Annotated in this window: 50 protein-coding genes (2 of these 50 cut by a window edge); 34 read left to right on the plus strand and 16 right to left on the minus strand. The window is 60.9% G+C overall.

Annotation, left to right across the window (positions count from 1 at the left end; translation table 11 throughout):
* From AB4O16_RS02260 to abaF, 10 genes are all read left to right on the plus strand, one after another.
* Window positions 1–632, plus strand: partial view of a DUF5677 domain-containing protein gene (locus AB4O16_RS02260; protein ID WP_460156877.1) — the 3' portion only. It extends 58 nt beyond the left edge of the window; 632 of the gene's 690 nt are visible here — the last part of the coding sequence; its start codon lies beyond the left edge, outside the window; it ends in the stop codon at window positions 630–632.
* 392 nt (window positions 633–1,024) lie between these two features.
* The gene (locus tag AB4O16_RS02265) at window positions 1,025–1,708 is read left to right on the plus strand and encodes a GntR family transcriptional regulator (RefSeq protein WP_095942192.1); all 684 of its coding nucleotides are present in this window, start codon (window positions 1,025–1,027) and stop codon (window positions 1,706–1,708) included.
* 258 nt (window positions 1,709–1,966) lie between these two features.
* Window positions 1,967–2,785: an ABC transporter substrate-binding protein gene (locus tag AB4O16_RS02270; protein ID WP_046042020.1), complete on the plus strand. Its 819-nt coding sequence runs from the start codon at window positions 1,967–1,969 to the stop codon at window positions 2,783–2,785.
* Window positions 2,786–2,795: 10 nt separating this feature from the next.
* Window positions 2,796–4,574, plus strand: coding sequence for a cis-3-hydroxy-L-proline dehydratase (lhpI, locus tag AB4O16_RS02275; protein WP_460156878.1), 1,779 nt, complete (start codon window positions 2,796–2,798; stop codon window positions 4,572–4,574).
* The gene (locus tag AB4O16_RS02280; protein WP_110659584.1) at window positions 4,567–5,232 is read left to right on the plus strand and encodes an amino acid ABC transporter permease; all 666 of its coding nucleotides are present in this window, start codon (window positions 4,567–4,569) and stop codon (window positions 5,230–5,232) included. Before lhpI ends, AB4O16_RS02280 begins: the two co-directional genes overlap by 8 nt.
* A gap of 10 nt (window positions 5,233–5,242) precedes the next feature.
* Window positions 5,243–5,893 carry an amino acid ABC transporter permease gene (locus tag AB4O16_RS02285; protein ID WP_046042022.1) on the plus strand — a complete coding sequence of 217 codons (651 nt, stop codon included), beginning with the start codon at window positions 5,243–5,245 and terminating at the stop codon, window positions 5,891–5,893.
* Entirely contained in the window at window positions 5,886–6,608 is a 723-nt protein-coding gene (locus AB4O16_RS02290) for an amino acid ABC transporter ATP-binding protein (protein ID WP_150714425.1), read from the plus strand. Before AB4O16_RS02285 ends, AB4O16_RS02290 begins: the two co-directional genes overlap by 8 nt.
* A gap of 123 nt (window positions 6,609–6,731) precedes the next feature.
* Window positions 6,732–7,760 (plus strand): trans-3-hydroxy-L-proline dehydratase, encoded by a 1,029-nt coding sequence (locus AB4O16_RS02295; RefSeq protein WP_110662499.1) that lies wholly within the window; start codon window positions 6,732–6,734, stop codon window positions 7,758–7,760.
* A gap of 125 nt (window positions 7,761–7,885) precedes the next feature.
* Window positions 7,886–8,803, plus strand: a complete 918-nt coding sequence (locus tag AB4O16_RS02300) for a dihydrodipicolinate synthase family protein (RefSeq protein ID WP_460156879.1) — start codon at window positions 7,886–7,888, stop codon at window positions 8,801–8,803.
* A gap of 68 nt (window positions 8,804–8,871) precedes the next feature.
* Window positions 8,872–10,266 carry a fosfomycin efflux MFS transporter AbaF gene (abaF, locus tag AB4O16_RS02305; protein ID WP_460156880.1) on the plus strand — a complete coding sequence of 465 codons (1,395 nt, stop codon included), beginning with the start codon at window positions 8,872–8,874 and terminating at the stop codon, window positions 10,264–10,266.
* Between the two features lie 235 nt (window positions 10,267–10,501).
* On the opposite strand, the gene AB4O16_RS02310 is transcribed toward abaF, so the two are convergent.
* The gene (locus AB4O16_RS02310) at window positions 10,502–11,509 is read right to left on the minus strand and encodes an Ldh family oxidoreductase (RefSeq protein ID WP_460156881.1); all 1,008 of its coding nucleotides are present in this window, start codon (window positions 11,507–11,509) and stop codon (window positions 10,502–10,504) included.
* 376 nt (window positions 11,510–11,885) lie between these two features.
* Between AB4O16_RS02310 and mexE the strand changes: the two genes are divergently transcribed.
* From mexE to AB4O16_RS02325, 3 genes are read left to right on the plus strand one after another with little or no spacing between them, the layout of a single operon-like run.
* The gene (gene mexE / locus AB4O16_RS02315; RefSeq protein WP_160385544.1) at window positions 11,886–13,139 is read left to right on the plus strand and encodes a multidrug efflux RND transporter periplasmic adaptor subunit MexE; all 1,254 of its coding nucleotides are present in this window, start codon (window positions 11,886–11,888) and stop codon (window positions 13,137–13,139) included.
* A gap of 12 nt (window positions 13,140–13,151) precedes the next feature.
* The gene (locus AB4O16_RS02320) at window positions 13,152–16,331 is read left to right on the plus strand and encodes an efflux RND transporter permease subunit (RefSeq protein WP_460156882.1); all 3,180 of its coding nucleotides are present in this window, start codon (window positions 13,152–13,154) and stop codon (window positions 16,329–16,331) included.
* Window positions 16,331–17,752 (plus strand): efflux transporter outer membrane subunit, encoded by a 1,422-nt coding sequence (locus AB4O16_RS02325; protein WP_160385542.1) that lies wholly within the window; start codon window positions 16,331–16,333, stop codon window positions 17,750–17,752. Before AB4O16_RS02320 ends, AB4O16_RS02325 begins: the two co-directional genes overlap by 1 nt.
* A gap of 466 nt (window positions 17,753–18,218) precedes the next feature.
* On the opposite strand, the gene AB4O16_RS02330 is transcribed toward AB4O16_RS02325, so the two are convergent.
* From AB4O16_RS02330 to AB4O16_RS02340, 3 genes are read right to left on the minus strand one after another with little or no spacing between them, the layout of a single operon-like run.
* Window positions 18,219–19,166, minus strand: a complete 948-nt coding sequence (locus AB4O16_RS02330; RefSeq protein WP_160385541.1) for an HlyD family secretion protein — start codon at window positions 19,164–19,166, stop codon at window positions 18,219–18,221.
* 4 nt (window positions 19,167–19,170) lie between these two features.
* Window positions 19,171–19,371, minus strand: coding sequence for a DUF1656 domain-containing protein (locus tag AB4O16_RS02335; protein ID WP_460156883.1), 201 nt, complete (start codon window positions 19,369–19,371; stop codon window positions 19,171–19,173).
* Complete coding sequence (locus AB4O16_RS02340) at window positions 19,361–21,496, minus strand: FUSC family protein (RefSeq protein ID WP_460156884.1); 2,136 nt, start codon at window positions 21,494–21,496, stop codon at window positions 19,361–19,363. The genes AB4O16_RS02335 and AB4O16_RS02340 overlap by 11 nt, the downstream gene beginning before the upstream one ends.
* Before the next feature lie 204 nt (window positions 21,497–21,700).
* Between AB4O16_RS02340 and AB4O16_RS02345 the strand changes: the two genes are divergently transcribed.
* From AB4O16_RS02345 to AB4O16_RS02355, 3 genes are all read left to right on the plus strand, one after another.
* Entirely contained in the window at window positions 21,701–22,756 is a 1,056-nt protein-coding gene (locus AB4O16_RS02345) for a tetratricopeptide repeat protein (protein ID WP_160385538.1), read from the plus strand.
* Between the two features lie 118 nt (window positions 22,757–22,874).
* Window positions 22,875–24,377, plus strand: coding sequence for an ATPase domain-containing protein (locus AB4O16_RS02350; RefSeq protein WP_460156885.1), 1,503 nt, complete (start codon window positions 22,875–22,877; stop codon window positions 24,375–24,377).
* A 5-nt stretch (window positions 24,378–24,382) separates the two neighbouring features.
* Window positions 24,383–26,044 (plus strand): ATP-binding protein, encoded by a 1,662-nt coding sequence (locus tag AB4O16_RS02355; RefSeq protein ID WP_460156886.1) that lies wholly within the window; start codon window positions 24,383–24,385, stop codon window positions 26,042–26,044.
* A 4-nt stretch (window positions 26,045–26,048) separates the two neighbouring features.
* On the opposite strand, the gene AB4O16_RS02360 is transcribed toward AB4O16_RS02355, so the two are convergent.
* From AB4O16_RS02360 to AB4O16_RS02380, 5 genes are all read right to left on the minus strand, one after another.
* The gene (locus tag AB4O16_RS02360) at window positions 26,049–26,426 is read right to left on the minus strand and encodes a response regulator (protein ID WP_007970583.1); all 378 of its coding nucleotides are present in this window, start codon (window positions 26,424–26,426) and stop codon (window positions 26,049–26,051) included.
* Window positions 26,427–26,503: 77 nt separating this feature from the next.
* Window positions 26,504–27,685 carry a hybrid sensor histidine kinase/response regulator gene (locus AB4O16_RS02365; protein WP_460156887.1) on the minus strand — a complete coding sequence of 394 codons (1,182 nt, stop codon included), beginning with the start codon at window positions 27,683–27,685 and terminating at the stop codon, window positions 26,504–26,506.
* Window positions 27,679–28,272 carry a chemotaxis protein CheB gene (locus AB4O16_RS02370; RefSeq protein ID WP_460156888.1) on the minus strand — a complete coding sequence of 198 codons (594 nt, stop codon included), beginning with the start codon at window positions 28,270–28,272 and terminating at the stop codon, window positions 27,679–27,681. Before AB4O16_RS02370 ends, AB4O16_RS02365 begins: the two co-directional genes overlap by 7 nt.
* Window positions 28,269–29,102, minus strand: coding sequence for a CheR family methyltransferase (locus AB4O16_RS02375; protein WP_460156889.1), 834 nt, complete (start codon window positions 29,100–29,102; stop codon window positions 28,269–28,271). The genes AB4O16_RS02370 and AB4O16_RS02375 overlap by 4 nt, the downstream gene beginning before the upstream one ends.
* Window positions 29,102–32,587: a response regulator gene (locus AB4O16_RS02380; RefSeq protein ID WP_460156890.1), complete on the minus strand. Its 3,486-nt coding sequence runs from the start codon at window positions 32,585–32,587 to the stop codon at window positions 29,102–29,104. Before AB4O16_RS02380 ends, AB4O16_RS02375 begins: the two co-directional genes overlap by 1 nt.
* Before the next feature lie 255 nt (window positions 32,588–32,842).
* On the opposite strand from AB4O16_RS02380, the gene AB4O16_RS02385 reads away from it, so the two are divergent.
* The 13 genes from AB4O16_RS02385 (at window position 32,843) to AB4O16_RS02445 (ending at window position 46,439) form a co-directional block, all read left to right on the plus strand.
* On the plus strand, window positions 32,843–33,205 hold the full coding sequence (locus tag AB4O16_RS02385) for a response regulator (RefSeq protein WP_460156891.1): 363 nt from the start codon (window positions 32,843–32,845) through the stop codon (window positions 33,203–33,205).
* A 74-nt stretch (window positions 33,206–33,279) separates the two neighbouring features.
* Window positions 33,280–34,578: a glycosyltransferase gene (locus AB4O16_RS02390; protein WP_160385529.1), complete on the plus strand. Its 1,299-nt coding sequence runs from the start codon at window positions 33,280–33,282 to the stop codon at window positions 34,576–34,578.
* 105 nt (window positions 34,579–34,683) lie between these two features.
* Window positions 34,684–35,577, plus strand: a complete 894-nt coding sequence (locus tag AB4O16_RS02395) for a PI-PLC domain-containing protein (RefSeq protein ID WP_460156892.1) — start codon at window positions 34,684–34,686, stop codon at window positions 35,575–35,577.
* 61 nt (window positions 35,578–35,638) lie between these two features.
* Complete coding sequence (locus AB4O16_RS02400; RefSeq protein WP_160385527.1) at window positions 35,639–36,544, plus strand: AraC family transcriptional regulator; 906 nt, start codon at window positions 35,639–35,641, stop codon at window positions 36,542–36,544.
* A 347-nt stretch (window positions 36,545–36,891) separates the two neighbouring features.
* Complete coding sequence (locus tag AB4O16_RS02405; RefSeq protein WP_460156893.1) at window positions 36,892–38,202, plus strand: ABC transporter substrate-binding protein; 1,311 nt, start codon at window positions 36,892–36,894, stop codon at window positions 38,200–38,202.
* A 167-nt stretch (window positions 38,203–38,369) separates the two neighbouring features.
* Window positions 38,370–39,296 (plus strand): carbohydrate ABC transporter permease, encoded by a 927-nt coding sequence (locus AB4O16_RS02410; RefSeq protein WP_460156894.1) that lies wholly within the window; start codon window positions 38,370–38,372, stop codon window positions 39,294–39,296.
* A gap of 8 nt (window positions 39,297–39,304) precedes the next feature.
* Window positions 39,305–40,135 (plus strand): carbohydrate ABC transporter permease, encoded by an 831-nt coding sequence (locus AB4O16_RS02415; protein WP_460156895.1) that lies wholly within the window; start codon window positions 39,305–39,307, stop codon window positions 40,133–40,135.
* A 132-nt stretch (window positions 40,136–40,267) separates the two neighbouring features.
* Complete coding sequence (locus tag AB4O16_RS02420; protein WP_460156896.1) at window positions 40,268–41,371, plus strand: ABC transporter ATP-binding protein; 1,104 nt, start codon at window positions 40,268–40,270, stop codon at window positions 41,369–41,371.
* Between the two features lie 16 nt (window positions 41,372–41,387).
* Window positions 41,388–42,860: a mannitol dehydrogenase family protein gene (locus AB4O16_RS02425; protein WP_460156897.1), complete on the plus strand. Its 1,473-nt coding sequence runs from the start codon at window positions 41,388–41,390 to the stop codon at window positions 42,858–42,860.
* A 150-nt stretch (window positions 42,861–43,010) separates the two neighbouring features.
* A complete protein-coding gene (xylB, locus tag AB4O16_RS02430) occupies window positions 43,011–44,516 on the plus strand; it encodes a xylulokinase (RefSeq protein WP_460156898.1) in 1,506 nt (501 codons plus the stop codon).
* Window positions 44,517–44,522: 6 nt separating this feature from the next.
* Window positions 44,523–45,467 (plus strand): carbohydrate kinase family protein, encoded by a 945-nt coding sequence (locus AB4O16_RS02435; RefSeq protein ID WP_460156899.1) that lies wholly within the window; start codon window positions 44,523–44,525, stop codon window positions 45,465–45,467.
* A gap of 218 nt (window positions 45,468–45,685) precedes the next feature.
* Window positions 45,686–45,952 carry a DUF2790 domain-containing protein gene (locus AB4O16_RS02440; RefSeq protein WP_160385519.1) on the plus strand — a complete coding sequence of 89 codons (267 nt, stop codon included), beginning with the start codon at window positions 45,686–45,688 and terminating at the stop codon, window positions 45,950–45,952.
* Between the two features lie 91 nt (window positions 45,953–46,043).
* On the plus strand, window positions 46,044–46,439 hold the full coding sequence (locus AB4O16_RS02445) for a hypothetical protein (RefSeq protein WP_460156900.1): 396 nt from the start codon (window positions 46,044–46,046) through the stop codon (window positions 46,437–46,439).
* On the opposite strand, the gene AB4O16_RS02450 is transcribed toward AB4O16_RS02445, so the two are convergent.
* Window positions 46,436–46,702, minus strand: coding sequence for a DUF1652 domain-containing protein (locus tag AB4O16_RS02450; protein ID WP_160385517.1), 267 nt, complete (start codon window positions 46,700–46,702; stop codon window positions 46,436–46,438). The genes AB4O16_RS02445 and AB4O16_RS02450 overlap by 4 nt on opposite strands.
* 275 nt (window positions 46,703–46,977) lie before the next feature.
* Here AB4O16_RS02450 and eco point away from each other — a divergent pair, with 275 nt between their 5' ends.
* Window positions 46,978–47,460 carry a serine protease inhibitor ecotin gene (eco, locus tag AB4O16_RS02455; RefSeq protein WP_160385516.1) on the plus strand — a complete coding sequence of 161 codons (483 nt, stop codon included), beginning with the start codon at window positions 46,978–46,980 and terminating at the stop codon, window positions 47,458–47,460.
* Window positions 47,461–47,488: 28 nt separating this feature from the next.
* On the opposite strand, the gene ilvA is transcribed toward eco, so the two are convergent.
* Window positions 47,489–48,502, minus strand: a complete 1,014-nt coding sequence (gene ilvA, locus AB4O16_RS02460) for a threonine ammonia-lyase, biosynthetic (protein ID WP_460156901.1) — start codon at window positions 48,500–48,502, stop codon at window positions 47,489–47,491.
* Window positions 48,503–48,749: 247 nt separating this feature from the next.
* On the opposite strand from ilvA, the gene AB4O16_RS02465 reads away from it, so the two are divergent.
* Window positions 48,750–49,085: a DUF2834 domain-containing protein gene (locus tag AB4O16_RS02465; protein WP_460156902.1), complete on the plus strand. Its 336-nt coding sequence runs from the start codon at window positions 48,750–48,752 to the stop codon at window positions 49,083–49,085.
* A 7-nt stretch (window positions 49,086–49,092) separates the two neighbouring features.
* Here the strand turns inward: AB4O16_RS02465 and AB4O16_RS02470 are convergent, their stop codons facing one another.
* Complete coding sequence (locus tag AB4O16_RS02470; RefSeq protein ID WP_460156903.1) at window positions 49,093–50,244, minus strand: PQQ-dependent sugar dehydrogenase; 1,152 nt, start codon at window positions 50,242–50,244, stop codon at window positions 49,093–49,095.
* 76 nt (window positions 50,245–50,320) lie between these two features.
* Complete coding sequence (locus AB4O16_RS02475; protein WP_160385512.1) at window positions 50,321–50,668, minus strand: hypothetical protein; 348 nt, start codon at window positions 50,666–50,668, stop codon at window positions 50,321–50,323.
* A 193-nt stretch (window positions 50,669–50,861) separates the two neighbouring features.
* Between AB4O16_RS02475 and ku the strand changes: the two genes are divergently transcribed.
* Window positions 50,862–51,722 (plus strand): non-homologous end joining protein Ku, encoded by an 861-nt coding sequence (gene ku, locus AB4O16_RS02480; protein ID WP_160385511.1) that lies wholly within the window; start codon window positions 50,862–50,864, stop codon window positions 51,720–51,722.
* 91 nt (window positions 51,723–51,813) lie between these two features.
* Here the strand turns inward: ku and lpxO are convergent, their stop codons facing one another.
* On the minus strand, window positions 51,814–52,713 hold the full coding sequence (lpxO, locus tag AB4O16_RS02485) for a lipid A hydroxylase LpxO (RefSeq protein WP_160385510.1): 900 nt from the start codon (window positions 52,711–52,713) through the stop codon (window positions 51,814–51,816).
* A gap of 488 nt (window positions 52,714–53,201) precedes the next feature.
* Between lpxO and AB4O16_RS02490 the strand changes: the two genes are divergently transcribed.
* Window positions 53,202–54,788: an ABC-F family ATPase gene (locus AB4O16_RS02490; protein ID WP_160385509.1), complete on the plus strand. Its 1,587-nt coding sequence runs from the start codon at window positions 53,202–53,204 to the stop codon at window positions 54,786–54,788.
* Window positions 54,789–55,052: 264 nt separating this feature from the next.
* Window positions 55,053–56,240 carry an MFS transporter gene (locus AB4O16_RS02495; protein WP_460156904.1) on the plus strand — a complete coding sequence of 396 codons (1,188 nt, stop codon included), beginning with the start codon at window positions 55,053–55,055 and terminating at the stop codon, window positions 56,238–56,240.
* A 149-nt stretch (window positions 56,241–56,389) separates the two neighbouring features.
* Here the strand turns inward: AB4O16_RS02495 and AB4O16_RS02500 are convergent, their stop codons facing one another.
* Window positions 56,390–57,427 (minus strand): alpha/beta hydrolase family protein, encoded by a 1,038-nt coding sequence (locus tag AB4O16_RS02500; protein WP_460156905.1) that lies wholly within the window; start codon window positions 57,425–57,427, stop codon window positions 56,390–56,392.
* A gap of 168 nt (window positions 57,428–57,595) precedes the next feature.
* A protein-coding gene (locus AB4O16_RS02505; protein WP_160385506.1) for an FMN-dependent NADH-azoreductase crosses the window boundary here: on the minus strand, window positions 57,596–57,671 show its final stretch. 536 nt of this gene lie beyond the right edge of the window; only the last 76 of its 612 coding nucleotides appear in the window; its start codon lies off the right edge, out of view — the gene reads right to left on this strand; it ends in the stop codon at window positions 57,596–57,598.

A 57,671-nucleotide genomic window follows, 5' to 3' on the forward strand; every position in this document is an offset into this window, starting at 1 on the left:
CATTGCTGATCGCTGCATCAGAAATGGAGGCCATAGGGCCAAATGATCTTCGCGACGAATTTGCTCGTCGACAGCTGAGGCGCTCAGCGGAGCTCGTGAGCGGAGCAGCGGCATTAGGGGCAGTGGCAAACTCCGCCTCCTTGGGAATCTTAAGCCGCAGCTTACTCGAGCAACTGATAATGGTTTTGTGGGGCATTCGATCTATTGACAATGCGAAGTCCCAAAGCGACGCGGGTACCGCTGAATTGGCGAAAGCAATAAAGATGAACTTAAAAGCAGGTACCGCCAAAGTCGTTGACCGGCGCACTGGCGAGGAAGTAACAGCTAGATATCTCGATAGGGAGCAGGCAAAGGGGAGTCCGCGACGTAAGAGTGTTGAGGAGCAAGCCAAAGAGGCAGGCGTTTTGGACCTGTATACCGTTTTCTATAGATTTTTATCACTTGAGACCCATGGCCACAACGAAAGCCCCAAAGAAAAATCAGAAATCGCAGCTCTGTGCGTCACCCACCTTCAAGGGATTGGTGGCATCAGTCGCGCCATCGGTCAGGCAGGTGTCTGGTGGCTGATGCATCGTCACTGGCCAGACAACGAGTCACTACGTGAAGTGTTGGGCCTAAATGCAAAGGTTTAGAAACAAAGCTCGACGACACACAACCCTTTCTTGGACAAATACTCTCCATCCAATCCCAAAACGCAGTAACACTGAAAGCCACCCCGCACCATCTTGTTACTCTGACAGGAATCGCCATTCGAGATCGCTCGCAATCCCATGCGAGTAGAGGCAAAAATGCGGGCATGACTGATCTTTTTTGACCTAAAACAACCGTTCTAGAGCCTAGTCAAAATGGTCTTCGGGATCCGGATAGCCTCTGAGAAGGCGACGCAGACCTAAATGAAAACGGGCGCCTTAAAAGGCACCTGTTTTGTTGTAGCGGGTTGCAGGACCGATATCGGTTGCCCCGACGTCGCACCGGAGAAGATCAGCAAAAGAATTTCGTATACCCTAGCGCTATCTCACTCCAAATGACCGCCGCCGTGAACCTGACCAAACTCAACGCCCCCGACCTTGGTAACACGCCTTCGACGTCGGAGATCATCACCCGCCATCTGCGGGATGCGATTGTCGCCGGGCATTTTGCCGAGGATGAGCCGATCCGCCAGGACGACATCGCCCGCCAGTTCAATGTCAGCAAGATCCCGGTGCGCGAAGCCCTCAAGCGGCTGGAGGCCGAAGGGTTGGTGATGTTCCAGCGCAATCGCGGGGCGATGGTCACGCGGGTTTCCGATGCGGAACTGGCGCAGATGTTCGAAGTGCGGATGTTGCTGGAGGACAAGATTCTGCGCCTGGCCATTCCGAACATGACCGAAGAGACCTTCGCCCGTGCCGAGCGCATCTGCCAGGAGTTCATCGGCGAGGACGACGTGGGGCGCTGGGCCGAGCTCAACTGGGAGCTGCATTCCTGCCTGTACGAGCCGGCGCAGCGGCCGTTTCTGGTGAGTCTGATCCGTTCGGTCAATGACAAGCTGGAGCGTTATCTACGCATGCAGATGAGCTTGTCGGCCGGCAAGGAACGGGCCGATCACGAGCACCGCGAGATCCTCGCGGCCTGCCGCGCCGGGGATGTGGACCTGGCGGTGAAGCTTCTGGACGAGCACATTGCCGGCGTCTGCACGACCCTGTTCGAGCACCTGCCGCACACCCACTGACCCGCGATAATCAGCGTCAGGCGCGCAGTGTTCCCTAAAGGTGCGCCCACGCCCCCATTGCTCCCATCTGTAACACTGCCAGCGTTCGCCCTGACTTCCTCTCTCCCGCCCGTTGCGCCCCCGCAAGACCTCTACTTCAAGGCCTGACGATTTATTCACGGTCGGAACTTGAATCGGGCACGTTGATTGCTACTGTTAATATCGTATACGAAATCCCCAATACGATATTCAACAGCACTCCACATCAACGAGGCCTCTATGAAAAACCCCGCATTTGCCGTAGCCCTCAGCGCTGTTCTCAGTACCTCCTTCATCGCCACTGCCCAGGCCGACAAGCTCGACGACATCATCGGTTCGGGCAAGCTGCGCTGCGCCGTGACCCTGGACTTCCCGCCCATGGGCTTTCGCGATGCCAGCAACTCGCCGGCCGGCTTCGATGTGGACTATTGCCGCGACCTGGCGAAGATCCTCGGCGTCGAGGCCGAAGTGGTGGAGACGCCGTTCCCGGATCGCATTCCGGCACTGGTCTCCGGGCGGGCTGACGTGATCGTCGCGTCCACCTCCGACACCCTCGAGCGCGCCAAGACCGTTGGCCTCACCGTGCCCTACTTCGCCTTCCAGATGGTGGTGCTGACCCGCGACGACACCGGCATCAACGGCTTCGACGACCTCAAGGGCAAAGCAGTGGGCAACACCAGCGGCACCTATGAGGCCATCGCCCTGGAGAAAGACGTGAAGAACTGGGGCTCCGGCAGTTTCCGGGCCTACCAGTCGCAGAGCGATACCCTGCTGGCCGTCGCCCAAGGCCACATCGATGCCACCGTGGTCACCAATACCGTGGCCGCCGCCACCCTCAAGTCGGGCAAATACAAAAACCTCAAAGTCGCCGGTAACGCCCCGTACGTCATCGACTACGTGTCCCTGGGTGCCAAGCGCAGCGAGTTCGGCCTGCTCAACTACCTCAACCTGTTCGTCAACCAACAGGTGCGTACCGGACGCTACAAGGAGCTGTTCGTTAAATGGGTCGGCACCGAGATCCCGCCGACCAACCTGACCGTGCCTCAGGTCTACTACTGAGATGTCCGGCATGCCTGGGCCAATGTCTCTGACCGGGCGCAGCCTGGTCGCGGGTGCCGCGCAAGGCGCCCTGCTGTTCGCCGATGTCGGCTTGAGCTTCTGGGGCGGCGTCGATCCCTGCACGGGTGAAGTCATCGACCGCCATCACCCGCTCAGCGGCCAACACCTGGCCGGCCGCGTGCTGGCGATTCCCAGTGGTCGCGGCTCGTGCACCGGCAGCAGCGTGTTGATGGAGCTGATCAGCAACGGCCATGCACCGGCGGCATTGGTGCTGGCCGAAGCCGACGAGATCCTGACCTTGGGCGTGCTGGTGGCGCAGACCATTTTTGCCCGTTCCCTGCCGGTGCTGTGCATCGATCGGGAGGCCTTCGCCGCCTTGCGCGGCCAGGCCTTCGCCCGGGTCGAAAATACAACGCTGAGCCTGTTCGATCACCTGCCGGGCGACGCCTGGCAGGCGCTGGACAGCCCATTGGCAAATACTGACAGCAGCGCCTCGATCAGGCTCACCGAGCACGATCGGGCGCTGCTCGATGGCCGGCATGGCAAGGCCGCGCAAATGGCCATGCAGATCGTCCTGCGTATGGCCGAACTGCAGGGTGCCGAGCACCTGGTGGATGTCACTCAGGCACACATCGACGGCTGCATTTACACGGGACCTGCGAGCCTGCGCTTTGCCGAGCAACTGGTGCAATGGGGCGCAAAAGTACGAGTACCCACCACCCTCAATTCAATTTCCGTCGACCAGCGCCGCTGGCGCGAACTGGGGATCGACCCGGCACTGGGTGAACCGGCCAGTGCCTTGGGCGATGCCTATATGGCGATGGGCGCACAGCTCAGTTTCACCTGCGCGCCCTACCTGCTCGACACTGCACCGAAGGCTGGCGAACAAATCGTCTGGGCGGAATCCAACGCAGTGGTCTACGCCAACAGCGTGCTCGCTGCACGCACCCTGAAGTACCCGGATTACCTGGATATCTGCATCGCCCTCACCGGTCGCGCCCCGCTGATCGGCTGCCACCTGGACGCGCAACGCAAGGCCCGGCTGCAGATCGAGTTGCCGGCCCTCGGTGAACTGGACGATGCCTTCTACCCGCTGCTCGGTTACCACATTGGTGCCCTGTCCGGCAGTCGTGTGCCGCTGGTGCTGGGACTGGAACAACGCAAGCCGAGCCTGGACGACCTCAAAGCCTTTGGCGCGGCCTTCGCCACCACCTCTGCGGCGCCACTGTTCCACATCGCCGGGGTCACCCCGGAGGCCATTGACCCGGCGCAGGTGCTGGATGCGGACACTGCCATTGCCGTGGAAAAAATCCGCCTGAAGGACCTGCTGTCGAGCTGGCGCGAACTCAACAGTGCCCGCGATAACCGGGTGGATGTGGTGTCGCTGGGTAACCCGCACTTTTCCCTCAGCGAGTTCGCTCACCTGGCGCGACTGTGCCGGGGACGTCAAAGACACCCGCAGGTGGTGCTAGCCATCACTTGCGGCCGTGCCGTGCTGGAGCAAGCCCGCGAGGCCGGGCACATCGCCGTGATCGAAGCGTTTGGCGCGACCCTGGTCACCGACACCTGCTGGTGCATGCTCGGCGAACCCGTCATCCCCCTGGCGGCTGAAACCCTGATGACCAACTCGGGCAAATACGCCCACTACGCACCGGGCCTGGTCGGCCGCAAGGTGCACTTCGCCAGCCTTGCCGAATGCGTCGACGCGGCCTGCACCGCAACGGCCAGCGGACGTTTGCCGGCCTGGCTTCAACCTGCTGCCCTACTGGAGAGCCCAGCGCATGTTTGACTACAGCTTCCAATGGCGCTCCGCCCTGCGCGCCCTGCCGGACATGCTTGCCGGTGCCATCGTCACCTTCGAAACCGCCGCGCTGTCGATGATCTTCGGCGTGCTGATCGCCCTGGCCCTGACGGTGATGCGCGAGGCCAAACACCCATTGCTGCGCGGGTTCGGCAACGGTTGGGTATCGATTGCCCGCAACACCCCGTCGCTGTTCCAGATCTACATCCTCTACTTCGGCCTCGGTTCGCTGAACCTGCACGTCAGTTCCTGGTTCGCCCTGCTGGCCGGGATCACCTTCAACAATGCCGGGTACCTGGCGGAGAACTTTCGCGGCGGCCTCAAGGCCGTGCCGAACACGCAGGTGCGTGCGGCGCGTTCCCTCGGCATGAGTGCCTTCCAGGCCTACCGCATGATCATCGTCCCGCAACTGCTGCGGATCGTGTTCTACCCACTGACCAACCAGATGGTCTGGGCGGTGTTGATGACGTCGCTGGGGGTGATCGTCGGGCTGAACAATGACCTGACCGGTGTGACCCAGGAATACAACGTCAAGACCTTCCGCACCTTCGAGTATTTCGCCATTGCGGCGGCGCTGTATTACTTGATTGCCAAGGCGATCGTCGCGGCAGCCCGGCTGATGGCCTGGCGGTTGTTCCGTTACTGAGGAGCTGTCCATGTTTTCCACCGATTTTTCCTCGAATGACCTGATGTTCCTGCTCAACGGTGCGTGGGTCACGATGCAACTGACGTTCTGGTCGATCATTCTCGGCTCCGTGGCCGGGTTGTTCTTCGGCCTGCTGCGGGCCCTGTTGCCACGGGCGAGCCTGCCGCTGGCGTGGGTGCTGGACGTGTTTCGCAGCGTGCCGTTGCTGATCCAGTTCGTGCTGTTCAACTCACTCAAAAGCATCGTCGGCCTGAACATCAGCGCCTTCAGCGTCGGCTGCATTGTGTTGGGGGTTTACGCGGCGGCGTATTTCACCGAGATCGTGCGTGCCGGCGTGCTGGCGGTGCCGTTCACCGTACGACGGGCCAGTCGCTCGCTGGGTTTGAGCTTCTTGCAGGACCTGCGCTGGATCGTCCTGCCGATGGCCACCCGAGTGGCGTTCCCCGGCTGGTTGAACCTGGTGCTCGGTGTCATGAAAGACACCGCGCTGGTGATGTGGATCGGCATCGTCGAACTGCTGCGCGCCTCGCAAACCATCGTCACCCGCATCCAGGAACCGTTGCTGGTGCTGTGCATCGCGGGCCTTATCTACTACGTCATGAGCCTGGTGGTCGCACGCCTGGGCGCTCGTCTGGAAAGAAGGTGGCAAGAAAATGATTGAGATCGACAACGTACATAAATCCTTCGGCAACCTCGAAGTGGTCAAGGGCGTCAACCTGACGGTGAACAAGGGCGAAGTGGTGTCGATCATCGGCGGCTCCGGCTCCGGCAAATCGACCTTGCTGATGTGCATCAACGGCCTGGAACCGATCCAGAAAGGCAACATCCGCGTTGACGGCGTCGAAGTCCATCACAGCGCCACCGACCTCAATCGCCTGCGGCAGAAAATCGGCATTGTGTTCCAGCAATGGAATGCCTTCCCGCACCTGACGGTCCTGGAAAACGTCATGCTCGCGCCGCGCAAGGTGCTGGGCAAGAGCAAGGCTGAAGCTGAAGAACTGGCGGTCAAGCAACTGACCCACGTCGGTCTGGGCGACAAGCTCAAGACCTTCCCCGGCAAGCTGTCCGGTGGACAGCAACAACGCATGGCCATCGCCCGCGCCCTGGCCATGTCACCGGACTACATGCTGTTTGACGAAGCCACCTCGGCCCTCGACCCGCAGTTGGTCGGTGAAGTGCTGGACACCATGCGCATGCTCGCCGAAGACGGCATGACCATGGTGCTGGTGACCCACGAAATCCGCTTTGCCCGGGACGTGTCCGACCGTGTGGCGTTTTTCCGCAATGGCCTGGTGCATGAGATCGGTTCGCCGGATCAGGTGATTGGCAATCCGGTGCGTGCGGAGACTGCAGCGTTTCTGAAATCTGTGAAATGACAACTGGCCTCATCGCTGGCAAGCCAGCTCCCACAGGTTTGGTGGTGTATGCAACAACCCAAATCACTGTGGGAGCTGGCTTGCCAGCGATGAGGCCCTGACAGACAACACAAGGATCAAGTCATGCGTTCATCAAAAGTCATTCATGTAGTCAGTTGCCACGCCGAAGGCGAAGTCGGCGATGTGATCGTCGGCGGCGTCGCCCCGCCGCCCGGCGCCACCGTGTGGGAACAGTCGCGCTGGATCGCCCGGGACGAAACCCTGCGCAACTTCGTCCTCAACGAACCCCGCGGCGGCGTGTTCCGCCACGTCAACCTGCTGGTCCCGGCCAAGGACCCACGTGCGCAGATGGCCTGGATCATCATGGAACCGGCGGACACCCCGCCGATGTCCGGCTCCAACTCGTTGTGCGTCGCCACGGTATTGCTCGACAGCGGCATCCTGCCCATGACCGAGCCGCAAACCCGCCTGGTCCTGGAAGCGCCCGGCGGCCTGATCGAAGCCGTGGCCGACTGCCGGGATGGCAAGGTGCAACGGGTGGAAGTGAAAAACGTGCCGTCCTTCGCTGATCGACTGGATGCGTGGATTGAAGTCGAAGGCATCGGCTCGCTGCAGGTTGACACCGCCTATGGTGGCGACAGTTTCGTGATTGCCGATGCCAAAGGCCTGGGTTTCTCCATCCGCCCGGATGAAGCGGCCGACCTGGTCGCGGTCGGGCTGAAAATCACTCGAGCGGCCAACGAACAACTGGGCTTCGTGCATCCGCTGAATCCCGAGTGGTCGCACATTTCCTTCTGCCAGATCGCCGCGCCCATCGTCCATGAGAACGGCATCGCCACCGGCGCCAATGCGGTGGTGATTCAACCGGGCAAGATCGACCGCTCCCCCACCGGCACGGGTTGCTCGGCGCGCATGGCGGTGTTGCAGGCCAAAGGCTTGATGCAGGTTGGCGAGCGCTTTGTCGGCCGTTCGATTATCGGCTCCGAGTTCCACTGCCGCATTGATTCGCTGACCGAAGTCGCCGGCCGCGCCGCGATTTACCCGTGCATTTCCGGCCGGGCGTGGATCACCGGCACCCATCAATTGCTGCTCGACCCAAGTGATCCGTGGCCACAAGGCTATCGCCTGTCCGACACCTGGCCCGGCGCCTGATCACGCCATCGCTGAACCCTCAGGTCAACGGCCAGTAACTTCCCTGAAAAGCAAATAAAGCACGGGTCGAGTTTTGTCATTTTAACAAACGTATACGATATACTATTAACCAAGCGGAGACAACAATGAGCAAGCGCATTAACTGGAGTGGCGTCTTCCCGGCGGTGACCACTCAATTCAACGATGACTTCTCCATCAACCTGGAAAAAACCCATCAGGTGATTTCCAACGTGATCCGCGACGGCGTGTCAGGCCTGGTGGTCTGCGGCTCGGTGGGTGAAAACACCTCGCTGAGCGCCGAAGAGAAAATCGCCGTGACCGAGGTCGCTGTCGATGCCGCCCGTGGTCGTGTCCCGGTGATTTGCGGCGTGGCCGAGTTCACCAGCGTACAAGCGGCCAAGGTCGCCAATGCCGTACGCCGGGTCGGCGTCGATGGCGTGATGCTGATGCCGGCGCTGGTCTACGGTTCCAAACCGTTCGAGACCGCCGAGCATTACCGCTACGTGGCGAAAAACGCCGACGTGCCGCTGATGGTCTACAACAACCCGCCTATCTATAAGAACGACGTCACCCCGGACATCCTGATTTCCCTGGCCGACTGCGACAACGTGGTGTGCTTCAAGGATTCTTCCGGCGACACCCGCCGCTTCATCGACGTGCGCAACGAAGTCGGTGACCGTTTCGTGTTGTTCGCCGGCCTCGACGACGTGGTGCTGGAAAGCATCGCCGTGGGTGCCGAAGGTTGGGTCTCGGGCATGTCCAACGTGTTCCCGAAAGAAGGCGAAACCATCTTCCGCCTGGCCAAGGCCGGTCGTTTCGCCGAAGCCATGCCGATCTACGAATGGCTGATGCCGATCCTGCACCTCGATGCCCGTGCCGACCTGGTGCAGTGCATCAAGCTGTGTGAAGCCATTGCCGGTCGCGGCAGCGCCTTGACCCGTCCGCCACGCCTGGCCCTGCCGGAAGCCGACCGCGTATTCGTCGAGCAGATCATGGCCAAGGCGTTGGCCAACCGCCCGGAACTGCCGGACGTCGGTCTCTGAGTGATTGCCGGGCAGGCCCTTACCGGCCCGGCTGCCCATTTTTCTGCGCCTTAACAAGGTACGTCAGCATGTCGAATCCTCAACACACGCAAAGCGCAACCACACCCTCGGGACTCAAACGCGTAGTGGCCGCCGCCATGGCTGGCACCGTCGCTGAATGGTATGAGTTCTTTCTCTACGGCACCGCCTCGGCGCTGGTCTTCGGCCAGCTGTTCTTCCGCCAGACCGACAGCCCCATCGACGGCATCATCGCCGCCTTCGCCTTGTACGCGGTCGGCTTTCTCGCCCGGCCGTTGGGCGGTTTGGTATTCGGTCACTACGGTGACAAATTCGGCCGCAAGCGCCTGCTGCAACTGAGCCTGGTCGTGGTCGGCATCACCACCTTCCTCATGGGTTGCCTGCCTGGCTTCGACCAGATCGGTTATGCGGCGCCGGTGCTATTGGTGCTGTTGCGGTTGATCCAGGGCTTCGCTTTCGGTGGCGAATGGGGCGGCGCGATTCTGCTGGTGTCCGAGCACTGCCCGGACAATCGTCGGGGCTTCTGGGCCAGTTGGCCGCAAGCCGGAGTGCCGGCCGGCAACCTGGTGGCCACGGTCGCCCTGCTGCTGTTGTCGTCGAACCTTTCAGAGCAGCAGTTCCTTGCCTGGGGCTGGCGCGTGGCGTTCTGGTTCTCGGCCGTAGTCGTGTTGATCGGTTACTGGATTCGCACCAGCGTCGATGACGCGCCGATCTTCAAGGAAGCCCAGGCCCGCCAGGCACAGACCAAACAGCAACAGCTCGGTGTGGTGGAGGTGCTGCGTCATCACTGGCGCTCGGTGCTGGTGGGAATCGGCGCGCGCTTTGCCGAGAACATCCTCTACTACACCGTGGTGACGTTCTCGATTACCTATCTGAAACTGGTGGTGCACAAGGACACTTCGCAAATTCTGCTGCTGATGTTCGGCGCGCACCTGGTGCACTTTTTCCTGATCCCGTTGATGGGCTATCTGTCGGACATCATCGGGCGCAAGCCGGTGTACCTGACCGGCGCGGTGCTGACAGCGTTCTGGGGGTTCATCGGTTTTCCGATGATGGACACCGGCAACAACTGGCTGATCATGGCCGCCATCACCCTGGGCCTGGCCATCGAGTCGATGACTTATGCGCCCTACTCGGCACTGATGGCTGAACTGTTCCCGACCCACGTACGCTACACCGCTCTGTCCCTGTGCTACCAGGTGGCGCCGATCTTCGCCGGTTCCCTGGCACCGCTGATCGCCATCACCTTGCTCAACAAGTACCACAGCTCGACGCCGATCGCCTGGTATCTGGTCGGCGCCGCGCTGATTTCCGTGGTGGCTGTCGGCCTGACCCGCGAGACCCGTGGCAAGTCGTTGCGCCAGGTGGATGCCGAGTCGGCGGCGCGGATTGCTGCGCTGGACCCAGCCCCGACCAGCCCACGCCGGGCCGATTCTGTGGCCTGAGTAAAGCCCTGTAGGAGCGAGCTTGCTCGCGATGGACGTCAACGATAACGCGTGTTGCCTGAATGGAAACGTTGTCCTTGCGTTTTTCGCGAGAGCCAGCTCCTACACGGTATCTCGTGACCTTCAAACCTTGTAGGAGCCGGCTTGCTGGCGATGGACTCGAGTACGCCGCGTTCATCCGGGTTCACGCGCGTCATCGTTAACGACCATCGCGAGCAAGCTCGCTCCTACTGAATCAGCCGAGCAAGGCCTTGAGGTCGTTGTACAGCGCCTCGGGAATTTGCACGCCTTCCACCAGGCTGCGTACCCGCGCCGCGTAACGTCGTTGCGACGGCAAGCGCGCGCCCTGCCCTTCAATGCCCTGGAACAAGGCTTCGGCCCGGGCCAGATGTTCTTCAGTGGCGTCCCCCAGAAAGCGCCGAGGGTCCAGGGCGATGATCAACTCGCCATGGTACGGCGACGACTTGCTGCCCCCGTCGTAAGCCAACGACTCGGCACTGGTCAGGTCACCGATCAGCGGCCCGGCGATCAATTCCACCATCGCCGCCAGCGCCGAACCCTTGTGCCCGCCGAACGTCAGCATCGCGCCGCTGTCGAGCACCACGTCGGCGTCGGTGCTCGGCCGGCCCTGGGCGTCGACGCCCCAACCTTCGGGAATCGCCTTGCCGGCACGCCGGTGCAGTTCGATCTCACCACGGGCAATCGCGCTGGTGGCGAAGTCGAACACAAACGGATCCTGCCCCGCACGCGGCCAACCGAAGGCAATGGGATTGGTACCGAACACCGGCAGTCGTCCTCCAGCCGGCGCCACCCAGGCGTGGCTCGGATTACATGCCAGTGCCACCAGGCCGGCAGCCGTCAACTGCTCGATCTCCACCCACAGCGCCGAGAAATGGACACAGCGGTTGATGGCCAACGCCGCAATGCCGTTGGCCCGCGCTTTGTGCGCCAGCAACGGCAATCCAGCCTGAAACGCCAACTGCGAAAACCCACCGCCAGCGTCCACCCGCACAATCGACGGCGCCTGGTCGATCACCTGTGGCTCGGCATCGGCTGACACCTTGCCGGCCCGCAGGGAATTCACACACCCCAGAATCCGGTACAAACCGTGGGAGGCACAGCCATCTCGTTCGCCGACAACCACCGTCGCCGCCACCGCTTGTGCATGGGCCAGATTAAAACCGTTGTGCAACAGGATCGATTCGGCCAGGTCGCGGGCTTCGATCAGGGTCAGTCGGATCATGGTCATCTCCTTGGAAAGACCGGTCAGCGTGGTCTATCCGAGGCGTCATGGCTTGATGGGTTTGGGCATTGGCGGTGACGAAACCGGCACAGCGCAGGCCGTTGGACCCCATTAAACCAATGGCTGATGAGATCCAGTGTGGGAGCGAGCCTGCTCGCGAAGGCCACACCTCCGTTTCAAGACTGATTGATGCTTTTGCGGCAACACAGAATTGCCATCGACCTGATTGATAGACCTCTGCATAAGGCGCAGGCTAGAGAGCTGATTTGGCCTCTTATATCATTCCGAATGATAGTTACCTTCGCCCCATTCGATTCGTGAGATACAAACCCGCCGCGCATCATTCGCCAATCTCAACACATTGGCGGATGCATCCATGGAACAGTCACTCAAACATTTGCGCTTCCCGTTGGCTTTATTGGCCGTAGTGGTGCTCAGCGCTTGCGGCAAGGCCCCGGAAACCGCCGCCTCCATGCCCGCTGCCAAAGTCAGCGTGGCCAAGGTGCTGGAACAACCGGTCAACGAGTGGGACGAATTCACCGGGCGCCTGGAGGCGCCGGAAACCGTCGAGATTCGTCCACGGGTCTCCGGCCAGATCGATGAAGTGGCCTTCACCGAGGGCGCCCTGGTCAAGAAAGGTGACCTGCTGTTCCAGATCGACCCGCGTCCATTCCAGGCCGAGGTCCGCCGCCTCGAAGCACTGGTCGCTCAATCGCGCGCCAATGCCACCCGCAGTGAAAACGAAGCCCAGCGCGGTGAGCGCCTGCGCACCAGCAACGCGATTTCCGCCGAGCTGGCCGATTCGCGCACCAGCGCCGCCCAGGAAGCCCGCGCCGCCGTGGGTGCCCTGCAAGCGCAGTTGGACCTGGCCAAGCTGAACCTGAGTTTCACCCGCGTCACCGCACCGATCAGCGGCCGCGTCAGCCGTGCGGAAATCACCGCCGGCAACCTGGTGACCGCCGACACCACCCCGCTGACCAGCGTGGTCTCCACCGACAAGGTCTACGCCTACTTCGACGCGGACGAGCGTGTGTTCCTCAAGTACACCGAGCTCGCCCGCCAAGGCAAGCGCGGTGCCACCACCCCGGTCTACATGGGCCTGTCCAACGAGGACGGTAACCCGCACCAGGGCGTGATGAACTTCGTCGACAACCAGGTCAACCCGAAAACCGGCACCATTCGTGGTCGCGCCGTGTTCGACAACAGCGATGGCAGCTACACCCCGGGCCTCTATGCACGCCTGAAACTGGTGGGCAGCGGCACCTACAGCGCCATGCTGATCAACGATGAAGCGGTCGGCACCGACCTGGGCAAGAAGTTCGTGCTGGTGATGGATGCCGACAACAAGACCGCCTACCGCGCGGTGGAACTGGGTCCGAAAATCGAAGGCTTGCGCATCGTGCGCAGCGGCCTGAACAAGGACGACACCATCATCGTCAAGGGTCTGCAACGGGTACGCCCTGGCTCGCCGGTCACCCCTGAAGTGATTCCGATGGCCAGTGAACAGACCCTCGCGGCTCTCGCACAACAACGCCAAGCGCTGGAAGCCAGCAACCTGCCTCAAGTCGCGCCTGCCAGGGTTGCGCCGGGCACGGCTGTGAAACTGGCTGCCACGACCCCACGCGGTTAAGGGATTTTTACGATGAATTTTTCCCAATTCTTCATTTCGCGGCCGATCTTCGCAGCGGTGCTGTCGCTGCTGATCCTGATCGCCGGTGCGATCTCGCTGTTCCAGCTGCCGATCAGCGAATACCCGGAAGTGGTGCCGCCGACCGTGGTGGTCCGCGCCAACTTCCCGGGTGCCAACCCCAAGGTCATCGGTGAAACCGTGGCCGCGCCGCTTGAGCAAGCCATCACCGGCGTCGAGAACATGCTGTACATGTCCTCGCAATCCACCGCCGACGGCAAGATCACCCTGACCATCACCTTTGCCCTGGGTACCGACCTGGACAACGCGCAGGTGCAGGTGCAGAACCGCGTAACCCGCACCGAGCCGAAACTTCCCGAGGAAGTGACGCGCATCGGTATCACCGTGGACAAGGCATCGCCCGACCTGACCATGGTCGTGCACTTGACCTCGCCGGACAAACGCTACGACATGCTCTACCTGTCCAACTACGCCCTGCTCAACATCAAGGATGAGCTGGCGCGCCTGGGCGGTGTCGGTGATGTGCAGCTGTTCGGCATGGGCGATTACTCGCTGCGAGTGTGGCTGGACCCGAACAAGACCGCTTCGCGCAACCTGACAGCAACCGATGTGGTCTCTGCGATTCGTGAGCAGAACCGACAGGTAGCGGCCGGTGCGTTGGGCGCCCCGCCCGCGCCGAATGCCACCGCGTTCCAGCTCTCGGTCAACACTCAGGGCCGTTTGGTCAGTGAGGAAGAGTTCGAGAACATCATCATCCGCTCCGGCGACAACGGTGAAATCACTCGCCTCAAGGACATCGCTCGGGTTGAGCTGGGTTCCAGCCAGTACGCCCTGCGTTCGTTGCTGAACAACCAGCCGGCGGTGGCGATCCCGATCTTCCAGCGTCCGGGCTCCAACGCCATCGAGATCTCCAACGAAGTACGCTCGAAAATGGCCGAGCTGAAGAAGAACTTCCCCGAAGGCATGGACTTCAGCATCGTCTATGACCCGACGATCTTCGTGCGCGGCTCCATCGAGGCGGTGGTTCACACCCTCTTCGAAGCGCTGATCCTCGTGGTGCTGGTGGTGATCCTGTTCCTGCAGACCTGGCGCGCCTCGATCATTCCATTGGTCGCTGTACCGGTATCGCTGATCGGTACCTTCGCCGTGATGCACCTGTTCGGTTTCTCGCTCAACGCCTTGTCGCTGTTCGGCCTGGTATTGGCGATCGGTATCGTGGTCGACGATGCGATCGTGGTGGTGGAGAACGTCGAACGCAACATTGAACTGGGACTGACGCCGGTCGAAGCAACCAAAAAAGCCATGGGCGAGGTCACCGGCCCGATCATCGCCACGGCACTGGTGCTGTGTGCGGTGTTCGTACCTGCTGCGTTCATTTCCGGTCTGACGGGGCAGTTCTACAAGCAGTTCGCCCTGACCATTGCGATTTCGACGGTGATCTCGGCCTTCAACTCGCTGACCCTGTCGCCGGCACTGGCTGCGGTGTTGCTCAAAGGCCACGACGCACCGAAGGACCGTTTCTCGAGGATTCTGGACAAGATGTTTGGCGGCTGGTTGTTCCGTCCGTTCAACCGCTTCTTTGAAAAGGCCAGCCATGGTTATGTCGGCACCGTTGCCCGTGTAATCCGCTCCAGCGGTATTGCCCTGGTGCTGTACGCCGGCCTGATGGTCCTGACCTTCTTCGGTTTCTCCAGCACCCCGACCGGTTTCGTACCTGGCCAGGACAAGCAATACCTGGTGGCCTTCGCGCAATTGCCGGACGCCTCGAGCCTGGACCGCACCGAAGACGTGATCAAGCGCATGTCCGAGCTGGCGCTGAAACAGCCTGGCGTGGAAAGCGCGGTGGCCTTCCCGGGCCTGTCGATCAACGGTTTCACCAACAGCCCGAACGCCGGCATCGTGTTCGTGACCCTGAAACCGTTCGACGAACGTAAAGACCCGAGCATGTCCGCCGGTGCGATTGCCGGCGCCTTGAACGGCCAGTACGCGAACATCCAGGAAGCCTATATGGCGATCTTCCCGCCGCCGCCGGTACAAGGCCTGGGCACTATCGGTGGTTTCCGCCTGCAGATCGAAGACCGGGGCAACCTGGGCTACGAAGAGCTGTACAAGGAAACCATGAACATCATCAACAAGAGCCACAACGTGCCGGAACTGGCCGGCCTGTTCACCAGCTACACGGTGAACGTGCCCCAGGTCGATGCGGCTATCGACCGCGAGAAAGCCAAGACCCACGGCGTGGCCGTCAGTGACATCTTCGACACCCTGCAGATCTACCTGGGTTCGCTGTATGCCAACGACTTCAACCGCTTCGGCCGTACCTATCAGGTCAACGTTCAGGCCGAACAACAGTTCCGTCTTGAATCCGACCAGATCGGCCAGCTGAAAGTGCGCAACAACAAAGGCGAAATGATCCCGCTGGCGACCTTCATCAAGGTCAGCGACACCTCGGGCCCGGACCGCGTAATGCACTACAACGGCTTCATCACCGCTGAAATCAACGGTGCGGCAGCCCCGGGCTACAGCTCCGGCCAGGCCGAAAAAGCCATCGAGAAACTGCTCAAGGAAGAATTGCCCAACGGCATGACCTACGAATGGACCGACCTGACCTACCAGCAGATTCTGTCCGGCAACACCGCGCTGTTCGTGTTCCCGCTCTGCGTATTGCTGGCGTTCCTGGTGCTGGCGGCTCAGTACGAAAGCTGGAGCCTGCCGCTGGCGGTGATCCTGATCGTACCGATGACCCTGCTGTCGGCCATTACCGGCGTGATTGCCTCCGGTGGCGACAACAACATCTTCACCCAGATCGGATTGATCGTACTGGTGGGGCTTGCCTGCAAGAACGCGATCCTGATCGTCGAGTTCGCCAAGGACAAACAGCTTGAAGGCATGACCCCGCTGGCGGCGGTCCTGGAAGCTTGCCGCCTGCGTCTGCGGCCGATCCTGATGACCTCCTTCGCGTTCATCATGGGTGTGGTGCCGCTGGTGTTCTCCAGCGGTGCCGGTGCCGAAATGCGCCACGCCATGGGTGTAGCGGTGTTCTCCGGGATGCTCGGGGTGACCTTCTTCGGTCTGCTGCTGACGCCGGTGTTCTATGTGCTGATCCGTAACTTTGTCGAGCGCGGCGAGAAGCGCAAAGCTGCCAAGGCCACCCTGAAGCTGGAGTCGCATTGATGAGTTTGAAAGCCTTCCTGCCGAGCCTGCTGGTACTGGCGCTGAGCGCCTGTGCCGTGGGCCCGGACTACAAGACCGAAACCCTTGAACCGGCCAACATCACCACCGCAACCGATGGTGCGGCCGGCCAGAAGAACTTTGACCGTTCGCGATTCGAAGGCATCTGGTGGCAGCAGTTCGAAGACCCGACCCTCAATCAGTTGGTGACGCAATCGCTGCAAGGCAACCGCGATCTGCGCGTCGCCTTCGCCCGCTGGAAAGCGGCGCGGGCGATCCGCGATGACGTCAGCAACGACGCCATGCCGACCATTACCAGCCGCGTCAGCAGTGACCTGGGCAAAGGCCAGATTCCCGGCCAGACCACCGACCGGGTCAACAGCGAACGCTACGACCTGGGCCTGGACATGGCCTGGGAGATCGACCTGTTCGGCCGCATCCAGCGCAACCTGGAATCGGCCAACGCCGAGCAGCAGGCGTTCGAGGCCGATCTGTACCAATTGCAAGTCAGCATGATTGCCGAACTGGTGGATTCCTACGGTCAACTGCGCGGTGCGCAGTTGCGGGAAAAGATCGCCCTGGCCAACCTGCAGAACCAGCAGGAGTCGCGCAAGATCACCATCAGCCTGCGTGATGCCGGCGTTGGCGATCAGCTCGATGTCGAGCGTGCCGATGCGCGACTGGCATCGGTTGAAGCCAGCGTGCCGCAATTGCAGGCCGAGCAGGTGCGGCAGAAAAACCGCATCGCCACCCTGCTGGGGGAACGTCCGGACAAGCTGACCGTGGACCTGAGCCCCAAAGACCTGCCAGCGATCGCCAAGGCATTGCCGATCGGTGATCCGGGTGAACTGCTGCAACGTCGCCCGGACATTCGCAGTGCGGAGCGCCAATTGGCGTCGGCCACGGCACGTATCGGCGTGGCCAAGGCGGATCTGTTCCCGCGGGTCAGCCTCAGTGGTTTCCTCGGATTTACCGCCGGGCGCGGTTCGCAGATCGGCTCCTCGGCGGCCAACGCCTGGGCGCTGGGCCCGAGCATCACCTGGGCAGCGTTTGACCTGGGCAGCGTGAAGGCCCGTCTGCGCGGCGCCGACGCCGATGCCGAAGGCGCCCTGGCGACCTACGAGCAGCAAGTGTTGCTGGCCCTGGAAGAATCGGAAAACGCCTTCAGCGACTACAACAAGCGCCAACAGCGCCTGATCTCGCTGATACGCCAGAGCGAGTCCAGCCGCTCGGCCGCCGACCTCGCAGAGATCCGCTACCGCGAAGGCAATACCGATTTCCTCGTGCTGCTCGACGCCCAGCGTGAACGCCTGGCGGCCGAAGACACCCAGGCCCAGGCCGAAGTCGACCTGTACCGCGGCATCGTCGCGATCTACAAGGCCCTCGGTGGTGGCTGGCAGCCGGAGACGGTCGCCAGCAAGTAACGGTTTTTCAAAGAGCTCCTTTGGTTGGCCGCAACCAACCAATTTTTTTGCCCTGCGTCACATTCGGTCGCGGGGCTTTTTTTGCTCTCAAAAACACCTCCCCCCCTGTAGGAGCGAGCCTGCTCGCGATGATCGTTAACGAAGACGCGTGCAAACTGGGTAACCGCGGTGCCCTTGAGTCCATCGCCAGCAAGCCGGCTCCTACAGGTATTGCGCGGCCTGTTGCCTATTGTAGGAGCTGGCTTGCCAGCGATGGACGTCAACGATAACGCGCGCAAACCGGATAAACGCGGTGTCCTTGAGTCCATCGCCGGCAAGCCGGCTCCTACAGGTATTGCGCGGTCCCTTGTGGGAGCTGGCTTGTCGGGTCGCCGCGTCGCAGCGATGGACGTCAACGATAACGCGTGCAAACCGGATAAACGCGGTGCCCTTGAGTCCATCGCGAGCAGGCTCGCTCCTACAGGGGTTAGCGGTTTTCCTGGACGGTCACGGTGGCCGTGGTTCCCGCCCTCAACTTGTCCTTGCCGGCATAGTCGGCATCGATCTCGATCCGCACCGGCACCCGCTGCGCCAGTTTGATCCAGGTGTAGCTGGGGTTGATGTTGGCCAGCAGGCGACCGCCCGGCAGGTTTTCCCGGTCGGCGATGGCAAAGGCAATGCTCTGCACTTTGCCGCCGAAGGTCTCGCCACTCATCAACTCGATCCTGACCCGGTCGCCCTCCCCGATCCTCGGCAACTTGGTTTCTTCAAAGTAACCGCTGACATAGAACGAGTCGCTGTCCACCAGTGCCAGCAATGGCCCGCCGGCCGACGCGTAGTCGCCCTCCCGGGTCAGCAGATTGGTGACATAGCCGGTCACCGGGGAGACCACGTGGGTACGCTGCAAATCGAGTTCGGACTGGGTCAGGGCCGCGATGGCCAGCTGCACGTTGGCCTGGGCCAGCACCAGATTGGCCTGGTTGCGCAGCAAGTCCGCCTGGGCAACCGAGACATCGGTGTTGGCTTTTTCCCACTCTTCGCCGGAAATCGCCGAACGATCCTTGAGCGTGCGCCGCCGTTGCTCTTCGCTCTGGCGTTGCCTGAGCAACGCTTCGCTGGCGCTAATGGCCGCCTGGGCCTGCCCGAGCGAGGCTTTCGCCACTTCGACGGCCCGCTTGGCATGCTCCACCGCCAGGGTGTAGCGCGCCGGGTCGATCTCCAGCAGCGCCTGGCCCTTGTCGACATGTTGGTTGTCCCGCACGGCCAGGCTGACGATGCGCCCCGAAACATCGGCGGACAGGGTCACCACATCGGCCCGCACCCGGGCATCGCGGGTCCAGGGGGCGCGGGTGTAATGCTCCCAGGCAAACCAGCCGAGGATAATGGCCAGCAGCACCACCGCCAGCGTCGTGAGTCGGGAAAGGATGTTCTTCAAGGCATCAGGCTCCCATCATCAGGATCAACGTGGCACAGACACAGACGTACAGCGCGCCTTCGAACAATGCCTCATGCCAGACGAACTGCAGCACGCCGAGGCGCCGCAACGCCCAGTCCAGCAACAGGAAAATCGGCAAGCCCAGCAGCAGCGCCTGAGCAATCGGGGGCAGATAGGCTCCACCCACTTCCAGATCAATGGGCAAGGACAGGGTCTCCTTCAAGGCCTTCGGGTTGAAAATAGCCGCGGTACCGCTCGACGAACGACACCACGATCAGCAGCGCCACGCGCATGCGGAACACCGACCACAGGTGTTCATGCACATCGGCATGCAGGGCATCCAGTTCGTCGCCCAGGGTGCGGAGGCTGGCAAGCACCTGCGCCACTTCGACCCCGGGCCGACCGGCGACCAGCCTGCCCGTTTCCCGCACTGTCGAAAACAGTCGGCTTTGCAGGTCCGGGTTCAGCAGTGCGTTGTTCTGCCCCTGTTGCCTGAGCTGATTCAAGGCAATGCCCAGCGCCATGCAGCCCAGGCTGACTTGAAAACGCTCATGGGATTGTGGCGCCTGAGTGGCCGGCAGCAGCCCCAGCATCATGGTCAGGCGATCGACCATGCGGCTTTCGAAAGCGAACTGCTGCTCATCGGTTGCCGAGGTTTTCAACAAGGCGTACACCTGTTCGCAGTTCTCTTTATAGAGCCGCCGCATGCGTAAATCCGGCCGGAACGGAAAGATCAGCGCATAGACACTCAAGGCCAGCACGGTCGCGCAGGTATAGGCCCCGGCAAATTCGAACCACTGGATCGCGGTGTTCTGGCCGATCCCCACATTCAGCGGACCGAGCAACAGAAACGTCGTGAGCCCAAGACCAATGCCGGTGCCTGTGGTGGCAGGACTGGCCAGCCCCACCGCAACGGCATAGAGCAAAGGCGCCAGCAGCAAGGCAAGCATCTCGAAATTGCTGATCATCGGCACGAACAGGAACTGCAGCAGCGCCGAGGCCACCAGAGCCAGCCCGAATCCCCTTGCATAGCTTTGCACGGCCAGCAACGGCCTTGGAAAGGTCGACATCAGCGAGCACAGGATGCCCACCAGCACCATCCCGCCTCGCGCACCGTCCCAGCCGGTTTCGATCCAGATCAGGCCACAGATCAACAGCGCGGAAAACGCCCGGACGGCATTCATGCTCGCCAAGGTGAAATCCAGGTGCAGGGGGTTTTCCCGCCCGCGAAACACGCTGCTGGCGGGGCGCCCGCTCTGGATGGCGTCACTCAGTTCCAGAATCTGCTCAAGCTGTTGCAGCAGGCGCGCCTGCTCCCAGCGCAGCGACCAGGCCAGCGAGCGCAAGGTGGCCGGCAGCGGCTCGGTCAACTGTTCGGCCCGGTAGGCCAGCTCATCGAAGCGCTGTTGCAGCGCGGTGAAATGATGGCGCTTGTCGCTGGAAAGCGAACGCCCCTCCCGCGCCAACTCATCGAGGAAGGCCAGTTCTTCGGCGCGCAGCTGTTGAATTTCTTCCGGCAACTCGCCCTCCCAGCGCTCGGTCAACAGCAGTCGCTGATGGCGCAGGGCTGTCAGCCGCGCGGTCAACAACACCAATTGGTTGCCCAACAGCTGCACCAGGCCGTTGGCGCTGCGCAATCGCGGCGCATCGAAGTACATGTGCCGGCGTACACCTTCCAGACCGCTGATCTGGCCCAACAGCTGCATTTGTCGCTGCTGGAACTCGGCTTCGCTTTCTTCGGTGCGGATGACGGCGCTGGCATGGGTGGCCAGCAACCGGGTGATCTGATCGATCCTGGCGAAGTAATCCCGGGCCACGGCTTCCGGCCTGGCGGTGAGCAGGCTGACCACGCACACGCAGGCCACCGCCAGCAACGTCTCGGTGACGCGGGTCACCGCCAGCAGGAACATGCCGTCCTGGTCCGGCACTGCCAGCAAGGCCACCACCACGGCGGTGTAGCCACTGAGGACAAACGCCTGGGAACTGGTATAGCGCAGCAAGGTACCGCCGGCGGTGCACAGCGCCAGCCACAACGCCAGGGTGGTGATGAACGGCAGCGGCGCCTGGGGGAAGATCGCCATGATCAACACCGCCACGGCCGCACCCAGCGTGGTACCGATCACCTGCCCGAAACTGCGGGCCAGCACCATGCCGCCCAGTGGCTGGCTGATGATGACCACGGCCATGATCGACCACTTGGGCTGGTCCAGGTCGAACACAAACGCCAGGTACAGGGTCAACAACCCGGCGACGATGGTCCGCAGGGCGAACAGCAATACCCCGGGGCCGGGGTTGAGCATGGCCTTGAAATACTGCAACAACGCTTGCATGGGAACACTCGTCGACTTACCTCCAGCAAGCGTAGTCACTGCGGCGCAGCCTCGAGAGGTTTCCGCGTGCAGGTCCATGGATTGCCGGCTGAAGGGCTTTTCCAACGATTGAATCGTCATCGGACATCGTCCAGGTTTGACTCGGGGCCTGGCCTGACCGAAGCTTGCGCCTTTGCAAAAGCTCCCCAGCTTCCGGATTCCTGCATGCCCAAGTCCCGCCGCTATCTGCTTGCCAGCCTCTTCGCCCTGCTCGTCGCCGGCCTTGCGTGGTTGTCCCTGCGCGATACCACCCCGGTGGTTCCCGAAGCCATCCTGCATGGCTACAGCGAAGCGCTGGCGGCTGCCCGGGGCGGTCAGCCCGGCGCCGCGCGGGTGCTCTACCAGCAATTGGCTCGCCCGGACCTGTCAGCCAAGCGGCGTGTCTGGCTGCATGCCGAACTGCCCAATTATCCAAGTTCGGTAGCGCTGAAACTGGCGGATGCCGACTTGCAGAACGAGTCGCCCGAGGTTCGTATCGCCGCGATCAAGAGCATCAACGCGTTGGTACCGAGCGGTCAGCGCAGCTTGTTGCTGGGGCCATTGCTCGATGACGACGAGCAAGGCGTGCGGCTTGCCGCCATCAACGCCCTGCTGGGTTTGTCCCCGGATGATCTGGGTTTGTACTTCGGACCGCTGGAGCAGGCCATCGATGCCTGGGAGCAAGTGCTGAAGAACGAGGCGCCAAGCGCCGAAAACCAGTACCAACTGGCCCGGCTGCACCTGCACAACGCCGAACTCAAGGAAGCGCAACAGGCGCTGGACAATACCCTGCGCCTGGCGCCGGACAACCTGCCGGCGCTGGTCTTGCAAATCGAAGTGCTGGATAAACAGGGCCAGAACGACGCCGCCCGTCAGCTGTTGGCCAAACAACTCAAGGCGCAACCCGATTCGGCCTACCTGCAACATGCCCTTGGGCTCTGGCTGCTGCATCACGATCAAAGCGAATTCGCCCTGCTCGGCTTGTCCAGGGCCGTTGAACTCGAACCGGACCACCGCGACTACCGCTACGACCTGGCGACCACATTGCACGCCGAGCACGAGCTGGAAGCGGCGCAGAAACAGCTGCAGGAAATCGTTCAGCGCCATCCCAACGATCGCAAGGCCCGGGTCATGCTGATCAATTACTGGAAGGAAAGCGGGCAGCTGCAAAACGTGCAGATCCTGTTGGCTCAGCTCGAACAGATGAACCCCGATGATCCGGCGTTGCAACAGGGGCTGTAATCGCCACTGAAATTTCGTTGAACCGTCGTCCCGGCCAGGGGTCAAGAGAACAGGCAGCCCGTTGCGGCACTTCGCAGCGCTAGCCTCATTGCCCCCTTGGTCATGAGAGGACACTTGCTTGTCTCTATCCAACGAATTGAACAGTGACAAGGCCGCCACCGGTATCGAAGGCCTGGACGATATCCTCGACGGCGGCTTGTCCCGCGGTCATGTTTTTCTGCTTGAAGGCGAACCGGGTACCGGCAAGACCACCGTGGCGCTGCACTTCCTGCTGGCTGGCGCGAAAGCCGGCGAACGCTCGTTATACATCACCCTGTCGGAAACCGAACGCGAGCTGCGCCAGGGCGCCTTGTCCCATGGCTGGGAGATGGACGACAACGTCCACGTATTCGAGTTGACGCCCCCGGAAACCCTGCTCAACGCCGAACAACAGCAGACGCTGCTTTATTCCTCCGACCTGGAACTGGGCGAAGCCACTCGCCAGATCTTCGAAGTGGTCGAACAGGTCAAGCCGACCCGTGTCGTTCTGGACAGCCTTTCCGAAATTCGCCTGCTGGCGCAAAGCTCGCTGCGCTATCGGCGGCAGATTCTGGCCATCAAGCACTATTTCGTGCGTTACAACGCCACGGTGTTGCTGCTCGATGACCTGACCACCGAGTCTTTGGACAAAACCGTGCACAGCGTCGCCCACGGCGTGATTCGCCTGGAAGAGTTGACCCCCAACTACGGTGCCGAGCGACGGCGCATCCGCGTGGTCAAATACCGCGGCCAGAAGTACCGGGGCGGTTTTCATGACTTCACCATCATGGGCGACGGCGTCCATGTATTTCCGCGCCTGGTGGCCGCCGAACATCGCGGTCAATACGTGCGTCAGCAATTGACCAGCGGCATCCGGGAAATGGATGCGCTGCTGGGCGGCGGTATCGAGACCGGTTCCAGCACCTTGATTCTCGGCCCGGCCGGGACCGGCAAATCGCTGATCTCCATGGTGTTCGCCGCCGCCGCCGTGGCCCGGGGTGAAAAAGCCGCGCTGTTCATCTTCGACGAAGAGCTGGGGTTGCTGTTCGAGCGCATGAAGAACATCGGCATCGATCTGCAGGCCCTGCAAGACAGCGGCAACCTGCTGATCGAGCAGGTGGACGCGGCCGAGCTGTCTCCCGGCGAGTTTTCCCACCGGGTGCGGCGCTGCGTCGACGAGGGCAATATCAAGACCGTGGTGATCGACAGCATCAACGGCTATCAGGCGGCGATGCCTGAAGAGAACGCGTTGGTGCTGCACATGCACGAGTTGCTGCTGTACCTCAATCGACAAGGCGCCGCGACCTTCATGACCGTTGCCCAGCATGGCCTGGTCGGCGACATGCAGGCGCCGGTCGACATCACCTACCTCGCCGATACGGTCATCCTGCTGCGTTACTTCGAAGCGCTGGGCAAGGTGCGCCGGGCCATTTCGATCATCAAGAAGCGCACCGGCAGCCATGAGTCGACCATCCGTGAATACCGCATCAGCGCCCAGGGCATGACCATCGGTGAACCGCTGGAAGCCTTCCAGGGCGTACTGCGCGGCGTACCCTCCTATCTCGGGGCCAGCAAACCGCTACTTGCGGACGATATCCCGTGACGGCAATGCAAGGGACACCCGAACGCGCCCTCATTCTTGCGCCGCGAGGGCGTGACAGCCAGATTGCCTTGATGATGCTCAATGAAGCCGGATTTCACGGGGTGAGCTGCCGCGATCTGCCCGGACTGTGCGCCGAGGTGGAACGCGGCGCCGGCCTGCTGCTGATCTCCAGCGAAGCGTTGCTGGGCAGTGATCTCGAACCACTGATCCGGCTGCTCGAACAACAGCCCGCGTGGTCGGACCTGCCGATCGTGCTGATGACACACCATGGCGGCCCGCAACAGAATCCCGTATCACGCGTCGGCTCGCAATTGGGCAACGTCACCTTCCTTGAACGCCCCTTTCACCCGATCACCTTGATCAGTCTGGTCACTACTGCCCTGCGCGGACGGCGACGACAGTACGAGGCCAGGGATCGACTGATCGACCTCAGCCAGAGCGAACTGCGCCTGCAGAACACCCTCGAGACCCTTGAACAGCAGGTGGAAGAGCGCACCGCGCAACTGCGCCACAACGAAGAAGCGTTGCGTCAGTCGCAGAAAATGGAAGCCGTCGGCCAGCTCACCGGCGGTATCGCGCACGATTTCAACAACATGCTGACCGGCATCATCGGCAGCCTCGAGTTGTTGCGTCGCCGCCTGGCCCGGGGGCGTACCGAAGACCTCGACAGCCTGATCGACCTGGGGGTGACTTCGGCCAACCGCGCGGCGAGCCTGACTCATCGCCTGCTGGCGTTTTCCCGCCGCCAGTCGCTGGACTCCAGACCCGTGGAGATGAACAGCCTGGTGGTTTCCATGGGTGAACTGCTGCAACGCAGCATCAACGAAAGCATTCGCCTGGACATGCAACTCGATGATCGGTTGTGGGTGGCTGAAGCCGACCCCAATCAACTGGAAAGCGCCCTGCTCAACCTGGTGATCAATGCCCGGGATGCGATGCCCGATGGCGGTAACCTGGTGGTCATGACCTCCAACCAGCACCTTGACGAGGATTTCGCCCAAGCCCAGAGCAATCTCGATTCGGGTGATTACGTCGTGCTCAGCGTGACCGACACCGGCTGCGGCATGCCGCAAAACATCGTCAACCGCGCCTTCGACCCCTTTTTCACCACCAAGCCCATCGGCCAGGGCACGGGCCTGGGGCTATCGATGATCTACGGGTTCAGCAAACAGTCCGGCGGTCACGTATCCATCCAGAGCGAAGTGGGCAAAGGCACCACGGTCAATGTGTTCCTGCCGCGCTTTGGCGGTGACGTGCCCCAGCACCCACCCAGAGACGTCGAACATTCACCCATCGCCATTCACGGCGAAACGGTCTTGATCGTCGAGGACGATCCAGCGGTGCGGGTCCTGGTCAGCACAGTGCTGAGCGATCTGGGCTATGCCTTCGTCGAGGCGTGTGATGGCGACAGCGCAGTGCCGATACTCGCTTCGGCCCAGCGCATCGACCTGCTGATCAGCGATGTCGGCCTGCCCGGCATGAATGGCCGGCAACTGGCGGAAATCGGCCGGCAATTGCGGCCTGATCTCCGGGTCTTGTTCATCACCGGCTACGCCGAGCACGCCGCCGTGCGCGGCGGCTTCCTCGATCCGGGCATGCAGATGATCACCAAGCCGTTCACCTTCGATCTGTTGACGGCGAAGGTGCGGGAGATGATCAAGGCCTGAATGCTTACGAAAGCATGTCCTGCATCAGTTCCTGCAACTTGTCCAGATCGAACGGCTTGTCCAGGATCGGCGCCTTGCGCGTGATCGGGCTGTCGGTCTCGCGGATTTCCTGGGCGTAGCCACTGATGAAAATCACCTTGAGTTCCGGTCGCAGCTTCACGGCGGGTTCGGCGATCTGCACGCCGGAGATTCCGCCGGGCAGGCGGAAGTCGGTGATCATCATGTCCAGGTGCGGTTTACTGGCCAGGATTTCGAAAGCCTGTTCGCCGTTTTCAGCCTGCAATACGCGGTAACCCTCGCCCGACAGGTAAGCGGACAGCACCATCAGAATCGAGGGATCGTCCTCGACAACGAGTACTACATCTTGTGCATCTTCGCTCATGGGAAGCCTTTGTTCGGTCAATTGCTGCTGATACGACCGTGGGGTCGGTCAGAGGTTGCGTTTATCTGGCTGTTTTCCTACTGCGGCAGACAAACGCGAAACAAGGCGCCTTCGCCAATCCTGCTCTGGACCGTAATAGTACCGCCATGGGCGGCCACAATCTGTTCTGAAATGAACAATCCCAGGCCCAGCCCGGCGACGGCGTGCCTGGCCGACACGCGTTCGAACTGCTGAAATATGCGCTTCTGGTTTTCTTCGCCGATACCGATCCCCTGGTCCTGTACGTCCACCAACGCCTGGCCCCCTTCACTGTATACCTTCACCGAGATCGGGCTCTTGGCCCCGTAGCGCAAGGCGTTGGTCAGCAGGTTGGAAATCACCTGTTCAATACGAAATTCATCCCAGTTTCCGATCACCGGCTGCTCGGCATCCAGTGTGACAGAAGTCTCGGCAGCCTCGATCTGCTGGGAAAAGTTGTGCAACAGGTCGCGAACCAGCGTCGAAAGATCGAAACATGAAGGGCGGATCGACAACTTGCCGGTGCGAATGCGTGAAACATCGAGCATGTCTTCGATCAGGCGAATGAGGCTTTTGATCTGCCGTTCGTCACGGTCGACCATGGCGTGCATCTTGTCGAGGGTGAAGGCGGCGGCGTTGTCCCGCGCCAGGTGCATCTTGCGCAGCTGGGTTTCGAGGATCAGGCCGTTGAGCGGCGTGCGCACTTCGTGGGCGACGATGGACATGAAGTCATCGCGCATGCGCACCGCCTGCTCCAGTTCCAGCTGGGTATTCTGCAGTTGCTTGAGCAGGGTCTCCTGTTCGCGGCGACTTTGCTCGAGGGCCACAACCTGCTCCTTCATCGCCTTGCTCTGGCGATACAGGTCGACGAACACATTGACCTTGCTCTTGACCGCGTGCATGTCCAGCGGTTTGTGCAGGAAGTCCACGGCGCCGCTTTCATAGCCCTTGAACGCGTAGTTCATCTCACGCCCGGCGGCGCTGACGAACACGATCGGGATGTTGCGGGTTTTTTCCGTGCCACGCATCAATTCCGCCAGCTCGAAGCCGTTCATGCCGGGCATCTGCACATCGAGGATGGCCATGGCGAACTCGTGTTGCAACAGCAGTGACAGGGCTTCGTCGGCGGACAGAGCCTTGTACACAACCCGGTCTTCACGCTTGATCAGCGCTTCGAGCGCCAGCAGATTCTCCGGCAGATCATCAACGATCAGCAGTTTGGCCTGGATATTACTTAGCATGCGATTCGTTCCAGCTCGACAAGCAAACGGCCGATGCCGTGTACAGGAAGTATGTGGTCCGGCTGATGCAAATCAAGCGCAGCCTGGGGCATGGTGGCGACCTGAGCCTCCTCCGGGTCCTGCACGATGGTGATGCCACCGTGCTGTTTGACCTGGGCCAGCCCGCGCGCGCCATCGCGGTTGGCGCCGGTGAGCAATACCGCAACGAGCCTGGCGCCGTATACATCGGCGGCGGATTCGAACAGGTAATCGATGGCGGGTCGCGAATGATGCACTCGAGGCTCCAGGCTCAGGGAAAAGCTGCGGTCCTGCTCCACCGACAGGTGATAACCGGGCGCGGCGAAATACAGCGTGCCGGCCTCGACCGGGGTCTTGTCGCACACCTCAAGCACCGGCAGGGCAACCCGCCGGGAAAATACATCCGCCAGTTGGCTGCGGCGCTCGTCCGGCATGTGCAGCACGACGATGATCGGCAGTGCGAAGCCCTCGCGTAGCGGCCCGAGGAGGTTCAACAGCGCCTCGACGCCACCGGCGGAGGCACCGATCACGATTGCTTCAATAGCTGGCAGCTTCGTTGCACTGTTCATGTTTTTCGATAAATCCGTTCTTGTTTGACCAGCGGCTCGAACTGATCGCCAAAGGCCGAGAAATCCGGGGTTTCCTTGCTGCCCAACACCAGGAAACCGCGATGGCAGAGGGACTCGTGAAACAGTCCGAACGCTCGATCCTGAAGTTTTTTATTAAAGTAAATCAGCACGTTACGACATGAAATTAATTGAGTTTCCGAGAACACACTGTCCGTCGCCAGGCTGTGATCGGCGAAGGTCACGTTCTCGCGCAGTGTCTTGTCGAAAATCGCGAACCCATAGGCCGCCGTATAGTAGTCGGCGAACGAACACTGGCCACCGGCCTGCTGGTAATTAGCAGTGTAGGCGCGGACGTTCTCCATCGAGAAAATCCCTTGCTTGGCTTTTTCCAGGGAGCGCGGATTGATATCGGTGGCATAAATGATCGTGCGGTCGAGCAGGCCCTCTTCACGCAGCAGAATGGCCATCGAATACACCTCTTCACCGGTGCTGCATCCGGCGATCCAGATCTTGATCGAGGGGTAGGTTCGCAGCAGCGGCACCACTTCCTTGCGGATGGCGAGGAAGTGCGAGGGATCGCGAAACATCTCGCTGACCGGAATGGTCAGCAATTGCAGCAATTGCATGAACGCGGCCGGATCGTGCAGGACCTTTTCCTGCAAGGCCGAGATGGTGTTGCACTCGAATTGACTCAACGCATGGTTGACCCGGCGCTTGATCGACGCGCCGGAGTAGTCGCGAAAATCGTAGCTGTATTTGAGGTAGATCGCCTCGATCAACAACCGCAGTTCGATTTCGCTGTTTCGCTCCACTGAAAAATTGCGCTCCACTAGATTCGTTCCATCTTCGGCAGCCACACTCGAATCAGCGAAAACAGGCGATCGAGGTCGATGGGCTTGGCCAGGTAATCGTTGGCGCCGGCTTGCAGGCAGCGCTCCTGATCGTCCTTCATGGCCTTGGCGGTCACCGCGATGATCGGCAATTTGCGCCAGCGCGGGTCCTTGCGGATTTCCACGGTGGCTTCAAAGCCGTCCATCTCCGGCATCATCACGTCCATCAACACCAGATCGATGTCCTCCACTTCATTCAATCGTTCAATCGCTTCTCGGCCATTGCGACCAATGACCACGACTGCGCCCTTTTGCTCCAGCGCGCTGGTGAGGGCGAAGATGTTGCGCACATCGTCGTCCACCAGCAGCACCTTGCGGCCTTCGAAGACTCGGTCGCGGCTGCGGGCAACCTTGAGCATCCTCTGCCGGTCATGGGACAACCGTGATTCGACTTTGTGCAGAAAAAGCGTCACCTCGTCCAGCAGGCGCTCCGGCGAGCGTGCGCCCTTGATGATGATCGAGCGCGAGTACTTGCGCAGTTCGGCCTCTTCATCCCGGGTCAGGTTGCGTCCGGTATAGACGATGACGGGCGGGAAGGAGCAGATGTCTTCGGTGGACATGCGCTTGAGCAAGTCGTTGCCGAGCATGTCGGGCAGCTTGAGGTCGATGATCATGCAATCGAAGACGGACGTGCGCAGCAGGTCCAGTGCTTCCTGGGCCAGGCCAACGGCAGTGATCTCTATGTCATCGTCGCCGATCAGGCGGGCAATGCTGTCGCGCTGCAAATCGTCGTCCTCGACCAGCAGCACGCGCTTGACCTTCTGGGTCAGCTTGGCCTCGAGGCGCGCAAACACGTCCTTGAGTTCTTCGCGGGTGGTGGGTTTGACCGCATAGCCAATGGCGCCCATGTGCATCGCCGCTTCGACCCGGTCTTCGACCGAAATCACATGCACCGGGATGTGCCGGGTTTCGGCGTGTTCCTTCAGGCGTTGCAGTACGGTCAGGCCGGAATGATCCGGCAGGCGCATGTCCAGCAGGATCGCATCGGGGATGAACGCCTTGGCCAGGTCGTAGCCTTCGTCGGCGCCATGGGCCACCAGGCACTGATAACCCAGTTCATGCGCAAGATCGTAGAGGATGTGCGCAAAGTTCGCCTCATCCTCCACCACCAGAATGCAGCGGCCGGTGAACGGCCCCTTGTTTCGATCATCGGCGAAACGCGCAATCTCGACGGCCGCCAACAACGGCGACAATGTGCTCGGCGATTCGCTTGGCGCCACCGGATCGATGCGCATCGGTTCGACAGGCTCTTCGCCAGGTTCCACATAGTGCTGTGGCAAGACCAGGGTAAACACACTGCCCTGCCCCGGCTTGCTGGTCACATTGATGGAGCCGCCGAGCAAGGCTGCCAGATCACGGGAGATCGACAAGCCCAGCCCCGTGCCGCCATAACGGCGGTTGGTGGTGCCATCGGCCTGACGGAACGCTTCAAAAATGCTTTCGTGCTGATCCACGGCAATGCCGATCCCGGAATCACCGACGCTGAACGCGATGCCGTTGTTCGGCGCCTTGGCGACAGACAGGCTGACACTGCCGCTTTCAGTGAATTTCACGGCGTTGGACAACAGGTTCTTGAGCACTTGCTCCAGGCGCTGGCGGTCGGTGAACAGCATCTGCGGCGCGCCGTCCTGCACCTCGAACCGGAAATCCAGTTGCTTGTCCGTGGCCAAGGGCTGGAACATCCCGCGCAGCGCCTCCACCAGACGCGTCACGCTGGTGTTCTCCGGGCGGATCTCCAGCTTGCCGGCCTCGACCTTGGAAATGTCCAGAATGTCATTGATCAGGTTGAGCAAGTCATTGCCGGCGCTATAGATCGATTCGGCGAACTTGACCTGCTCGGCACTGAGGTTTTCCTCCGGGTTTTCCGCCAGCAGCTTGGCCAGGATCAACGAGCTGTTGAGCGGCGTACGCAGTTCGTGGGACATGTTGGCAAGGAACTCGGACTTGTACTTGCTCGAACGCTGCAATTCTTCCGCGCGTTCTTCGAGCTGGACCTGCGCCTGGTTGAGTTCGGTATTCTTCAGGTCCATGGCGTCGCGTTGCTCGGCCAGGGCTTCGGCCTGCTCGGCGAGTTGTTCGTTGGTCTGTTCCAGTTCCACCTGCTGGGTTTCCAGGTGCGCCTGGGACTCCTTGAGCACCCGCGACTGTTCTTCGAGTTCTTCGTTGGCGGTTTTCAGTTCTTCCTGCTGAACCTGCAACTCTTCATTGAGTTGCTGGGTCTCGGCCAATACATCCTGCAAACGCTGGCGATAGCGCGCGGCTTCGATCGAAGTGCCGATGTTGCCGGCAATCAGCTCGAGCAATTCAATGTCACGGTCGCTCAACGGGCGCAGAAAGCCCAGTTCGATCACGCCATTGACCCGCTCGTCGTCACTGGTCGGCACCACCAGCACACTGCGCGGCAAACCGTCACCGAGGCCGGAGCTGACCTTGAAATAATCCTGCGGAACCTCGTCCAGGCGAATCAGCCGTGCCTGCTGTGCCACTTGGCCGACAATGCCTTCGTCGCTGTAGATCTGCTGCTCGAGCGCTTCCTGCTCGCGGGAAAATCCGTAGCTGGCGATGCGTTTGAGGCCACCATGGTCATCGCGAACATAAATAGCCGCCACGGCCGTGCCGAGGTACTGCGCGCAGAACTGCAGAATGTTGCGCCCCAGCAGGTTCAGGCTCAACTGCCCCAGCACCTGTTCCGCGAGCTCGGTCTGACCGTTGCGCAGCCAGGCCTGTTGTTCCAGGCGGTGGGCGCTGGCTTGTTGGGCCGCGAGATTGACGCTGTAGTTTTGCGAAAGATTGAGCAAATCGCGGCGCCCGACATAGGCCAGCAAGCCGCTGACGCCGGCGATGAGCAACAGATAGAGGCTGATGCTCAGGACCGTGGTGCGTCGCACCTCATCATTGCGCGATGTGCGCAGCTGCTGCTCGGTGTCGATCACCGCCTCGAACTGCTTGCGGATTTCATCGGTCAGGCGCTTGCCGCGCCCGGCCTTGACCGCGGAGCGATAATCACCGCTGCTGCGCTGCAAATCGATCATCGACTGCGCATAACTGGTCCACTCAAGCTGCAACGCCTGCAACCGCAGCAAGCGGTCGGTCTGCACCGGGTTATCGGCGGTCAGCTCGAGCAAGGTGTTGAGGGCCACGGCAATTCGTGGCTTGGCGGTTTCGTAGGGGTCGAGGAAATGTTCGTCGCCACTGAGCAGGAAACCGCGCATCCCGGTTTCCAGGTCCACGGTCAGCTTGACCGCTTCATTGGCGTTATTGATCACCCGGTCGGTGTGTTCCACCCACTGGATCGTCGACAGCAGATAGGTGATCAGGGAAATGAAGAACACCGCACTGATAAGCCCCAGACCCAATGGCAGGCTGATGTTGCGGCTCAGGAGTTTACGAAATCGTTGCTCATCAACCGAGGACGCGGAGGTCATGGGGCAGGCCTTGTCGAACTGTCAGGATGAAGGGAGTTTGCCCCAAAACTGGCACATTGATCCATTTTTCTGACATGTTTTCGCGCAAGGTCCTACATTCCTCTGCGCCGTGCAAAGCGTCAGGTTATTCTTGCCGTTCTGCGCCACATTGTTTTTTGCCGCGCTTTGGGAACTTGTCGGGATCCGCCACTTACTGATGCAAGAGGCCGGCGATTTCCAGCGACCGGCAATGCCAAACTTTTCAGGAATTCCACTATGTCATCCGCCAACGCCTCCACCATCCTCGTCGTCGAAGACGATACCATCGTGCGCATGCTGATCGTCGATGTGCTGGAGGAGCTGGAGTTCAAGGTACTGGAAGCCGATGGCAGCGAGCAGGCGCTGGAGATCCTCAAGGACTCGAACCAGCACATCGACCTGATGATGACCGATGTCGGCCTGCCGGTCATGGACGGCCGCGAACTGGCCAATGAAGCCCGTGTTTTGCGTCCAGACCTTCCGATCCTGTTCGCCAGTGGTTATGCCGAAAATATCGAAGTGCCTGAAGGCATGCACATGATCGGCAAACCGTTCTCCATTGATCAGTTGCGCGACAAGGTCAAAGACATTCTCAAGTGACCCCGGGCTGCGCTGTGGTTTAATGCGCGCCTTTTTCGTCCCTGCCCTGTCTTCGCTTCAAGGAAATCCCGTACATGATCGAGCCCCGCGCAACCAAAGTCCTGGTTATTGGTTACGTCTGGCCCGAGCCCCGCTCTTCCGCGGCCAGCGGTCATGTCATGCAGATTCTCGAGGTTTTCCTCGAACAAGGCTGGGACGTCACCTTCAGCAGCCCGGCAGGCTTCGGCGAGCAGCGCGCAGACCTGACGGCATTGGGCATTCGCGAAGTTCCCATCGAGCTGAACAACAGCAGTTTCGACGCATTCATCAGCGAACTGGCGCCGGACATCGTGCTGTTCGATCAATTCATGATGGAAGAGCAGTTCGGCTGGCGCGTCGAGAAGCACTGTCCCGATGCCTTGCGCGTGCTGGAAAGTTGCGACCTGCAAAGCCTCCGGCATGGCCGGCATCAGCGTCTCAAGGAGCGCTTGAAGGCCAGCGCTGACAACAATGACTTCAGCGACCTGTTCGCTCCCGCGTCGCGTGACGAATTCCAACACATGGCCGAAACCGATCTGGCGAAGCGCGAAATCGCTTCGTTTTATCGTTGTGATTTGACGCTGATGGTTTCCGAAGTGGAAATCGAATTGCTGGTCGAGCAGTTCAGGATCCCGCGCAACTTGCTGCACTGGTGCCCATTGATGGTCGAACTTCCGGCCACTGCGCCAACAGAGTACGAAGACCGGGCACACTTTCTTCATATCGGCAACTTTCGCCACGCGCCCAACTGGGATGCGGTGCTCTGGTTGAAAACCGCTATCTGGCCGCTGATTCGCGAGCAATTGCCCAGTGCTCAATTGCATATCTATGGTGCCTATACACCTCCCAAGGCAACCGCCCTGCATAACCCCGCACAAGGTTTTCATGTGATGAACTGGGCCGAGGACGCCCTGCAGGTCATGTCGTCGACGCGGGTCTGCATGGCGCCCCTGCGTTTTGGCGCGGGGATCAAAGGCAAGATCGTCGATGCGATGCTTTGTGGCACACCGAATGTGACCACACCCGTCGGTGCGGAGGCGATGCATGGCGAAGAGGCGTGGCCCGGTGCGGTGACCCGTTCGGCACAGGAGTTCGCCGATCATGCCGTGCGACTCCACAACGACAAGTCGCACTGGCTGCTCGCCCAGGCGCATGGGCAGGCCCTGCTTGCCAGCCGATACCGCAAATCCGTTCATGGCCCGGTCTTGATCCAGCGGCTGGTCGAGTGCCAACGGGATCTGGCCCACATAAGACGAGACAACTTCACCGGCAGCATGCTGCGTCATCATCAGCACAAGAGCACTCAATACATGGCGCAATGGATCGAGGCGAAGAACCGCCTGGATCAGGCGTAACCCGCCCTCTTTGTGCAATACATAGTTACCGCCTTTGCCGCGCCCGACCGGCTAACCTGAGCGCTTCTCACCCCACGGACGGGGTGACTCGCACAAGGAATGGTCATGACCGGCAATACGCGTGGTTTGCTCGACAAGCAAACCTGGATGAGCACCACCCTCGACATCAATAACCTGAAACTCACCGATATTGTCTGGCCTGGCGTGCATAACGCCGGCATGGACAAGAAGTCGCGCAACGATGATGGCGTGATCGGCAATTGGACCATCTGTCAGAACGACACCTTCGCGTGGCAACTGGCCAATGGCGCCCGCGCCTTTGATATCCGCCTGGGCTACAAGGCCGACTCGGCTGGATCCGGGTTCTACTTTCACCACAACGGCTTTCGCTCGCAGCGCGTCCTGGACGATCTGGTCGATGCGTTGCTGCTGTTCCTGGATCGAAATCCGGACGAATTCATCGTGCTGGACTTCCATCAACTGGGCGATGGCACCAAACCTTTCGATCATAGAAGGCTCAATGACTGGCTAGTTCGGCAACTGGGGCAGCGGGCCGTCCTGCCTGGGGACGGTTTCAGAACGGTCGGAGAACTGAAAAGTGCGAGCCGGCACCGCCGCGTGATCATCGCTGCACCTGCCCTGTCGGACCTGGATGGCCAGTACTTCTGGCCGCGCATCCCGCACAAGTGGCTTGACGACACGTTTTCCGCCCCCGCCGAGTTGCAACGCTACATCGCGCAAACCCTGGAAGCGGTGCCCTATGAGACATCATTCCTCTGGTCACTGTCCGCGACCACCTACTCGTTGCTCGGCGGACCCGCGAACATCAAACGGCAGATCAACGACTGGTTCAACACCACGGCAGGTTGGGTCACGCGCTGCTGCATCATTAACACCGATTTTTTCGATGAGTCGGAAATCGTCCGATATTGCTGGAGCGCCACCAGCATGAAAGCGGTGTACGGCCCAGCCTTGCACGATCAGGTACACCGCCGGTAGTAGCGTTATCCCGCCGGCAGGAGGCATTATCCGGGCGGGATAACAACACAAGCGCCCTGACATGACCCGCACCGCCAGAGTCACCGATCCTTCCTATGAGTTGATGGACGACCACAACGGCTTGTCCATCATCTACCGCCAGCATGGTTTTCCCTGCCCGCTGGTGCGCTGGCATTTCCACAAGGAATACGAACTGCACCTGATCGTCGCCAGTTCCGGCAAGGTGTTCATCGGCGATTACATCGGCAACTTCTACCCGCAAACCCTGTTCCTGACCGGCCCCAACCTGCCCCACAACTGGATCAGCCAGGTCGCCGAGGACGAAGTGGTGCCCAAGCGCGACATGCTGGTCAACTTCACCGACGAGTTGTTCGACAGCGGCTATCAGGTGTTCGCCGAACTCAAGAGCCTGGCGCCGTTGCTGGAGCGCGCGCAGTACGGCATCGAGTTCCGCTGCAAGCACACCATCGCCCAGGCCATGCAATTGATGCAGCGCATTGCCGATACCGCCGGCATCACCCGGCTCGGGCACTTTTTCATCTTGCTTGAATTGCTCGCGGCCACCGATGACTACCAATTGCTCTCTGGCGCGACGACCCCCCAATTGGCCGACGAGAACAACATCGATCGCACCAACCGCGCGGTGGATTACATCTTCGCCCATTACGCCCGGGAGTTGCCGCTCGAAGAGGTCGCCGAACACCTGGGCATGAAGCCCACCTACTTCAGCCGCGTATTCAAGCAGGCCACCGGGCGCAACTTCATCGAATTCGTCAATCGACTGCGCATCAGCAAGTCTTGCGAGTTGCTGGCCGACGGCGACAAGCCGGTCACTGACGTGTGCTTCGAGTCGGGCTTCAACAATATTTCCAACTTCAACCGGCGCTTCCAGCAGCTCAAGGGCATGACGCCTTCGCATTACCGGCGCCTGGTGGTGCAGCGTCTGACCGAGCAAAACCTGGGTTGAAGACACACCTCAAATCTCTGTGGGAGCGGGCTTGCCCGCGATAGCGGACTCCCATCCAACATTGTGGGTGACTGATACACCGCCATCGCGGGCAAGCCCGCTCCCACAGGTATAGCGATAACCCCTGAAACCTATACGTATTCAATACCACCTTCTCGCTGAAAAGCCCTTCCTTGCGTCAACCCCCCAAAAGTTCAGTGCAAAAAAGTATCGAAACAAGTGCGATGGATGATTTGTCTCGCCTTCGATTGAAGGATGTAATCAGCGCACATTCTTCCCGCCCCAGGAAGACACAAAAACAATAACTGTCCTTCTGTAACCCACCGGGTGCAGAAAAGGAGTGCACGATGCGACCTTCGGTAAAAGCCCTGCTTGCCCTCACCTGCATGACCCTCAGCAGCGTCAGCGTTGGCGCCCAGACCCTGACCATCGCCACCGTCAACAACAGCGACATGATCCGCATGCAAAAGCTCTCGAAAACCTTCGAGGCCGAGCATCCGGACATCAAGCTCAATTGGGTGGTGCTTGAAGAAAACGTCCTGCGCCAGCGCCTAACCACCGACATCGCCACCCAGGGCGGGCAGTTCGATGTACTGACCATCGGCATGTACGAAGCCGCACTCTGGGGCGCCAAGGGCTGGCTGGAGCCGATGAAGGATCTGCCGGCCAGCTATGCCCTCGACGACGTGTTCCCGTCGGTGCGTGAGGGCCTGTCGGTGAAGGGTTCGTTGTATGCCCTGCCGTTCTACGCCGAAAGCTCGATCACCTATTACCGCACCGACCTGTTCAAGGACGCCGGCCTGACCATGCCCGAGCGCCCGACCTGGACGCAGATCAGCGAATTCGCCGGCAAACTCACCAACAAGGACAAGGAGCAGTACGGCATCTGCCTGCGCGGCAAGGCCGGCTGGGGCGAGAACATGGCGCTGGTCAGCACCGTCGCCAACGCTTTTGGCGCGCGCTGGTTCGATGAAAAGTGGCAGCCGGAATTCAACGGTCCCGAGTGGAAAAATGCGCTGGATTTCTACGTCGACACCATGAAGAAATCCGGCCCCCCGGGGGCGTCGAGCAACGGTTTCAACGAAAACCTGGCGCTGTTCAACAGCGGCAAATGCGCGATCTGGGTCGATGCCAGCGTCGCCGGTTCGTTCGTTACCGACAAGACCCAGAGCAAGGTCGCCGATCATGTCGGTTTCACCTATGCGCCCCATCAGGTCACCGACAAGGGCTCGGCCTGGTTGTACTCCTGGGCGCTGGCCATTCCGACCAGCTCCAAGGCCAAGGACGCGGCGAAAACCTTCAGTGCCTGGGCCACCTCCAAGGAATACGGGGCACTGGTCGCAGAAAAGGACGGCATCGCCAACGTGCCGCCGGGCACCCGTGCCTCGACCTACAGCGAGGCGTACCTGAGCGCGGCGCCGTTCGCCAAAGTGACACTGGAATCGCTCAAGGCCGCGGACCCGAGCCAGCCAGGAGCGAGGCCGGTGCCGTACATCGGTATTCAACTGGTGACCATTCCCGAGTTCCAGGGCATTGGCACCCAGGTCGGCAAAGCGTTTTCCGCGGCGCTGATCGGCCAGACCACCGTCGACCAGGCGTTGGCGGCGGCCCAGCAAACCACTGAACGCGAAATGAAGCGCGCGGGTTATCCCAAGTAACCCAGACCCCTGTAGGAGCCGGCTTGCCGGCGATGAGGCAGTCACATTCAACATGGATGTTGGCTGCTCAATCGCCATCGCGGGCAAGCCCGCTCCCACAGGGACCGCGTCGATACCGGGATTGATTTCTGTCCTGAACATGTATCTGTACCCATCGGTTTAACGCCATGAATACCTCAATTGCCAAAGCTCACGTGGAAACCCCTCAACCCCAGCGCAAAAGCCGCGTGGCCAACCCCGGCTGGTTCCTGGTCAGCCCTTCGGTAGCGCTGCTGCTGTTGTGGATGATCGTGCCGCTGGGCATGACCCTCTACTTCTCGATGATCCGCTACAACCTGCTCAATCCGGGTGAAAACGAATTTGTCGGGCTGGAGAACTTCTCTTATTTCCTGACGGACTCGGGCTTCCTGCCCGGCGCCACCAACACCCTGTTGCTGGTGGGCAGCGTGCTGCTGATCAGTGTGGTGTTCGGCGTGCTGATCAGTGCCTTGCTGGAGGCCAGTGAGTTTCTCGGTCGGGGACTCGTGCGGGTCATGCTGATCTCGCCGTTTTTCATCATGCCCACCGTCGGCGCGCTGATCTGGAAAAACCTGATTTTCCACCCGGTGTCGGGGATTCTCGCCTACGTCTGGAAGTTGTTCGGCGCGCAACCGGTGGACTGGCTGGCGCACTACCCGCTGCTGTCGATCATCATCATTGTCTCGTGGCAATGGCTGCCCTTCGCGATCCTGATCCTGATGACCGCCATGCAGTCCCTCGACCAGGAACAGAAAGAAGCCGCGCGCCTGGATGGTGCCGGGCCCATGGCGATTTTCTGGCACCTGACCCTGCCACACCTGGCGCGGCCGATTGCGGTGGTGGTGATGATCGAAACGATCTTCCTGCTCTCGGTGTTCGCCGAAATCTTCACCACCACCAACGGCGGCCCCGGCTACGCCTCGACCAACCTCGCCTACCTGATCTACAACCAGGCGCTGGTGCAGTTCGACGTCGGCATGGCCTCGGCGGGCGGCTTGATCGCCGTGGTCATCGCCAACATCGCGGCGATCATTCTGGTGCGAATGATCGGCAAAAACCTGACCGACAAAGCCTGAGGCCTGCCATGACTCTTCAACAATCCCGTCGTTTGCAAAGCCTGCTGCTCGGCACGCTGGCCTGGGCCATCGCGATCGTGATTTTCTTCCCGATCCTGTGGATGCTGCTGACCAGCTTCAAGACCGAAATCGATGCCTTCGCCACGCCACCACAGTTCGTTTTCATGCCGACGCTGGAGAACTACCTGCACATCAACGAACGCAGCGATTACTTCAGTTTCGCCTGGAACTCGGTGGTGATTTCCTTCAGTGCCACGGCCCTGTGCCTGCTGATCGCGATACCGGCGGCCTACTCCATGGCGTTCTACGAAACCCAGCGCACCAAAGGCACGCTGCTGTGGATGCTCTCGACCAAGATGCTGCCGCCGGTGGGTGTGCTGATGCCGGTCTACCTGCTGGCCAAGAGCTTCGGCCTGCTCGACACGCGGATCGCGCTGATCGTGATCTACACGCTGATCAACCTGCCGATCGTGGTCTGGATGATTTACACCTACTTCAAGGACATCCCCGGGGACATCCTCGAAGCCGCGCGCCTGGACGGCGCCACACTGACGCAGGAAATGCTGCGGGTGTTGCTGCCGATCGCCAAGGGCGGCCTGGCGTCCACGGTGCTGCTGTCGCTGATCCTGTGCTGGAACGAGGCGTTCTGGTCGCTGAACCTGACCTCGTCGAAAGCCGCCCCGCTGACCGCGTTGATCGCTTCGTACTCAAGCCCTGAAGGGCTGTTCTGGGCCAAGTTGTCGGCGGTCTCGACCCTGGCCTGCGCGCCGATCCTGATCTTTGGCTGGATCAGCCAGAAACAGCTGGTGCGCGGCCTGTCGTTCGGCGCCGTGAAATGAAGATCCCTGTAGGAGCGAGCTTGCTCGCGATGGACGTGAACGATAACGCGTGCAGACAGGAAGAACGCTCCGCCTACAAATTTATCGCGAGCAAGCTCGCTCCTACAGAAAAACAAGCGGAGGCCCACCACCATGGCCAACCTGAAAATCAAGAATCTGCAAAAAGGCTTCGAAGGTTTCTCCATCATCAAGGGCATCGACCTTGAAGTGAACGACAAGGAGTTCGTGGTCTTCGTCGGCCCGTCGGGCTGCGGAAAATCCACGCTGCTGCGGCTGATCGCCGGGCTGGAAGAGGTCAGCGGCGGCACCATCGAGCTCGATGGCCGCGACATCACCGAAGTGAGCCCGGCCAAGCGCGACCTGGCGATGGTGTTCCAGACCTACGCCCTGTACCCGCACATGAGCGTGCGCAAGAACATGTCGTTTGCCCTCGACCTTGCGGGCGTGGCAAAAGCCGAGGTTGAGAAAAAAGTCAGTGAAGCCGCGCGTATCCTCGAACTGGGGCCGATGCTGGAACGCAAGCCCAAGCAACTCTCCGGCGGCCAGCGCCAGCGCGTGGCGATTGGTCGGGCCATCGTGCGCAACCCGAAGATCTTCCTGTTCGACGAACCGCTGTCCAACCTCGATGCCGCCCTGCGGGTGCAGATGCGCCTGGAACTGTTGCGTCTGCACAAAGACCTGCAGGCGACCATGATCTACGTGACCCACGACCAGGTCGAAGCCATGACCATGGCCGACAAAGTGGTGGTGCTCAACGGCGGCAGGATCGAGCAAGTCGGCTCGCCGCTGGATCTCTATCACCAGCCGGCCAACCTGTTCGTCGCCGGTTTCCTCGGCACACCGAAAATGGGCCTGCTCAAGGGCAAGGTCAGCCGTGTAGACGGCCAGGGCTGTGAAGTGCAGCTGGATGCCGGCACCCGCATCACCCTGCCGCTGAGCGGTGCCAGCCTGAACGTCGGCGGCGCGGTGACACTGGGCATCCGCCCGGAACACCTGGAGCTGGCCAAACCCGGCGACTGCACCTTGCAGGTCACCGCCGATGTCAGCGAACGCCTGGGCAGCGATACCTTTTGCCACGTTCGGACGACCTCCGGTGAAGCACTGACCCTGCGCGTGCGCGGCGATCTGGCCAGCCGCTACGGCGAAACCCTGAGCCTGCACCTGGACGCGCAACACTGCCATTTGTTCGATGCCGACGGCGTGGCGCTGAGCCGCCCGCTGCGCGTTGCTGCCTGATTTGCGAGAGCCTGCGATGAAACTCAACCAGCACAACCTCAACCGCCTCGCCCCTGAAGTGGTCCTGCCCGCCTATGCGCTGGGCGATACCCGCCAGGGCATCGCGCACATCGGCGTCGGCGGCTTCCATCGCGCCCACCAGGCGTTTTACACCGATGCGCTGATGAACACCGGAGAAGGCCTGGACTGGGCCATCTGTGGCGTCGGCCTGCGCGCCGAGGACCGGCGTGCCCGAGACGACCTCAAGGATCAGGACTACCTGTTCACGCTGTTCGAACTCGGCGACAGCGACGACACCGAAGTACGAGTGATCGGCGCCGTGCGCGACATGCTGCTGGCAGAAGACGGCGCCCAGGCGTTGATCGACAAACTGGCCAGCCCCGAGATCCGCATCGTCTCACTGACCATCACCGAAGGCGGTTACTGCATCGACGACAGCAGCGGTGAATTCATGGCGCACCTGCCGCCGATCCAGCATGACCTGGCGCACCCGGACGACCCGAAAACAGTGTTCGGTTTTCTCTGTGCCGCGCTGGCCAAACGTCGCGCCGCCGGCACAGCGGCCTTCACCCTGATGTCCTGCGATAACCTGCCGCACAATGGCGCCGTCACCCGCAAGGCCCTGCTGGCCTTCGCCGCCTTGCACGACAGCGGACTGCGCGACTGGATCGCCGCCAACGTCAGTTTTCCCAACGCCATGGTCGACCGCATCACGCCAATGACCAGCACCCGGCATCGCCTGCAACTGGCGGACAAGCATGGTGTGGACGATGCCTGGCCGGTGGTCTGCGAGCCCTTCGTGCAATGGGTGCTGGAGGACAAATTCGTCAATGGCCGCCCGGCCTGGGAAAAGGTCGGCGTGCAGTTCACCGACGACGTCACGCCCTATGAAGAAATGAAGATCAAGCTGCTCAACGGCAGCCATCTGGCGCTGACTTACCTGGGATTCCTCAAGGGTTACCGGTTCGTCCACGAAACCATGAACGACCCGCTGTTCGTGCGCTACATGCGCGCCTACATGGACCTGGACGTGACCCCGCAACTGTCTGCGGTGCCGGGCATTGACCTGACCGAGTACAAGAACACCCTGGTGGCGCGTTTTTCCAACCAGGCGATTGCCGATCAGCTGGAACGGGTGTGTTCGGACGGTTCGTCGAAGTTTCCGAAATTCACCGTGCCGACCATCAACCGCTTGATCGCCGATGGCCGCGAGACCCGGCGCGCGGCGTTGGTGGTGGCGGCGTGGGCCTTGTACCTGAAGGGCGTGGATGAAAATGGCGATACGTACAGCATCCCCGATCCGCGCGCCGCGTTCTGCCAGGCGCTGGTGGCCGATGATGCGCTGATCACCCGGCGCTTGCTGGCGGTCGAGGAGATTTTTGGTACGGCGATACCCCGCTCGGCGGCGTTTGTCGCGGCGTTCGAGTGGTGCTGCAACAGTTTGCGTGAGGTGGGGGTGTCGCGGACTATGGAGCGGGTGTTGACCTGAGTCCTGGAGTGATACTGCAGCCGCCATCGCGGGCAAGCCCGCTCCCACAGGGGTTTTGTGTCCGCTGAAGACTCCTGTGGGGGCTTGCCCGCGATGGCGGCCTGACAGACACCAGGGATACTCAATCCAGACGTGTATCAAGGATCCTGCATGACAACCCGACAACTCTTCCTCGGCATCGACTGCGGCACCCAGGGCACCAAAGCCATCATCCTCGATGCGGCCAGCGGTGAAGTGCTCGGCCAGGGTGCGGCCACCCATACCCTGATCAGCGGCGCCCATGGCCGCCGCGAGCAGGACACCGCCCAGTGGCTCGAAGCCTTCGCCAGCGCCACTCGTCGTGCGTTGCTCTCGGCCGGGGTCGATGGCCAGTCGATACTCGGCATTGGCGTCTCCGGCCAGCAGCATGGCCTGGTGCTGCTTGACGATCAGGGCAAGGTGCTGCGCCCGGCCAAGCTCTGGTGCGACACCGAATCCACCGAGGAAAATGACCGCCTGCTGGCCCACCTGGGCGGCGAAAAGGCTTCGCTGGAGCGCCTCGGCGTGGTCATCGCGCCGGGCTACACCTTGTCCAAGCTGTTGTGGACCAAAGAACAGCATCCCGAAGTGTTCTCGCGGATCGCCCACATTTTGCTGCCCCACGACTATCTCAACCACTGGCTCACCGGGCGCAGTTGCAGCGAATACGGCGATGCCTCGGGCACCGGCTATTTCAATGTGCGTACGCGCCAGTGGGATGTGCAACTGTTGCGCGACATCGACCCGAGCGGACGCCTGCAAGCCGCGCTACCGGAGCTGATCGAGGCTCATCAGGCAGTCGGCACGATTCTGCCGGGCATTGCCGCACAACTGGGCATCAACCCACGGGCACGGGTGTCCAGTGGCGGCGGCGACAACATGATGGGGGCCATCGGCACCGGCAACATCCAGCCCGGAGCCATCACCATGAGCCTCGGCTCGTCAGGCACGGTGTACGCCTATGCCGACCGGCCGAACGTCGCCGCAGATGCCGCCGTTGCCACGTTCTGCTCTTCCACCGGCGGCTGGCTGCCGTTGATCTGCACCATGAACCTGACCAATGCCACCGGACTGGTTCGCGACCTGCTGGACCTCGACATCGAACAGTTCAACACGCTCGTGGCCAACGCGCCGATCGGCGCTGAAGGTGTGTGCATGCTGCCCTTCTTCAACGGCGAGCGGGTGCCCGCCCTGCCCCATGCCAGCGGCAGTCTGTCGGGCCTGACCATGACCAACCTGACCCGGGCCAACCTGTGCCGCGCAGTGGTGGAAGGTACGACGTTCGGTTTGCGTTACGGACTGGACCTGCTACGCCACAATGGCTTACAAAGCCGCAGCATTTGCCTGATCGGCGGCGGTTCGAAAAGTGCGGTGTGGCGACAGATCGTCGCCGACACCATGAATACTCCGGTGATCTGCACCGAACAAAGCGAGGCTGCGGCCCTGGGTGCGGCGATTCAGGCGGCCTGGTGCGTGTCCTCCGCAAACGGGCACGCAGACAGTCTGGCGACTTTGTGCGAGCGCTGCGTGAAACTCGACCCGGCCAGCGAAACCCTGCCGGACGCCGACAATGTACAAGCCTGTCAGCAGGCGTATGAACGCTATCAACAGCATCTCGCAAGCCTATTTGAAGAGTGAACGACTATGTACCTGGTGTGTGGCGAAGCGCTGTTCGATTTTTTCAGTGAAAACGACGCCGGTGGCCTGGCGTCCAAAGTGAATTTCAAAGCCGTCGCCGGTGGCTCGCCGTTCAACGTGGCGGTGGGCTTGCGCCGGTTGGGCGTGGACGCGGCGCTGTTGGCCGGATTGTCCACCGACTATCTCGGACGGCGCCTGTTGCAGGTGCTGCAGGATGAAGGCGTGCGCGAGGACTTCCTGCTCGAATTCGCCGCGCCGACCACCCTGGCGATGGTCGCGGTCGGGGCCAACGGCTCGCCGCAGTACAGCTTCCGCGGCGAAGGCTGCGCAGACCGGCAATTGCAACCGCAACACCTGCCGACACTCGGCCCCGAGGTGCGCGGCCTGCATGTCGGCTCGTTTTCCCTGGTGGTGCAGCCGATCGCCGACACGCTATTGGCATTGGTGCGCCGGGAAAGCGGCAAGCGCCTGATCAGCCTCGATCCGAACGTGCGCCTGAACCCGCAGCCGGACATTGACCTGTGGCGTGAACGGATCGCGACGCTGTCAAAGCTGGCCGACCTGATCAAGGTCAGCGACGAGGACCTGCATCTGTTGTACCCGGGGCAGGATCCGGCGCAGGTGATCGAAGGCTGGTTACAGCATCGCTGTCAGCTGGTGTTCCTGACGCGCGGCGGCGAAGGCGCGAGCGTGTTCAGCCGGGTTCACGGCTCGTGGTCGACGCCAGCCTGTGCGGTAACCATCGTCGACACCGTAGGCGCTGGCGATACCTTTCAGGCAGCGTTGATTGCCTGGCTGACCGAGCAGCAGCTGGATTCGGTGGAAGGTGTGAAGCAACTGGGTCGCGAACAGATCGACCGCATGCTCAAGTTCGCGGTGCAGGCGGCGGCGTTGACGTGCGGCAAGACCGGCCCGGATTTGCCTTATCGGCGGCAGTTGGCGTTGCACTGACTGCTCGCGATGACTTTCCATCAGGCGCCCGATGGTCTTAACTGATACCCGTGACCGCGCATTCGCGACAGACGGCGCTCAGCCGGGTTAACCCTCGCTTAACCGTGCGGTCCAACACTTCACTGGACCGCACGCCCTCAGACTGTTCTGACGCCCAGTGCGGCAGGTTCGACAAGCCACACATCGAACTGACTATCCGTCCGCACCGGAGATCGCTGATGAACACTCGTACCCTGCTGGTTACCGCCGCCCTCGCCTGCACCGCATTTGCAGGCCTGGCTCAGGCCAATGACACCACCACCTCCCAGGCCGTGCCTTATCACTACGGAATGCCGTTGCATGTCAGCAAAGTGATTTCACTGACCGAGCCCGACACTCTGGAGTGCAAAGTGGTCAAGGCCGACATGAAGTACATCGACGACACGGGAAAACCCGCAGAAATCACCTACCGTAAACTTTCCGACGCCTGCGAGAACCAGGGCTGAGCGAAACGTCTGATTTGCTTGCTGGCGGTATGCCTTTGAGGGTTACGGCGCTATGCTCTGGCGCCTCCCTCACTGCCCGCAAGGATTCGCCATGCAGTTGCCGTTTCGCACGCTGTCGACATTTACCGCCGCTTTATGTCTTTTGCTGAGTCTGGTCTGGGGCCTTGCACCCCAGTGGTTACTGACACTCTGGGATATGGAGTTCTCATTCGCGGCGGGATTGATCGCACGACGCACCGCTGTGCTGTTTGCAGCGTTGAGCGTGATATTTTTTCTGGTTCGCCATGAACCGCCATCAGCTACCCGAAATGCATTGAGCCATGGCTTCGTGGTCGGCTGCTGGGGGCTGGCGGCGCTGGGTTTCGGCGAATGGCTCAATGGCCATGCCGGACCGGGCATTTTGCTGGCTGTCGGGGTTGAACTGGCGCTGGGCCTGGCGTTTTTCCAGGCCCGGCGCGTGTCTGTCGAGCAAAAAGGCGCTGGCTAGAGCGCCTTGCCCAGCATCGAGTGCGGTTCGACCTCTACGTGTTGCTGCCTGGAACGCAGTTGGGCAATCAACTCGTTTATTTCCCGACAACCATTAAGCCCGGAGGCATCGATGCCGGTCACCAACAGATCGAGGTGATCGGTCTGCCCGTCGGCATAGACCTTGACGGTCATCGACAGATCCGGCGACAGCGTGCACTGGCACCGTTTGGGTAGAAAACTGCTTTCGATGATGTTGCGAATTTCCAGGGCAGAAAGAAACATGGCGACCCTCTCCTTTGTGAGACTGCCAATGATGGGCAATGCTCGCTCATGTGAAATCGCGGCGAGCTTCAAGGACAGCTACAGCATAAAACATGCCCTGGATTTCGCTGTGCAGCTCATCGGTAAATCAAGGGTTTAGGTAAATCATCTGTAAACCCTGTGTTGCAGTTTGCAATAAACGTCCCGCGTGATCCTGCAATTTGCACGCTCGGCGGTTTGCATTCACTGCACACGACGGTGAAAATGCCGCCCTTCACTTCAAGCAAGGAGGCAACATGAACTCATTGACCATCAAGTCCAGCGCAACGCTGCTCGCACTGGGGCTGGCTGGCGTGGCCCACGCCGCCAAACTCGAAGACACCGCTCCCTATCCGAAAGCCGAAAGCGGGTTTACCCGCCAGGTGATTCACCTCGCGCCACAGGCTCGGGAAGACGACTTCCAGGTCGAGATCCTGGCCGGCAAAACGATGACCGCAGACTGTAATCGCCCCCGTCTGGGCGGCATTCTCGAGGAGAAGAACCTCGAGGGTTGGGGCTACCCCTTCTATCGCCTGGAAAAAGTCATCGGCCCGATGAGCACGCTGATGGCTTGCCCGCCCGGCACAAGCAAACAGGATTTTGTCCCGGTGGTCGGTGACGGTTTCCTGCTGCGTTACAACAGCAAGCTGCCGCTCGTGCTGTACGTGCCCAAGGACATCGAAGTGCGCTACCGCATCTGGTCGGCGTCGAACAAGGTCGAGAAAGCCGTTCAGGAATAACCCGGCATCCCTCGCCACGGGACAAGCGTCAAGCCGGGGCGCCACTCAACGCGGCGCGCTCGGCCACATGCCCCAGGCTGTCGAAATTGATATTGGCTCCCGAATCGATGGCGATCAGGGTCTGACCACGAGCCCCGCTGCGAGCCACATGTTTCTTGATGCCGGCCACCGCCAGCGCGCCGGAAGGTTCGGTGATCGAGCGGGTATCGTCGTAGATGTTCTTGATCGCGGCGCAAAGCTCATCGTTGCTGACCGTCAGCACCTCATCGACGCAAAACCGGCAAACCTCGAAGCCATAAGCGCCGATCTGCGCCACCGCCACGCCGTCGGCGAAGGTGCCAACGCTGGGCAGTACCACCCGTTCGCTGGCTTGCATCGCCGCTTGCAGACACGCGGAATGTTCCGACTCGACACCAATGATGCGCACCTGCGGTTGCAAGTATTTGACGTAGGCGGCGATACCCGCGATCAGCCCCCCGCCTCCCACCGGCACGAAGATCGCGTCCAGCGGACCTTGGTGCTGGCGCAGGATTTCCATGGCTACCGTGCCTTGGCCCGCGATCACCTCCGGATCGTCGAAGGGCGAAACAAAGGTGCGACCGGTCTCCCGGGCCAGGTCCAGTGCATAGGCCAGTGCAAACGGAAAGCTCTCGCCGTACAGCACCGCATCGGCACCGCGACTGCGCACCCCGACGACCTTCAATTGCGGTGTCGTGCAGGGCATGACGATGGTGGCATCGATCCCCAACTCCCGCGCCGCCAGGGCCACGCCCTGGGCATGATTACCGGCAGAGGCCGTTACCACGCCGCGAGCCTTTTGCGCGTCGCTCAGTTGCACCAGCTTGTTGTAGGCGCCGCGGATCTTGAAGGAGAAGGTCGGCTGCAAGTCTTCGCGCTTGAGCAGGACCTGATTGCCCAAGGCTTCAGACAGGGCCGGCGCCGCTTGCAACGGCGTGCGCACCGCCAGTTCGTACACCGGCGCGGCAAGGATCTTTTTTACGTAGCGTCCCAGCAGGGCTTGCTGATCGGTGGTAAAGCTCATGGTCGTCTCCTGACATTGATCGAAGCCCGGAAGACAGAAAATGAAAACCCGCCTCTAGGGCGGGTTGGGTGCTGCAGTCGTGAGCTAGCCCGCCAAATGAGGAATGGCGGTAATAATGCTTGGCTGGCAACGCGATACAGTAAAAGTCATGGCTCGAACTTAGCCGGACGCTGATGGCAAGTCAATGGCAAATTTGTGGTCGTCACTGTAGGCTGCCGGTTCCAGTCATTGCCCAAGGAAGGAACACATGAAGGCCATCGCCCTGCCCCTTATCGCCCTGATCGCGTTTGCCGGATACACCGTTTCGGTAATGCTCCAGGCCGAGCAATCGCTGATCGATTTCGGCATCAGCCTGATGTCACGACCCGATACTGCACAGGTTGTGATTGATCTTTACCTGCTGGCGACGCTGGCGGGCATCTGGATGTACCGCGATGCCAGAAAGCGTGGGCAATCGGCGTTTTCGGTGGTGCCCTATCTCCTGATTACCGCCGTGTTTGTGTCGATGGGGCCATTGATGTATCTGGTGGTACGCGGGATTCAGGATCGCAAGAGATTCGCCGGCGCCACTCGGCAGAACTGACCCGGGCCTATTTCAACCCGACCCTGTACAACCCGCCGTTCTCCTCATCGGTCAACACATACAGATAACCATCGGGCCCTTGGCGCACATCGCGAATGCGCTTTTTGAAATCGCCGAGCAAGCGCTCCTCGTGCACCACCTTGTCGCCATCGAACTCCAGGCGAATCAGTTCCTCGCTGACCAACGCACCGATGAACACATTGCGCTGCCAGGCCTTGAATCGATCGGCATCGTAGAACGCCATGCCACTCAGGCCCGGGGACTTTTCCCAGACATGGTTCGGGGCAACGGTGCCTTCGGCGGTATCTCCCCGGGCTTCGGGGATCGGTTGACCGGAGTAGTTGATGCCATGGGTCGCCAGCGGCCAGCCGTAGTTCTTGCCGCGTTCGATGATGTTGATTTCATCGCCGCCCAGGGGGCCGTGTTCGTTTTCCCACAGCGTGCCGTTCCACGGGTTGAGCGCCGCGCCTTGCGGATTACGCTGCCCGTAGGACCAGATTTCCGGGCGCACGTTGGCCTGGCCGACAAAGGGATTGTCCTTGGGCACCGTGCCGTCCGGGTAGATCCGCACCACTTTGCCTTGCAGCTTGTCGAGGTCCTGGGCGGTCGGGCGGTCATTGTTTTCGCCCAGGGTCACGAACAGATAGCCGTCGCGATCGAACACCAGGCGCGAGCCGAAATGGTTGCCGACCGAGAGTTTCGGTTCCTGGCGCAGGATCACCCGGAAATCCTTGAGCGCCGTCATGTCGTCGGAGAGCCGGCCGCGGCCCACCGCCGTGCCCGCCTTGTTATCCTCGCCGCCACCTTCGGCATAGGACAGATAGACCATGCGGTCCTGCTTGAAATCCGGCGACAACGCGACGTCCAGCAAACCACCCTGCCCCTTGGCCCAGACCGCGGGCACGCCATTGAGCGGTGCCGACAACTTGCCGTCGGCGCTGACCAGCCGCAGGTTGCCGGGCCGTTCGGTCACCAGCATGTTTTTACCATCCGGCAGGAACGCCAGTGCCCAGGGATGCTCCAGCCCGGTCACGACCGGGGTCACCTCAAGGGTGCCTTCTTCGCTTTTCATCGTCTGGCTGGACGCGGCAAGCGCAGGAACAGTGGCGCTGATCAATGCGCCGGCACAGAGGGTTGCCAATAAGTGTTTGCGCAACATGCAGGATTCCTTTTCTGATGATCTGAAGTTTGGTGGGGGTCGGTAAAAAATAGCGGGCAGATGTCATGCCCGCCACTCAACGGTTGCTGCTACCGGTGTCACGAGGGGCAGGATTGGGTATGAATTTCGGTGGACTGGCGGGCGCGGTGCGCTCGGGATAACGATTGCCGATACCGCCGTTGTCCAGCGTCGGCGGGCGCGGAACCGGGACGGTGTTCGGTCCGCGAATGGCCGGGGCACTGGGTCGAGTGCCTTGCATGCTGTTGGGGTTTGCCCGGTTGATCGGGCTGCTGTAGGGATTGTTGTTGGTGCGGCCCGGCAGGTTCTGGGCCAATTGCCACGACGCAGGGGTATCGGCCTGGACCCATGGCCCGAGTACAGCACTCATGAGCAGCGCGATGGCGCCAAACACATATCGGTTCATGGCAATGCCTCTGTGCGTGACGTGGATAAGGACTTCGATACCACGCTACGCCCGGGGTTCGGATTTGTTAACAAAAACCTCCCCGGCAAGATGTAACACCACGTTGATCCGGCCACGGGAACGGCCGCGCAAGCCACTGAAACTTTTGCTCGAGGCCGCAGGTCACCTGAACATCACTCGCGAGTAGACGACCATGGCACGGGCAATCTGGAAAGGCGCAATCAGCTTCGGACTGGTGCACATCCCTGTGGCGCTGGTCTCGGCAACGTCATCCCAGGGCGTCGATTTCGACTGGCTCGACAGCCGCAGCATGGACCCGGTGGGCTACAAGCGAGTCAACAAGGTCACGGGCAAGGAAGTCACCAAGGAGCACATCGTCAAGGGCGTGCAATACGAAAAGGGACGGTACGTGGTGCTCAGCGAAGAGGAGATCCGCTCCGCTCATCCGCTCTCGACCCAGACCATCGACATCTTTTCCTTTGTCGACGGCGAGCAGATTCCCTTGCAGAACATCGACACGCCTTACTACCTGGCACCCGACAAGCGCGGCGGCAAAGTCTATGCACTGTTGCGCGAAACCCTGAGCAAAACCGGCAAGGTCGCCCTGGCCCATGTGGTCCTGCATACCCGACAGCACCTGGCTGCGCTGATGCCACTGGAGTCGGCCCTGGTCCTGGTGATGCTGCGCTGGCCGGCGGAGGTGCGAAGTCTCGATGAACTGGCGCTGGGCAGCGAAGTGACCAAGCCGGAACTCGCCAAGGGCGAACTGGACATGGCCAAGCGGCTGGTGGAAGACATGACGGCCGAGTGGACGCCCGAGGACTATCGGGACGGTTTCGAAGACAAGATCATGGCCCTGGTGGACAAAAAGGCCCATGAAGGCAAGATCGAAGATGTCGAGACTGCCAGCGGCGAAGAAGAGCGCAAAACGGCGGATGTCATTGACTTGACCGAGTTGCTCAAGCGCAGCCTGGGTAGCAAGGGGGCCGGCAAGGCAGCGGCGAAGCCGAAGGCGAGCAGCAAACCGGCGGCGAGGAGGAAAGCCAGCAAGTGATTCGCTGGATGTTCCGGCCTCATCGCGGGCAAGCCACGCTCCCACAAGGATGCGGTGTTGCAGGGATGGGACCTGCCACCAGGCACGCTTCTCAGATCAGAACGAACACCGCCAGCAACCCGGCAAAGATCGACCACTTCTGGAGGTAGTAAAGCTTGCGGTTGCGCTTCTTGAGTTGCTTGGCGCGCAGGCGAACCTTGTAGACCTTGCCGAACAGTCGGTTGATGCCACCGACCTTGTCGCCGGCCTCGTTCGGCGCACCCGCCGCCGACATGACATTGCGACTGAACCAGCGATTGAATGCCGCAGCCCAGCGATATTTCATCGGCCGCTCGACGTCGCAGAACAGGATGATGCGGTTCTGCTGCGTGGTGTTTTGCGCGTAATGAATGTAGGTCTCGTCGAACATCACCGCTTCACCATCGCGCCAATGGTAGTTCTGGCCATCGACATTGATGTAGCAACCCTCGGCGTTGGGGGTCTCCAGGCCCAGGTGATAGCGGTACGAGCCGGCATACGGGTCGCGGTGGCGCACCAGTTTCGAGCCCGGTGGCAACTCGGCGAACATTGCCGCCTTGATCGAACCGATGCTCTGCACCAGCTCCGTGGTGCGCGGACAAAGCTTCATGGCCGACGGGTGGCTGTCGCCGTACCACTTCAGATAGAAGCGCTTCCAGCCGGTCTTGAAAAACGAGTTGAAACCGACGTCATCGTATTGGTTCGAACGCTTGATCTCGCCGGCATGCAGCAAGTTCTGCCCTTCGGCACGAATCTCTTCCCAGTGCGCCTGCAGCGGACTCAGGTCGGGGAAGTCGGCCGGGTCGAGATAGGGTTTGTTGGGGATTTTCGAAAACAGATAAAGAAAGCAGTTGATCGGCGCCAGAAACGTCGAATGATCGCTCAACTGGCGGCCCAGCTTGTGGCGCACCTGGCCCCGCAGATGGACATATGCGATAGAGACAACATAGATAACGGCAATGATCAGTTTCACGGAAATCGTCACACGTCAGAAGGAATCAAACTGCGCCCTTTACCGGCATGCCGGTCCCCGAGGCTTTTGCAGCGACTGAATACGAAACTACAGCCTTGTGTGCCATCGAGTCACGCCGATGATCGGCATTGAGCCGATGGATGGCAATTTAGCCACAGTTTGTAACCAATAGTTAACTCGCATCTGTGAAAATGTGTCTACAAAATCCGCCGAAACGTTGCCGGGGCCTCAACGCCCTATCGTTTAAAGAGCCAGACCAGTACAATCGCCGCCAAACTTTACGCGCCCCCAGGTTGAGAGCGGGAAACCTCCCCTTTCAGCGCACGTTGACTCGGGTCGGGCGCGCCACATGCTGCTGTCCACTTAATGCCAGATGGATCTTCCACTGCCGCTCGGGATGAATGTTCCGGGGTCCGGACGGTGGGAACGGGTACTGAACCGGTACTGCCGCAACCCTAGCTACTCTGAATGCTTCGCAGGAAAAACCTTTGATTTCTACAGCTAACATCACGATGCAGTTCGGCGCCAAGCCGCTCTTCGAAAACGTTTCGGTCAAGTTCAACGGTGGCAACCGTTACGGTCTGATCGGCGCCAACGGTTGCGGCAAGTCGACCTTCATGAAGATTCTCGGCAATGACCTCGAGCCGTCCGGCGGTCAGGTCATGCTGGAGCCGAACGTGCGCCTGGGTAAATTGCGCCAGGACCAGTTCGCCTACGAAGAATTCACCGTGATCGACACTGTGATCATGGGTCACGAAGAGCTGTGGAAGGTCAAGGCCGAGCGCGATCGCATCTATTCGCTGCCGGAAATGAGCGAAGACGACGGCATGGCCGTGGCCGAGCTGGAAACCGAATTCGCCGAAATGGACGGCTACACCGCCGAATCCCGCGCCGGTGAATTGCTGCTGGGCCTGGGCATTCCCCTGGAACAGCATTTCGGTCCGATGTCCGAAGTGGCTCCGGGCTGGAAACTGCGGGTGTTGCTGGCTCAGGCGCTGTTCTCCGATCCGGAAGTGCTGTTGCTCGACGAACCGACCAACCACCTGGACATCAACACCATCCGCTGGCTGGAAACGATCCTCAAGGCGCGTAACAGCACCATGATCATCATTTCCCACGACCGTCACTTCCTCAACAGCGTCTGCACTCACATGGCCGACCTGGACTACGGCGAGCTGCGCCTGTTCCCGGGCAACTACGACGAGTACATGACCGCGGCGACCCAGTCCCGTGAGCAATTGCTGTCGGACAACGCCAAGAAGAAAGCGCAGATCTCGGAACTGCAAACGTTCGTCAGCCGCTTCTCGGCCAACGCCTCGAAAGCCAAGCAGGCCACTTCCCGTGCCAAGCAGATCGACAAGATCCAGCTGGCCGAAGTCAAGCCATCGAGCCGCGTGAGCCCGTTCATCCGCTTCGAACAGACCAAGAAACTGCACCGCCAGGCCGTGACCATCGAGCAGATGTCCAAGGGCTTCGACGGCAAGACCCTGTTCAAGAACTTCAGCTTCACCGTCGAAGCCGGCGAGCGCGTGGCGATCATCGGCCCGAACGGTATCGGCAAGACCACCCTGCTGCGCACCTTGATGGGTGAGCTGACCCCGGACGCCGGTTCCGTGAAGTGGACCGAAAGCGCGGAGCTGGGCTACTACGCCCAGGACCACGCCCATGACTTCGAAGACGACGTCAGCCTGTTCGACTGGATGGGCCAGTGGACTCAGGGCGAGCAGATCATTCGCGGCACTTTGGGTCGCATGCTGTTCTCCAACGACGAGATCCTCAAGTCGGTCAAGGTCATCTCCGGTGGAGAGCAAGGCCGCATGCTGTTCGGCAAGCTGATCCTGCAAAAGCCGAACGTGCTGGTGATGGACGAACCGACCAACCACCTGGACATGGAATCCATCGAAGCGCTGAACCTGGCGCTGGAAAACTACCCGGGCACGCTGATCTTCGTCAGCCACGACCGTGAGTTCGTATCGTCCCTGGCGACCCGCATCATCGAGTTGAGCCCGAACGGCGTGACCGACTTCAGCGGCACCTATGATGACTACCTGCGTAGCCAGGGTGTGGTTTTCTAAGCGTCAGTTGCCATTGAAAAGCCCTGTCCATGTGACGGGGCTTTTTGCATTCAGGGGACCGATTTTTTTGTTGGTGCATCCACCATCGCGAGCAGGCTCGCTCCCACAGGGGAATGCATTCCAAATGTGGGAGCGACGGTGCGGCGATCCGACCTGCTCGCGATGAGGCCATCAAAAATGCCGATAATTAGTTAGCCAGCTTCCTTTTATTTCACACCCAAGCCATGATGCAATTCTCCCACCGCCGCCCGCGAACGAGCCCTCATGCCTGCGCCGCAACAGCCACCGCAAAGCTCCATGGCGATCACCCTGCAGATCGTCTCCATCGTTTTCTATACCTTTGTTGCCTTCCTTTGCATCGGTTTGCCGATTGCGGTGTTGCCGGGTTATGTCCACGAACAACTCGGTTTCAGCGCCATCGTGGCCGGGTTGACCATCGGCTCGCAATACCTCGCCACCCTGCTCAGCCGGCCCATGGCCGGGCGGATGTCCGATAGCGTCGGCACTAAGCGCGCAATCGTCTATGGCTTGTCGGGGATTGTGCTCAGTGGCGTGCTGACCTGGCTGTCGACCCTGCTGCAAGGCATTCCCCTGCTCAGCCTGCTGATTTTGATCGCCGGGCGCCTGTTGCTGGGGATCGCCCAAGGGTTGATCGGCGTCGGCACCATCAGTTGGTGCATGGGCCAGGTGGGCGCCGAGCACACCGCGCGGTCGATTTCCTGGAACGGCATCGCCTCCTATGGTGCGATTGCCATCGGTGCACCGCTGGGCGTGGTGATGGTGCAACAGTACGGTTTCACCAGCCTGGGCATCGCCCTCTCGGTGCTGGCCCTGGCCGCACTGTTGCTGATTCGCAACAAGCCCTCGGTACCCGTGGTGCGTGGTGAGCGCCTGCCATTTTGGGCGGTGTTCGGGCGCATTGCGCCGTTTGGCGCGAGCCTGAGCCTGGCGTCCATCGGCTACGGCACCCTGACGACTTTTATCACCCTGTATTACGTCAATCGCGGCTGGACCGGCGCCGCTTATTGCCTGACCGTGTTCGGGGTGTGTTTCATTCTCTCGCGGCTACTGTTCATTTCCGCCATCAGCCGTTTTGGCGGGTTCACCTCGGCCATTGCCTGCATGTGCATCGAGACGGTTGGCCTGGTGTTGCTGTGGCTGGCCCCTTCGACCGGGTATGCGCTCATTGGCGCCGGTCTGACCGGGTTCGGCCTGTCCCTGGTGTATCCGGCGTTGGGGGTCGAAGCTATCAAACAGGTGCCCAATTCAAGCCGGGGCGCGGGGCTGAGTGCTTATGCGGTGTTTTTCGACCTGGCGCTGGCAATCGCCGGCCCGTTGATGGGCGCAGTGGCGTTGAACCTGGGTTACGGGTGGATTTTCTTCTGTGCGGCGTTGTTGTCGGTGACAGGCCTTGGTCTGACGTTGCTGCTCAAGCGTCGTTCGATGACGTAAGCCTTGGTGCTGACCCTGTGGGAGCGAGCTTGCTCCGGGCGGCGTTCCGACGATGGCGGAGTATCTGTTGACATCGATGTTGGATGTGATGGCCCCATCGTCGGAACGCCGCCCGGAGCAAGCTCGCTCCCACAAGGGGGATGTGCAAACTACTGATCAGCCGTCTGCATCCCGGCCCGGGTCGGTCTGCCCAGAGTACGCGAGAAGAAGCTCCCGGCTTCAGAGATCAAATTGCGGTGAATGTCTTGCCGATCGACGCCATCGGCATCGGTGCACAGCGCGGGCATGATCGCAATCTGCTCGTCATTGCACGGTGCCATGAAGACGAAGTGCCCTGCCCCCGCCAGTAACTTGAAGTCCGGTGCCGTAGGCAGTTTGCGCGCCAGTGCCGCGGCGTTCTTGTCGACAGCCACCAGTTTGTCGCCGTCGCCGCTGTAAAGCAGCACCGGCACATGCACGTCGGCCAGGGTGTGGCGGCCGAATTTCAGGCTCAACGGCGCCATCAGCATCAGCGCGTGCACGCGCGGATCGGCCACCGGTTGCAAATCGTCGCGGTCGACAATCAATTCACCCTGGGTGTTGCAGGCATCGTGGTCGTCCGGGCGTTCCTGGCAGTAACGGCGCAGGCGATCCAGGTCCGGGGTCGCGCCGGACAGAATCAATGCGGTTTCGCCTCCGGCCGAATAGCCGATGACCCCCACCTGATTGGCATTGACGAACGGCGACAGCATACGGTCGCCCAAGGTGGCGGTAATGGCTTCGGAAATCTGGATTGGCCGACCATACAGGTTACTCAAAGTACCGAGGCGGCTGTGGTCCCTGGAGTTGTCACCGGGGTGGATCACCGCCACCACGACGAAGCCTTTGCGTGCCAGTGAGGTCGCGAGGTCGTGCAAGGCCAGCGGGGTGCCGGTGTTGCCGTGGGACAACATCAGCATCGGAAACCGGCCGATGGCGACTTTGGTGTCCTCCCCGGCTTCGACCGTGTAACCCTCGAGTTTGCTGGTGTGCTCCCAGTCACTGGAAGGATAGAAGGCGATGGCGCGCATCGGCTGCAGGTCCAGCGGGTCGAGAAAGGTCATCTCATGGAAGCCGACGCTCCAGTGCGGATGCGGTGCAGGCGCGGCGTGCACTGTATTCAGGCTACCGAGCAGGCAAATCAGCAAAGTTGCACAAAGACGCATCATGGATGCCCCCACCTTGTTACCGGACTTGAGACGTGAACCCTTGACTGCATAAGCCGGGCCACAATCTGAAACGACCAGAAACAAAAAACTCCGTAGCTGGTACTTGCGTAACCAGAATACAGAGTTTTTTGGGGTTTACCTGAACAGTTGCTTACTTTTACGCAAGCCTTACGCGGCGGCGAACAATTGCTCGCTGATTTGTGCGTGGGCTGCGCTCATGGCTTTGTTGCGCACGTCGTCACCG

Source organism: Pseudomonas sp. S2_H10 (assembly GCF_054668285.1).

Coding starts and splice junctions, on each gene's coding strand:
- AB4O16_RS02425 (WP_460156897.1), top strand. CDS start 41,388: ATGAAACTCAACCAGCACAACCTCAACCGCCTCGCCCCTGAAGTGGTC.
- AB4O16_RS02320 (WP_460156882.1), top strand. CDS start 13,152: ATGAATTTTTCCCAATTCTTCATTTCGCGGCCGATCTTCGCAGCGGTG.
- AB4O16_RS02410 (WP_460156894.1), top strand. CDS start 38,370: ATGAATACCTCAATTGCCAAAGCTCACGTGGAAACCCCTCAACCCCAG.
- AB4O16_RS02445 (WP_460156900.1), top strand. CDS start 46,044: ATGCAGTTGCCGTTTCGCACGCTGTCGACATTTACCGCCGCTTTATGT.
- AB4O16_RS02475 (WP_160385512.1), bottom strand. CDS start 50,668: ATGAACCGATATGTGTTTGGCGCCATCGCGCTGCTCATGAGTGCTGTA.
- AB4O16_RS02465 (WP_460156902.1), top strand. CDS start 48,750: ATGAAGGCCATCGCCCTGCCCCTTATCGCCCTGATCGCGTTTGCCGGA.
- AB4O16_RS02405 (WP_460156893.1), top strand. CDS start 36,892: ATGCGACCTTCGGTAAAAGCCCTGCTTGCCCTCACCTGCATGACCCTC.
- AB4O16_RS02345 (WP_160385538.1), top strand. CDS start 21,701: ATGCCCAAGTCCCGCCGCTATCTGCTTGCCAGCCTCTTCGCCCTGCTC.
- AB4O16_RS02365 (WP_460156887.1), bottom strand. CDS start 27,685: ATGCTAAGTAATATCCAGGCCAAACTGCTGATCGTTGATGATCTGCCG.
- AB4O16_RS02355 (WP_460156886.1), top strand. CDS start 24,383: ATGCAAGGGACACCCGAACGCGCCCTCATTCTTGCGCCGCGAGGGCGT.
- AB4O16_RS02495 (WP_460156904.1), top strand. CDS start 55,053: ATGCCTGCGCCGCAACAGCCACCGCAAAGCTCCATGGCGATCACCCTG.
- AB4O16_RS02440 (WP_160385519.1), top strand. CDS start 45,686: ATGAACACTCGTACCCTGCTGGTTACCGCCGCCCTCGCCTGCACCGCA.
- AB4O16_RS02285 (WP_046042022.1), top strand. CDS start 5,243: ATGTTTTCCACCGATTTTTCCTCGAATGACCTGATGTTCCTGCTCAAC.
- AB4O16_RS02400 (WP_160385527.1), top strand. CDS start 35,639: ATGACCCGCACCGCCAGAGTCACCGATCCTTCCTATGAGTTGATGGAC.
- AB4O16_RS02435 (WP_460156899.1), top strand. CDS start 44,523: ATGTACCTGGTGTGTGGCGAAGCGCTGTTCGATTTTTTCAGTGAAAAC.
- AB4O16_RS02385 (WP_460156891.1), top strand. CDS start 32,843: ATGTCATCCGCCAACGCCTCCACCATCCTCGTCGTCGAAGACGATACC.
- AB4O16_RS02280 (WP_110659584.1), top strand. CDS start 4,567: ATGTTTGACTACAGCTTCCAATGGCGCTCCGCCCTGCGCGCCCTGCCG.
- AB4O16_RS02420 (WP_460156896.1), top strand. CDS start 40,268: ATGGCCAACCTGAAAATCAAGAATCTGCAAAAAGGCTTCGAAGGTTTC.
- AB4O16_RS02325 (WP_160385542.1), top strand. CDS start 16,331: ATGAGTTTGAAAGCCTTCCTGCCGAGCCTGCTGGTACTGGCGCTGAGC.
- AB4O16_RS02380 (WP_460156890.1), bottom strand. CDS start 32,587: ATGACCTCCGCGTCCTCGGTTGATGAGCAACGATTTCGTAAACTCCTG.
- AB4O16_RS02290 (WP_150714425.1), top strand. CDS start 5,886: ATGATTGAGATCGACAACGTACATAAATCCTTCGGCAACCTCGAAGTG.
- AB4O16_RS02470 (WP_460156903.1), bottom strand. CDS start 50,244: ATGTTGCGCAAACACTTATTGGCAACCCTCTGTGCCGGCGCATTGATC.
- AB4O16_RS02265 (WP_095942192.1), top strand. CDS start 1,025: ATGACCGCCGCCGTGAACCTGACCAAACTCAACGCCCCCGACCTTGGT.
- AB4O16_RS02360 (WP_007970583.1), bottom strand. CDS start 26,426: ATGAGCGAAGATGCACAAGATGTAGTACTCGTTGTCGAGGACGATCCC.
- abaF (WP_460156880.1), top strand. CDS start 8,872: ATGTCGAATCCTCAACACACGCAAAGCGCAACCACACCCTCGGGACTC.
- AB4O16_RS02500 (WP_460156905.1), bottom strand. CDS start 57,427: ATGATGCGTCTTTGTGCAACTTTGCTGATTTGCCTGCTCGGTAGCCTG.
- AB4O16_RS02300 (WP_460156879.1), top strand. CDS start 7,886: ATGAGCAAGCGCATTAACTGGAGTGGCGTCTTCCCGGCGGTGACCACT.
- lhpI (WP_460156878.1), top strand. CDS start 2,796: ATGCCTGGGCCAATGTCTCTGACCGGGCGCAGCCTGGTCGCGGGTGCC.
- AB4O16_RS02450 (WP_160385517.1), bottom strand. CDS start 46,702: ATGTTTCTTTCTGCCCTGGAAATTCGCAACATCATCGAAAGCAGTTTT.
- AB4O16_RS02295 (WP_110662499.1), top strand. CDS start 6,732: ATGCGTTCATCAAAAGTCATTCATGTAGTCAGTTGCCACGCCGAAGGC.
- xylB (WP_460156898.1), top strand. CDS start 43,011: ATGACAACCCGACAACTCTTCCTCGGCATCGACTGCGGCACCCAGGGC.
- AB4O16_RS02310 (WP_460156881.1), bottom strand. CDS start 11,509: ATGATCCGACTGACCCTGATCGAAGCCCGCGACCTGGCCGAATCGATC.
- AB4O16_RS02340 (WP_460156884.1), bottom strand. CDS start 21,496: ATGCAAGCGTTGTTGCAGTATTTCAAGGCCATGCTCAACCCCGGCCCC.
- mexE (WP_160385544.1), top strand. CDS start 11,886: ATGGAACAGTCACTCAAACATTTGCGCTTCCCGTTGGCTTTATTGGCC.
- AB4O16_RS02395 (WP_460156892.1), top strand. CDS start 34,684: ATGACCGGCAATACGCGTGGTTTGCTCGACAAGCAAACCTGGATGAGC.
- eco (WP_160385516.1), top strand. CDS start 46,978: ATGAACTCATTGACCATCAAGTCCAGCGCAACGCTGCTCGCACTGGGG.
- ku (WP_160385511.1), top strand. CDS start 50,862: ATGGCACGGGCAATCTGGAAAGGCGCAATCAGCTTCGGACTGGTGCAC.
- AB4O16_RS02390 (WP_160385529.1), top strand. CDS start 33,280: ATGATCGAGCCCCGCGCAACCAAAGTCCTGGTTATTGGTTACGTCTGG.
- AB4O16_RS02415 (WP_460156895.1), top strand. CDS start 39,305: ATGACTCTTCAACAATCCCGTCGTTTGCAAAGCCTGCTGCTCGGCACG.
- AB4O16_RS02270 (WP_046042020.1), top strand. CDS start 1,967: ATGAAAAACCCCGCATTTGCCGTAGCCCTCAGCGCTGTTCTCAGTACC.
- AB4O16_RS02370 (WP_460156888.1), bottom strand. CDS start 28,272: ATGAACAGTGCAACGAAGCTGCCAGCTATTGAAGCAATCGTGATCGGT.
- ilvA (WP_460156901.1), bottom strand. CDS start 48,502: ATGAGCTTTACCACCGATCAGCAAGCCCTGCTGGGACGCTACGTAAAA.